Source organism: Deefgea piscis (assembly GCF_019665785.1).
Classification (GTDB): Bacteria; Pseudomonadota; Gammaproteobacteria; order Burkholderiales; family Chitinibacteraceae; genus Deefgea.
In genome coordinates this window covers 631991-689661 of record NZ_CP081149.1, presented here as the reverse complement: position 1 = coordinate 689661, position 57671 = coordinate 631991, and the positions used below count along the sequence as shown (strand labels likewise).

Genomic DNA, 57671 nt, shown 5'->3' with positions numbered 1-57671 from the left:
GGCGCAAGTGATTCATGATTGTTTTCATTTTGACGGCACACCCGTTGAGCTATCACCCCGCTATGTGTTGCGGCGGGTATTAAAGCTCTACGAAGATCGCGGCTGGGAGCCAGTGGTTGCCCCCGAAATGGAGTTTTATCTGGTCGATATTAATCGCGACCCCGACCTGCCCTTACAACCGCCGCTAGGACGAACTGGCCGGCCCGAAACCGGACGCAAAGCGTATTCGATTGATGCGGTGAATGAATATGATGATTTATTTGAAGACGTGTATGACTATTGCGATGCGCAAGGTTTGCAAATCGACACCTTGATTCACGAAGTCGGCGCTTGCCAAATGGAGATCAATTTCTTGCATGGCAACGCCTTAGAACTCGCTGATCAGATTTTTTTATTTAAACGCACCGTACGCGAAGCGGCGATTCGCCATCAAATGTATGCCACCTTTATGGCCAAACCGATGGAGCACGAGCCCGGCTCGGCCATGCATATTCATATGAGTGTGGTCGATAAAACCAGCGGTAAAAATATTTACTCCAATGACGACGGGCAACCGAGCACGGTGTTTTATCAATCGATCGCTGGCATGCAAAAATACTTTCCGGCGGTGATTTCGCTCTTTGCGCCGTTTGTGAATAGCTATCGCCGTCTCACTCGCTATTACGCCGCCCCGATCAATGTGCAATGGGGTTTTGATAACCGCACTTGCGGCATTCGCATTCCGTATTCCACCCCTGCAGCACGGCGAATTGAAAACCGCGTTCCGGGGGTCGATTGCAATCCCTACTTGGCTTTGGCCGCGACTTTGGCCTGCGCCTATTTGGGTATTGTCGAACAACTCGAACCGACCGAGCCGCTCACGGGCGACGCATATAGCCTGCCATTTGCCTTTGCCAGAGAGCTAGAAGGTGCGATCAACCAATTGGCCGAATGCGCGCCGATTGCCGAGGTGCTCGGTGAAAAATTCATCAAAGCGTATTGCGCCGTCAAACAATCTGAATATATCGAATACGCCAAAGTGATCAGCCCGTGGGAGCGTAAACATTTGCTACTGCATGTTTGAATATTTAAATTTATTAAAAATAGATGATTAACGCTAATTACACAGAGTACATATAAATTGACATGGAATATATTAAAAATACAGTGACTAAATTAATTTTACAATGGTTTGTGCTACAAACCCAAACCATTTAAGGGCTATCCACGGAATAACGAGCAAGGATAAACCAATGAAAAATCTTCCCTTTAAACAGCAATTTTACATATTGCTTGCTGCTGTTTTGACCAGTTTATTATTACTCTCAATTTGGTCCTATCAGACCATGCGTACAGTAATGATTAATGGAGATCTTTACCATAAAATTGACGACAACAGCAATTTAATCGCCGACATTTTGCCGCCACCACAATACATCATTGAGGCCTATTTACTGTCACACCAATTAAGTGAAACTAGCCCTCCATCCACCGAGCTAATCAATCGATTTAAAACAATTAAAAATGAATTCTATCGAGGACAAGCACACTGGAAAGAAAGTAATCTACCACCCAATATACTCAATAGCCTAACTCAATCTATTTTTCAGCCTGCTGATGCCTTTTATAAAGAAGCCGAACAAGTTTTAATTCCAGCTCTAGAAAGCAAAAATCAAGTAAAAATTGCTGCGGCAAAAACGCGATTAGATCAACTCTATAAGCAACATCGTTTAGCTGTGGATGAACTGGTACCGATTCTCAAACAACAACAGCAACAATTAGAAGATCAAGCCAAAACATTGGTCAATAAATCATTACTTGGACTGTTAATCATCAGCTTTGGCTTGCTGATTGTGATCACTATCATTGCACTATATGTTATGAATTCTTTATTTAATTTACTTGGCAGTGAGCCAAGAGTTGCCTCAGTGATTGTCCGAGAGATTGCTTCTGGCAATTTGGCAGTGTCAATTCATTTAAAAAAGAATGATCAATCGAGTATTTTGTATCACTTGCAACAAATGACCGAAAAACTCAATCACGTTTTACACAATATTCGTAATAATTCTGCCACGCTGGTTAATTCAGCCGAGCAAATCGCGGATGCAGCTGAAGCATTAAGTCAAAATACGATTTCCGAAGTCACTAACGTTGAAGAAACACGATTGGCAATCAAAGAAATTAATCACTCACTCACCCTTTGCGCTACAAATGCGGTCACCTGCACGGACATCGCCCAACAATCATCAAACGATGCAACAACTGGTGAAGAGGCCGTCAGAAAAACAGCGCTCGCCATGGAGCAAGTTGCAACCAAAATCCACATCATTGACGATATCGCCTATCAAACCAATATATTGGCGCTCAATGCGGCAATTGAAGCAGCCAGAGCCGGCAATCATGGCAAAGGCTTTGCCGTTGTCGCCTCTGAGGTACGTAAGCTAGCGGAGCGAAGCCAAATCGCCGCCAAAGAAATCAGCGATATTACTGATAGCAGTGTGCTGCAATCCACACAGGCCGGTAAATTGCTCAGTAAAATCAAACCCGCAACGATAGACACTGCCGAGCTGATACAAGCCATCAGTAGTGCCACGAATATGCAAACCCAGAGCATAAATGAAATTAGCCTTACGGTAGATCAACTATCCGCCGCAACGCAAATCAACGCGGCAGCATCAGAAGAACTGGCTGCAACGGCTGATGAAATGAATACTCAAGCCGTACAGTTACAAGAATTGATTCGATTTTTTCATGTCCGAGAGCCGCAATAAAGCCTGTGTTTTTAACATCCAAAGTTAAAAAGCCAAATTCCTTTGCCTATCTCGCCATGTCGTCATTTTCACCACCTCAACTTATTGAATGAAAAAAATGCAAAAAATCAGTCACGCCGCCTCTTATTACGCCGCCAGCGCCCACCCACAACCAGCAAGGCCGGAGCTCAATCGCGATTTAGACGTCGATATCTGCATTATTGGTGCCGGATTTACCGGATTATCTGCCGGTCTGTTTTTAGCTGAGGCCGGTTATAACGTGGTTATTTTGGAGCAAGCACAAATCGCTTGGGGGGCTTCGGGGCGCAATGGTGGGCAAATTGTGAATTCGTATTCGCGCGATATGGATGTGATTGAACGGCAATATGGCAAAGCTACTGCCGACGCTTTGGGCGCAATGGCGTTTACCGGCAATCAAATTATTCGCCAAAGAATCGCGCATTATCAAATCGATTGCGACCTTAAAAATGGCGGACTGTTTGCGGCGCTCAGCAACAAACAACTGGGGCATCTGGCTGCACAAAAGGCACTCTGGGAGCGCTACGGCCATACCCAGCTAGAAATGCTAGACCAAGCGGCAATTGGCCAAGCCGTTGCCAGTGAGCGCTATGTCGGCGGCTTAGTTGACCATAGTGCCGGGCATATCCACCCACTCAATCTGGCGCTCGGCGAAGCTGCGGCATTTGAATCTTTGGGCGGGCAAATTTTTGAGCAATCGGCGGTCACGCAGATTCAACGTGGCACTCGCCCGGTGGTGCAAACGGCGCAGGGCTCGGTACGTTGCCAGTTTGTGATTGTCGCTTGCAATGCCTATTTGGGCGATTTAGTCCCAGAGCTCTCCGCCAAAACCATGCCTTGTGGCAGCCAAGTCGTCGCTACTGAGCCACTGGGCGCACTGGCTGAGCAACTAATTCCCAGCAATTACTGCGTCGAAGATTGTAATTTTTTGCTCGATTATTATCGTTTAAGTGCCGATCGCCGCTTAATTTATGGCGGAGGCGTTACCTATGGCGCACGCGATTTAGCGCATATTGAGGCAGTGATTGTGCCGAATTTACGCCAGACTTTTCCTCAGCTCAGCCATATTCAAATCGACTATGCGTGGACTGGGAATTTCTCATTAACACTATCGCGCTTACCGCAAATGGGGCGACTGGGCAGCAATCTGTATTACTCACAAGGCTGTAGCGGCCACGGCGTGACTTATACGCATTTGGCTGGGCGATTATTGGCGCAAGCCATACAAGGGCATAACAGCCAATTTGATGCTTTTGCCAAACTCCCGCACCACCCTTTTCCCGGCGGGCGCTTATTGCGCGTACCGCTCACGGCATTGGGCGCTTGGTATTACGCCTTGCGCGACCAACTCGGCATTTAAATCCATCAGCCAAAACGCATAAACGCTCAAAAATAATAAATAAATCACAAAATAGAGCGTTTAAGGATAAAATATGAGCTTTTCTGAACCATCGCTCTTTAAGATGCTGCGTATGATGGCTTTTCAACAACACGGAGAGCAATCATGAAACTCATTAGCAGCGCTTTATTTATGGCCCTTAGTCTGCACACCGCCTTTGCCGCTGAGTTCCAACTCACCAGCCAAGACATCCAAGCCAATGCGCCAATGACTAAAAAGCAAGAATTCAATGGTTTTGGTTGCAGTGGCAGCAATATTTCACCGCAACTCAGCTGGAAAAACGCTCCAGCCGGCACCAAAAGCTTTGCCATCACCGTGTTTGATCCAGACGCACCAACCGGTAGTGGCTGGTGGCATTGGAGTGTAGTGAATATTCCGGCCCAAGTGCAATCGATTGCCAGCGGTGCAGTACCAGCCGGCGCACTTGAAACGCGCACCGACTTTGGCCAAGCTGGCTACGGCGGCGCTTGCCCACCGATTGGCGATAAAGCGCATCGCTATATTTATACCGTTTGGGCTTTAGATACTGAAAAACTCCCAGTCGATGCCAATGCCAGCGGTGCCTTAGTGGGCTTTATGCTCAACCAACATCAACTGGCTAAAGCACAACTCACTGCCACCTATCAGCGCAGCAAATAATCCACGCGGCAAACTGCCGCCAGCACATAAGAGCCAGCGGCAATGCCTGCATTACACACCAAACAAATCAAATTGAGCCAAATCCAAGCCAAGTCAACGCAGTCTTTGCGCCAAATTTGCTGCTTGCAGCCTATGCTGATGCGCGTGCGCCAAGGTGAAAAACACCTCTTTATTGGCGAACAGCATTTCATTGCCCGTGTGGGTGATTTGGTGATTGCGCCCGCCGGGCTAGAAGTGACGCTGCGCAATCAAGCCGATCATTCTGGCTATGCCTGTGATGTGGTATTGCTCGATCCACAGCTGATTGCACGCTGTCGGCAGCAATACCCCGAAGTTTTGCGGGCGGCACTGCAGCAACCCGCACAGCTTTGCGTCAAGCTTGATCCATGGGTCGCCATGCAATGGGATCAGTTATTTCAAGCCAGCGACGTCGAACCGACGGCATTGCAGCACCATCGTGCGGTGGGCTTATTGCTGGCTTTGACCATGGCGGGGCAAGGACAGGCGATTTTTATCGATAAAGGCGATTCAATTAGCCAGCGCGTACAGCAATTATTATTGCTACATACCAGTAAGCCGTGGACGGTTGAGCAGATGGCGCAGCAATTGCATTTAGGCGCGTCGACATTGCGCCGACAATTGATGCAAGAAGGAAATTCATTTCGGCGTTTGCTCGAACAAGTTCGCTTAAATACCGCATTGGGGATGATACAAACCACCTCGCACAGCATTGGCGATATCGCGCAGCAATGTGGTTATGCCTCGGCATCCCGTTTTAGCAGCCGTTTTAGCCAGCAATTTGGCGTCAAACCGCTACAACTCCGAGCCACTGTCACCTCAGATGCCGCGCTGGCTGCACGCAATTAAAACCTCTTATATCTATAGGTATATTAAGATAAGCCATTAATAAAAAGACTTATCTTCACATACCCATACTTAAAGGTTTTAAAATTAAGGCAGCCAACTCACTCGTTTACTCAATTTATTGGGAATTTGAATTTTCCAGTAGCTCGCCTGTGTTCGGCTGAATATTAGATGGCCGTGGTCACTTTGGCGTACCGGCAGTGATAGCTGAGGATTTTTTAATATCGAACGCGCCATGCTGCCTGCCATTGCACCATGCTCAAAGCCCGATAACACCATGCCGCCCGCTGCCGCCTGCCGACTAATGGCAAAATCCCAAAAGCCAAAAATGGGCACCGGACTGTGCGCGCGCGTCCACGCCATCACTTCATCGGCATTCACATGCTGGGCATCGGCGCCAATTAAGGCTTGATAAGTCCCTATTACGATTGCATCGTATTGCAAATTGGCATTCATCACTTTATTTTGCCAAATCGAATAATTACTCACCAGCACCACATCAATATCATTGCGTTTTAAACGTTGAATATCCGTCTGTAAAAAATATGCCGATCGATCTTGATCTAATAACACCAAAATGCGCTTGGCATGCGGTAATAACTCGCGGATCAAATTAAAGTTTTGCTGGTACAACGGCCGCTCTATCACCCCAGTAATATGCTCGGGTAATTTACCGCCAAAATACTGCGCCGGATCCGCATTAATGCCTAAAAATACCACTGGCATTTTCATTCGAGCCAATCTTGGCCCCAATAGAGCCAAGGCGGCATCATCACCCAAGATCACTAAATCGGGCTTTTTTTGCTGAATTTCATAAAAAGCCAAATCAGCTTGTTCCAAATGCGCGCTAGTGGGCAAACGTTTGGTATCCAAAGCAATAAAGTCCAGTTCTGCAACGCCATCCAATTTACTGCGTAAACCATTTAAATACGCTTTATCCCAATCATTTTCAGGATGATAACTCTCCACCACAATCACTAAGGGAAAAGCCATAACGGAGGAAGCAATAAAAAATAGCAGCAGCGCAAAGCAACGTAAACGGGACATTAGTCAGTCCACTCCACCATTAAATCATCGGCAATACATTCCAATTGGCGATGCACTTGGTCTAAATCGACGTCCAACGGCGCAGATAAGATTAATTGCGCATGAAACATCATTTCACCCGACATCGCAGCACTCGATAACCATGTTTCGAGTTTTTCAATATTCACTGCAAACCGCGCCAAAATCGTCGCCACATCTTTAACAATCCCAACCCGATCATGCCCAATTAAACTTAATTCCACGCTTTGCGAAATGATTGCCGTTTCTTCTCGCTCAATATCCAATACACCACGAATATCTAAACCGGCGATTTGCTGCAAAGCCAATAACACCTCTTCACCCGCACCAGTAACGGCAACTTTAACAATTCCAGAAAACTGGCCAGCCAAACGAGAAAATGAAGACTCCAGCCAATTGCCATTTTTAGCTGCAATCGTTGCCGCCAATTGCTCAACCAAACCCGAACGATCTGGACCAATCACTGAAACAATCAATACATTATTCATGATCTACCTTTGCCAAATCACCATAGAGACTTAGCTTAGCCGATTTCTAAAGCCAAACTAACAATTACCCGAATTACGCAGCGAAATTCCTACAACAAGCGTAATTAAGCGCACTACAGCCAGCATACGGATGCAATGTGACAACGCCACAATGATCTAAATGCATTTGATACGCCTATTTTTAAATCCAGTAATTCACTATTCATCACGATGAAATCCGCATTTAACTGCCGGCAATTCTGGCGACGCTGAAATTGACTCGTCCTCGCTTTAGCGTTAGCATCGCCCCTCCTCGCGGGAGAGAAAGGCATCTGCCTTCGCCGAAGACGCAAGCTCCCAGAATCGCTCAGGCCCATGTACCGCAGGAATTTTGATTCAGCCAATTGGAGAGCGGTTGCCCAGCGCAACCCACCGAAGGGGCAAGTGGCACCCGCCACGCAACTCTCAGGTAAAAGGACAAAGGGAGAGGCTATTCCAAAACTTGGAATTTACGCTAGGAGCCCACCTTGTCCGCAATCTATCCGCAGCAAACTACCCCAAGCAGCAAAGAGCGAGTTCGCCCATGCTCACGTTAATCTATTTATTGGCTATTTCGGCCGAAGCCATGACCGGCGCCTTGGCCGCTGGCCGGCGCAATATGGATATCTTTGGCGTATCGGTGATCGCTTTTTTAACTGCCTTAGGCGGCGGCACGGTGCGCGATATTTTGCTGGGCCGCTACCCCATCGCGTGGACGCAGCATCCTGAATACGTCGCTTTAGTGATCGCCAGCGGCATCGCCGCCGTCTTGATTAGCCGCCATATGAAGCGCCTCAATCGGCTATTTATGTTCCTCGACGCCCTTGGCCTTATCGCCTTTACCATCATCGGCTGCGACGTGGCTTTGGAGATGAACTACCACCCACTGATCGTTTTATTATCTGGCATGATCACCGGTATTGCCGGCGGCATCTTGCGCGATATGCTCTGCAACCGAGTACCTATCGTTTTTCTGCGCGAGCTCTACGCCAGCGTCTCGATGCTGGTCGGCTTATTGTATATCGGCCTATTCACACTCAAAATCGACCACGACCTCAACGTCGCCGCCTGCTTCGCCCTTGGCCTACTACTAAGACTCACCGCCCTCAAACGCGGCTGGCGACTCCCAGCATTTAATTATCGACACGATATGCATTGATCTCAGTCGATTAATCTCAATCAATTCATACCTGCGATTACGCTGCGCTAATCGCATCTACAGTTCCCACTAGTTTGTTTTGCTTGCCTCACGAGGCCGACAGTTTCAAAAAGAGCTTAACAAAAACTTCACCTTGCCGTATCTAAACTGAAAGAATGTAAGCTTATGCTCTCCTCAATTCTTACGAGGTGAATGCAATGAAAATTCGTGCTTCTGTTCAAGCGGTACTGGCAATTTGCGCCATGCCGCTGTTTTTAAGCGCTTGTGGTGGCGGCTCATTCACTGATCCGACGCTGACAACACCAGCCGCAACAACAACGCCTGCTTCTGCAACACCGACTCCCATACCGGTGGTTAATACGGCGCCGATTGAAGTTAAAATGCTGGCGATTAATGATTTTCATGGCAATCTAAAACCTGGTGGCACGGTAACGATTCCCGATCCTGCCGATGCAACTAAAACCATCAAGGTCGCCGCAGGGGGTAGCGAATATCTGGCAACATGGCTAAAAACGCTGAAAGCCAAAAACCCGAATAATATTATTGTTTCCGCTGGCGATTTAATTGGCGCTAGCCCGCTGCTATCGGCGCTGTTTCACGACGAACCAACGATTGAAGCCATGAATGAAATGGGGTTGGAGCTCAACGCGGTTGGCAATCATGAGTTTGACGAAGGCAGTACCGAGCTATTGCGGATGCAAAGCGGCGGTTGCCATCCAACAGATGGCTGCAAAGCGGGAACGACATTTGGCGGTGCAAAGTTTAAATTTTTAGCGGCGAATGTCGTTGATAGCAAATCGGGGAAAACACTCTTTCCCGAATATCAAGTCAAAGAATTTAGCGGCGTTAAAGTCGCATTTATTGGCATGACGCTTAAAAACACACCGGGCATTGTGACGCCATCAGGCGTGGCGGGCTTAACGTTTAAAGATGAAGCCGACACCGTCAATGCACTGGTGCCTAAGCTTAAAACACAAGGCATCGAGGCCATTGTGGTGTTGGTGCACGAAGGTGGCACGCAGCTTGGCGGTTTGAACGAATGCAAAGGCGTATCGGGCGCGATTGTCGACATCGTGAAACGCCTTGATCCGGCGGTAGATGCCGTGGTTTCTGGCCACACGCATCAAGCGTATAACTGCCAAATTAATGGCAAATTGGTCACCAGCGCCAATCAATATGGCCGAGTTATTTCTGAGATCGATCTGACATTAGATCCTAAAACGCGCGATGTGATTAAATCATCGGCGAAAAACATCGTCGTGACGAATGATGTCGCTAAAGACGCTGTACAAACTGCAATCATCACCAAATACGATGCGCTGGTTACACCACTGGAAAATCGCATTGTGGGTACGATTGCCGGTGCTTTGCTTAAAACCACCAATCCCGCCGGTGAAAGCACTCTGGGCGATGTGATTGCCGATTCGCAATTGGCCGCCACCACCCCCGCCAACATGGGCGCAGCGCAAATTGCGTTTATGAATCCGGGCGGCGTGCGTGCTGATTTAATACCGGTCGCCGCGCAAGTGACTTATGGCCAGCTCTTCACCGTGCAACCGTTTGGCAATACTTTGGTATCGATGACGCTCAATGGTGCGCAAATCAAGGAAATGCTCGAACAGCAATTTATGGGCTACAGCAATAATCAGCCATTTAACCGTATTTTGCTGGTCTCCAATGGTTTTAGTTACAGCTGGGATTCAACGCTGGCGGCGGGGCAAAAAGTCGATGCCGCCAGCATCAAGCTCAATGGCGTGGCGATTTCCAGTGTGCTCAATTACCGGGTGACGGTGAATAATTATCTTGCGTCCGGCGGCGATGGTTTTACCGTGCTCACCAAAGGCACGAATATCCTTGGCGGTGCGCAAGATGTTGATGCGTTCGAAGCGTATATCAAAGCCAATCCTAACCTTGCCGTGCCTACACTCAATCGCGTGGTGAAAATTAAGTAATCCAACTTAATTCGTTAACAGCCGCCCAGATTTTGGGCGGTTTTTTTATGCGACATAGTGAACGCATCTGACTTAATAAATCGTCGCCGCAGGGCATTGTGGCTAGAATGTTGACGAGCTGACAGCCGCATGAAAGCATTTGGAGCGTAATGAGGGGAACAGGAAAATATGGACATCAAAGTTTGAAGCAATGTCCGTCCACACAATAAAACTAGAAAGTCCGCTTTGGCCGAAATATCGATACCGATGGGTGAAAAATGAGAGGCAGCAAACCATCTGGTTGCTGCCTTCAATATTTCTGACTTGTGCCAGTGCTGTTCGGCCTTAACGAACTAATCAACCCCTATAGTTAAATATCCAAAATCATTAAACCACTACAGTAAAGTGAACTATTGATTACGTCGCTTATCTTCTCTAACTTAGTCAGATTTTACTCCCCTGTATCTCGAGTTTTCCATAGAGAGAACAGTACCCCCGCTGCCAGTAGTCCAAAAGTCACCGCCAATGATAAGACCGGTGGTACTTTGCCATCGAATACAAAATCACCCAAAAAGATCTTCGAGCCAATGAACACTAACACCAAAGCGAGCGCGTACTTTAGATAATGGAAGCGGTGAATCACTGCTGCCAATGCGAAATACAGCGCTCGCAAACCTAAAATAGCAAAGATATTCGAGGTGTAGACAATAAATGGGTCGGTGGTTATTGCAAAAATTGCTGGCACGCTATCTACAGCAAAAACTAGGTCCACAATCTCGATCATAACTAGTGCTAGAAACAGCGGAGTAGCCCACAATACTGTTTTTTCGCGCCCTTCCACCGCAGGTGCTCGAACAAAAAACTGCTGGCCGTGCAACTGATCCGTCACGCGCATATGACGTCGTAAAAAGTTGAGTAGTGGATTTTTGCTCATGTCAGTGGCTTGTTCGCTGGCAAACAACATTTTTAAGCCGGTAAAAATGAGGAACACGGCAAAAATGTAGAGTGTCCAGTAATATTCCGCGACCAGTGTTGCCCCTACGCCGATCATGATCGCACGTAAAACGATAACACCCAGAATGCCCCAGAACAAAACTCGGTGTTGATAAATACGGGGTATCGCAAAGTAAGTAAAGATCAGGGAAATCACAAATACATTGTCTAGCGATAAACTCTTTTCGATCAAAAAACCGGTGAAATATTCCATACCAGAGACCGAACCCAAGTACCACCAGATCCATCCGCCAAACAGCAGGCCAGCTGTAATGTAGAAAGCGGATAACTTCAGGCTTTCACGTACACCGATTTCGTGATCTTCCTTGTGCAGTACGCCCAAATCAAAGACTAATAGCGCCAACACAATGGCGATAAAAGACAGCCATAACCAAACTGGCTGTCCTAGCCATACCACCATGAAAAATTCCATTTACTTCACTCCTTACCTAATTTACAGAACGACTACCTAGTCAACTTCGCATTGCGCTGCGTCGAGCACTTGCATTCCTAACGATGGGTTGTACTGAAAACCAATCAAATTGCCAGCAAGCCATGGCGCGAGCAATTAGAACGGCTTCACCATCAGCAAACCAACCATCTGCGTCCACGATCCCGAGCATGGCACGCAGTACGGTCATTTGTAGTCGTGGCTCGTCAATTTCAGCGAGCAATTGATCAATCAAAACCTCATCGAGCTCCAGTTGATTTAGGCCGTTAGCATAGTGAATCAGGTCATCGCAAAGCCCTTGCATCACATCATGAAGCGTGTGTTCGCTAATCCCCAATTGAGTGAGTACTTTACTGTCACGTATGGCTTGAAATTCAGATTGATCAATACCGCCATCTGAGACGAGCGAGAGGGCAAGTAAACGGCATACAGCTTCATGACTGTTGACAGAATAACGGCGCATTTTAGATCTCCAGTTGCGTCAAAAAAGGCAGTATTTCAGGGAGTACGGTTTAGCTCAATTGAGCCGTTGGGGCGAAATTACGATTTTGGCGAAGTTTGCGGCTGACCGTACGGCTGGCGCGATCCGCGGCACGATTCACCGCAAAGATCAAATCGCTGGCAGTATCTTCAATCAACACATCCGGTAGTTGATCCATACTCACGATGAGTTGGCAGTGTTGATCCACGCCGCCGCGCGGCCCGTTAATGTCGGTCAGGCGTACACTGACTTTGCGGATATGGCTACTCAAGCGTCCAAGACCAAATTCGATTTGCCGAGCAATGTGCTGCTGTTGATTGACTGTCAGGTCAATGTTTTTGCTTTTGATCTCGATTTTCATTTTTACGCTCCAGTGATTTAGTTTCACTAATCAATGTAAGTGCTGGTAATGAAATATAAAAATCAGATATTCTTGGTTCTTTATTCATTTTTTTGGAACAATAACCTCGATGCAGGCGCTAAATTACAAACACTTATATTATTTCTGGATGATTTGCAAAACAGGTGGTGTGATTCGCGCCAGTGAACGCTTGTTTTTAACGCCTCAAGCGATTAGTGGTCAGCTCAAAGCACTCGAAGAACAAATCGGTAGCCCGCTATTTCGCCGCGAGGGGCGTCAACTTACCCTGACTGATATGGGTCGCTTGGTACAGAGTTATGCCGATGAGATGTTTAGTCTTGGCGAAGCATTGCAGGAGGCGATTGAGCTTGGCCCACAAGGGGTGGCCCAAGAATTTCGAGTCGGAATTGGGGATATGGTGCCTAAAACCGTGGCGTTTGAACTGCTGCAACCCGCATTACAAATGGATTATCCCTTGAGGTTGATTTGTCGTGAAGGGCGGCTACTCAACCTGCTCGCTGATTTGGCAACACATAAGCTGGATTTAGTACTGGCGGATCGGCCATTACCTGCAGAGGCCAATATTCGCGGATTTAATCATTTATTGGGTGAAAGTACGCTGAGTGTACTCGGCACGGCAACGCTTTGTGCGCAATGGGCTGGGGACTTTCCAGCCGCACTACATGGTGCACCTTTTTTGCTGCCTGGCGCAGATGCCGTGATCCGTCCGCGCCTTGAGGCATGGATGGAGCGTGCGCATATACGACCGCGAGTCGTGGCTGAATTTGATGATGGCGCATTACTGAAGGCATTTGGTAAAGCAGGGGCAGGTTTCTTTGTGGTACCGACTGTGCTCGCTCATAGTATTTGCCAAGAATATCAAGTAGCAGTTCGCGGCGTCATTGGCGAGCTCAAAGAGCAGTTTTATGCCATTTCGGTGCAGCGTAAATTGCGTCACCCTGCTGTGATTGCGGTAACAGAAAGAGCCCGCCACGAATTATTTGCCAATTCAAATTCATAACCTGAGTTAATCCGTATTTCCTAAAAACTTTAAAGTCTGCGTTGGTCGAAGCGTCGATACGTCGTTGCAGAAAATATAACAAATACACAAGCAAAAATCGCAAACCATCAGGCAGCAGCCTTTCATTTTCTAAGTGTTGGAAATCAAAGGGGTCAGACTCACTGCTGTCCCAGTTAATTTTCATCATGCCCAATCCCACGCTAACTGAGGGGAGTCAGGTACTTTGTCTGGCGGCCGAAACAGCGACAGCAACGGCCTGCGGATGAAAAGATTCAACTGCAACAAACGCAGTATCTGCTGCAAGCTCTGGGTTAAACCCGTGCTAAATTTCAAATAGGCCAGCAACAAATAGACGCACAATGCCACCATGATCTGAGTAAAAACGGCATTACGACTCAAACCTAGAAAGGCCTTGATTTTCAAGTTTTGCTTAATCCATTTGAAGAACAACTCAACTTGCCAGCGCTGCTTATACAAGTCAGCCACGGTCTTGGTGGGCCAATCTTGGCGATTGGTGACGAACTGATAAGTCTGCTCCGTTTCTGCATCAAAATAGGTGACTAGACGAGTAAGCCAAACATCGGTAGTTGGGCCAATAAATAATCGGCAAAAAAATCAAAGGGGTCGTCAATTGGGGAGATTCAGCTGATATTGGCATTGCTTTCGCGGGCAAGCCCGCTCCTACGAGATTGTGCTGAGCTGGGTCGCTAATCAAAGTATCACCATGCAGTCATTAACAAATAAGCTTTGCATAGCTATACCCAAGCAAACAAAAAGCCACCGCATGCGGTGGCTTTTTGGTACTAACTAAAAAATATTTTTTTTTAAACGTCGAGATTGCGCGCTACGAGGGCGTTTTGTTCGATGAACTGACGGCGGGGTTCGACTTGGTCGCCCATTAATGTGGTGAATACTTCATCCGCAGTAATGGCGTCTTCGATGTTCACGCGCAGCAAGCGGCGAACGGTGACGTCCATCGTGGTTTCCCATAATTGTTCTGGATTCATTTCACCCAGACCTTTATAGCGCTGAATGCTCATATTGCGGCGCACTTCGGCGAGTAACCAATCGAGGGCTTCTTTAAAGCTTTTCACTGGCTGCTCGGCGGCTCCACGGAGAATCACGGCATCGGCGTGGATGAGGCCCATCAAGGCGTCGGCCATGCGGGTAATTTGCGCATAATCGCCCGACAACAAGAAGTCGCTGTCGATGTATTGCATTGTTACCACGCCATGCAAGCGGCGCTCGATGCGAATCTGCCAACCTGCGTCGACGAGTTCAGCGGCAAAGTGAAATGCCGGATGATTTACTGCGGCGCTTAGGCGCGCAATGCTGTCGTTGGCGCTGGCTTCGTCATCGAGTACCAGGGCTTTAATTTTGAGCAAGGCGTTCAAAATCATTGGATCAAGGAAACGGCTTTCACGCTCAATCACGGCTTCAGTCAAGAAGAACTGTTTCGCCAGAGTTTCAAGTGCTTCACCGCTTATCGTTGCTTGATCGACGCCAGTCGATAATTGCGCGCCATTCATTGCCGCACGCAGCAAGTGCTGTTTGAGCTCTTGTTCGTCTTTAAGGTAAGTTTCGTTTTTACCTTGTTTGACTTTAAATAGCGGCGGTTGTGCGATGTAGATATAGCCACGCTCAACGAGTTCTGGCAGTTGACGATAGAAGAAGGTCAACAGCAAGGTACGGATATGCGAGCCATCCACGTCCGCGTCGGTCATGATAATGATGCGGTGATAGCGCAGTTTTTCGATATTAAAATCGTCTTTACCAATGCCACAACCGAGCGCCATGATCAAAGTACCAATCTCTTGGCTAGCGAGCATACGATCAAAACGAGCGCGTTCAACGTTCAGAATTTTACCTTTGAGTGGCAAAATCGCTTGGAATTTACGGTCGCGCCCTTGCTTGGCCGAGCCACCCGCGGAATCACCCTCGACGAGGTAGATTTCTGACATTGCAGGGTCTTTTTCTTGGCAATCGGCCAATTTACCCGGCAAGCCTAAGCCATCGAGCACGCCTTTACGACGGGTGATTTCACGCGCTTTACGCGCCGCTTCACGCGCACGGGCTGCATCGACGATTTTGCCGCAAATGATTTTGGCGTCGACTGGGTTTTCCATCAAAAAGTCGGCCAAGGCGCCGCTCAAGACTTCACTGACCACGGGGCCGATTTCGCTCGAAACCAATTTATCTTTGGTTTGGCTGGAGAATTTTGGATCCGGCATTTTGACGGACAGCACGCAGGTTAAACCTTCGCGCATATCGTCACCGCCGGTTTCTACCTTGGCTTTTTTGGCAAAGTCATGGCTGTCGATATATTGATTGAGCGTACGCGTCATCACTTGGCGCAGTGCCGTCATATGGCTACCGCCATCACGCTGCGGAATATTATTGGTAAAGCATTGCACTGATTCTTGGTAAGAATCATTCCATTGCATCGCCACTTCCACGCTCATGCCGTCTTTTTCGCCGATGGCGTAAAAAATATGCGGATGCAATACCGATTTGGTGCGGTTAACGTATTCAACAAAACCACTCACGCCACCGGTGTAGTTAAAGATTTCTTCTTTGCCACTACGACGATCCAATAGCTGAATGTTGACGCCATTGTTCAAGAACGACAGTTCGCGAATCCGCTTGGCTAGAATTTCAAAATGATATTCAACCACGCCAAAGGTTTCGACTGATGCCATAAAGTGCACTTCAGTACCACGGCGCTCAGTGTCACCAACTTCTTTTAGCGGAGAAACGGCTTCGCCATGGCGAAATTCCATGGTGTTTTTCTTACCATCACGACGTATCGTTAGGCGCAGCCAGTCTGAAAGCGCGTTAACAACCGATACCCCCACCCCATGCAAACCGCCGGAGACTTTATAACTATTCTGGTCAAACTTACCGCCAGCGTGCAATTCAGTCATCACGATTTCAGCGGCAGAGCGCTTAAATTCGTCGTCTTCTTTAATTTGCGTTGGAATACCGCGACCATTGTCTTCAACACTCACCGAGCTATCGGCGTGAATGATGACGCGAATGGTGTCGCAATGCCCGGCCAATGCTTCATCAATCGCATTGTCGAGCACCTCAAAGACCATATGATGCAGACCGGTGCCATCTTGGGTGTCGCCGATATACATACCGGGACGTTTACGAACGGCTTCGAGACCTTTTAGGATACGAATACTATCTGCACCGTAGTCGGCTGACTGGGCGCTCTCTGGGGCTTGCGGGAGGTTTTTTTCTTCGTTCATGGCTTTTTTGAGTATGGGGATTAGGAAGTGGGGATTAGGGAGTGAGGCGCAGAAAACTGGGGCGAATGCCCCATTCCCTACTCCCTACTCACCGCAGCCTAGATACGCATTGGCATCACAATGTATTTAAAGTGTTCATTATCTGGAATCGTCACCAGCACACTCGAATTGACGTCGCCAAAATAGCAATGCAAGTTTTCAACCGACAGATTGGTCAATACGTCGAGCAAGTACTGAATGTTAAAGCCAATATCCAGCGTTTCGCCGCTATAACCGACTTCAACTTCTTCTTGAGCTTCTTCTTGCTCATTGTTATTGCACAAAATCTTTAAGGTACTATCAGTGAGCACCAAACGAACGCCACGGAATTTTTCATTCGACAAAATGGCGGCACGTTGCATCGACGACAATAGCGCTTGGCGATCAACCGTTAATAGTTTGTCGTTATTTTGTGGAATCACGCGGTTGTAATCGGGGAATTTCCCGTCAACTACTTTGCTGTGAATCACAATTTTGCCAAAGCTGAACTTCACTTGATTGCTGGCGATATCAATGGTGACTTCATCATCCACATCCGACAGCAATTTAAATAATTCCAAAATCGTTTTGCGCGGCAAGATGACTTCGTTTTTATCAAACGACGTGCTCAATTCGGTAGAAACAAAACCTAAACGATGGCCGTCCGTTGCCACCAGTTTAAGTAAATTACCATCAGTAACCATAAACAGGCCATTGAGGTAATAACGAATATCTTGATGCGCCATCGCAAATTGTACGCGGCCGAGCAAGGCTTTTAGTTGGCCTTGTGGCAAGCGAATGGTTGCGCGCAGATTGGTATCAACGGCTAATTCAGGAAAATCAGCCGCTGGCAAAGTTTGCAGCGCAAAGCGGCTTTTGCCCGCTTTAATAGTTAGGCGGCCTTCGGCCTCTTCGAGCGTAACCACCGTTTTATCGGGAATCGCTCGCAAAATGTCCGACATTTTTTTTGCCGCAACGGTAATCGCAAAATCGCTACCAGAAAAGCCTTCGGTTTGTTGGCTACTGATTTGGATTTCAAGATCGGTACCGGTAAAAGACAAGGCATCGCCGTCTTTTTTAATCAGTACATTCGACAAAATAGGCAAGGTGTGTCGACGTTCGACAATACCCGTTACAGTGGCCAGTGGTTTTAGGAGCGAATCGCGTTCAGCCTGCAGCAGTTGCATTTACTCTCACCCAAGTTGTTTATTTAGTTTATCGGTAGCATCCGCGATTCTACCTCAAATCGAGGCCAAAATCAGGAATGCGAAAGCTTTGCAGCATTGGCGATGCCGCTTCAAGGTATAAATACACTTAAAGCAAAATAGCGTATGGCATATAACGAGGGTATGTGGCTGCTAGCAATTTTGCTAAGGGCTCACACTCACATACCCCATCAAATAGATATATTCGTTATAAATATGCCATCAACATCAAGAACGCAACATTTGCAGCAGCACGCTGTATTGATGCGCCATTTCGCTGTCATTTTTGCGGAACTCTTCAATCGTGCGGCACGCATGCAAGACAGTGGTATGGTCGCGACCGCCAAATGCATCACCAATCGCTGGCAAACTCATCTGGGTTAATTCTTTCGTCAGCGTCATTGCCATTTGTCGTGGCCGCGCAATGTCTCGCGTGCGCTTTTTACTATGCATATCGGCGACTTTGATTTTGTAAAAATCAGCGACCGTTTTCTGGATATTTTCCACCGAAACTTGGCGGTTGCCCGAGGCTAAAATATCACGCAGCGCTTCTTTGGCCGATTCAACCGTGATCGGTTGATTAGTAAAGCGCACATATGCCAGCACGCGTTTCAAAGCACCTTCCAGCTCGCGCACGTTGGAGCGGATGTTTTTCGCCATAAAAAAGGCGACATTGGCATCGAGCTTGAAATGCTCGGCTTCAGCTTTTTTCAGCAAAATGGCCACGCGCATTTCGGTTTCTGGCGGCTCGATCGGTACGATCAAACCCCAAGAAAAACGCGAGGTTAAACGCTCTTGCAAACCATCAATTTCACGCGGGATTTTGTCCGAAGTGAGGATAATTTGTTTGCCACTTTCAAGTAGCGCATTAAATAGATAGAAGAATTCTTCTTGGGTGCGGTCTTTACCGACAAAAAACTGAATATCATCGACCAGCAACAAATCCAGCGAATGGTAATAGCGCTTAAATTCATCAAACGATTTATGTTGATACGCCTTCACCACATCTTGCACGTATTTTTCGGCATGAATATAGCGAATTTTGGCCTGCGGATTATGCTGGTGAACAAAATTACCAATGGCTTGAATCAAATGGGTTTTACCCAAGCCCACACCGCCGTATACAAATAGCGGGTTGTAGCTCACGCCAGGGTTTTCGGCCACTTGCATTGCAGCTGCGCGCGCCACCTGATTGGCTTTACCCGTGACTAGCGTCTCAAAACTATGCGATGGATTAAGCCGCGTCGTTTCATGGCTGGCGCCACCGGCGTCAAAGCGTTTACCGGTTTTAACCGGGGCTGCCGCTGCAGCAGGTGCCGGTTCGTCACTGGCGGCATTGGCTGAGCGCGCAGCAACACGCGGCGCAGGCGCACTCATCTGGCCGACTTTAAGCTCAATCGGCGGCGGAACGCCAGCACACAACTTCGCTGCGGCCATTTCAATCATGCCCAGATAGCGATCACGGATAAATTGCAGAAAAATCTGATTGGGCACTGCAATGACTAAAGTGTCGTCAATCATCTGCGCCGATAAAGGCTTAATCCAGATATTAAATTGACTGGCACCTAAATTTTGTTGCAATTCATTGAGGCAATGCGGCCAAAGTGTTTCTATTTGCATAGGAATAAATTACCACGGCTTAGGGTCAGCGGGCACCAGATCAAGGCCAAACTCGGCGATGTTATTTTATTTATTGGCATGGAATTTGAGGCACACCGCGCAAAGCCTTGAATATTAAGCCAAGTTTCGCACGGCCATTTTGGCCACTGAGAGTTACCGAGAAGTGAGGCATTGTACTCGCAAGTGCAATACTTATCCACAAGCACAGTAGGCAATCGATCCACGGTTAATTACGACTCTCACTTGACAAGCTACTAGCAGTACTGATTAAATCGCGTGTTTACTGCCCAATTAGCACTTAGGATTTAGTCATGAAACGTACTTTCCAACCTTCTGTAATCAAACGCAAACGTACTCACGGTTTCCGTGCTCGCATGGCAACTGTTGGTGGCGTTCGCGTTTTAAACGCTCGCCGTGCCAAAGGCCGCAAAGTTTTATCGGCTTAAGCTGTTGCGAACCAACGCCCCTGCTTGCGGAGTACTCGGCATGCAGAGCGAAAAACGCTACCGCTTTGCGCGTGATGCACGCTTACTAAAAACGGATGATTTTTCATCCGTTTTTAGTTTGCGTGCTTCAGTGAGCAATGATTACTTCCAAGTTTTAGGTAAACCCAATCTAAGCCAGCATGCTCGCTTAGGGTTGGTGGTCGGCAAAAAAACCGATAAACGTGCCGTAGGTCGTAATTATATTAAGCGCACTGTACGCGAGCTGTTTCGTCAAAATACTGAATTGCTACTCGGTCTGGATGTGGTCGTTAGATCGCGAAAACCGTTTGCACGTCAGGACGGGGCCGCTGCGCGTGCCGCGTTATTGAGTTTATTTAAACGAATCAAGCAATGTCGCGCCTTATCATCACGCTGCTGAAACTTTATCAGTTGATGATCAGTCCACTGCTAGGTCCTCGTTGCCGCTTCACGCCGACTTGTTCACAATACGGTATTGAAGCGGTGAGCCGATACGGGCCAATAAAAGGCAGTTGGCTCACGACAAAACGTCTGTGTCGATGCCACCCCTGGGGCGGCTGTGGACATGATCCTGTTCCGTAAATAACCCACCGAGTTGGGAGCTCTTCCGTTCAAATGGATACTAAGAGACTAATCCTCTTTATTGCGCTGTCTTTCAGCATTCTGTTTTTCTGGCAAAAATACATGGAGCAGCGTTATCCGCAGCCCAAAGTAACGGCCAGTGCCACAGCCAGTGCCGCTTCGGCTAGCGCAACAACGACCAGCAATACCACCACCACCAACACTACGCCAGAAAGCAATGTCGCCAAAGGCCAGCGGATTACCGTCGTTACCGACTTATTCCGCGCTGAAATCGACGCCAACGGTGGCGATTTACGCCATGTTGAGCTGCTTAAAGTCGGTGCTACCGATGATCCAAGCAAACCTTTTGTCTTATTACAAGATGAAGGCGAGCATGTTTACATCGCGCAAACCGGTTTACTTGGCGAAGGCATGCCAACGCACAAAAGCGTTTTCACTGCGGCACAAAGCAACTACACCTTGGCTGAAGGCCAAAATGAAGTTGTCGTTCGCTTAGAAGCGCCCGGCCCGAACGGCGTCAAAATTGCCAAAATCTACACCTTCAAACGCGACAAATACTTAGTCGATGTGAAGTACCAAATCGTCAATGCGGGCACTGCACCGCTAACGACCAGTGCTTACTATCGCTTGGTGCGTGACGGCAAAGTAGAAAACCCAGGCATGTTTGGTACGCATACCTTCACCGGTCCTGCGGTCTACACCGAAGAAGCTAAATTCCAAAAAGTGGATTTCGATAAGATCCGTAAAGGTGAAGCGAAATACATCCCTTGGGCCAAAGACGGCTGGATTGCGATGATTCAGCACTACTTTGTTTCGGCTTGGATTTTCACGCCAGAAACCGGTGGTGATGCTTGCACGCCAAATGCCTGCCAAATTGAAATGAAAGCCCTACCGGATAATTTATTCTCCGTCGGCGCCATCGTTCAATTGCCAAGCATTGCGGCTGGCCAAACGTTTGAAAAATCGGTACCGATCTTTGTTGGTCCACAAGAAAGTAAACGTTTAGACACCGTGGCACAAGGCTTTGATCTGGTTAAAGATTACGGGATGTTCACCATCTTCTCGAAACCTTTATTCGCCGTATTGCAGTTTATCCACGGCCTTGTTGGCAACTGGGGTTGGTCGATTATCATCGTGACCCTCTTGCTAAAAGCCGCGTTCTATCCATTAGCTAGCGCCAGCTATCGCTCAATGGCCAAGATGCGCTTGTTAGCACCACGGATGGAAGAGTTGAAAAAACGTCACGGCGAAGACCGCGTGAAATTCCAGCAATCTGTAATGGAAATGTACAAAACGGAAAAAGTGAATCCGCTCGGGGGTTGTTTACCGATGCTGGTGCAAATTCCGGTGTTCATTGGTTTTTACTGGATGTTGCTGGCCGCAGTTGAATTGCGCCAAGCACCGTGGGAATTCTGGATCCATGACTTATCGGTGAAAGATCCGCTCTACATCTTGCCACTGATTATGGCGGTATCGATGTACGTGCAAACGACCTTGTCGCCTCCACCGCCGGATCCGATGCAAGCGAAGATGATGAAGTTTATGCCATTGATTTTCTCGGTGTTCTTCTTCTTCTTCCCAGCTGGTTTGGTGCTGTACTGGGTTGTGAACAATATCTTGTCGATCATTCAGCAATATGTGATTACCAAGCAAATTGAAAACGCTGCAAAAAAAGCCAAAAATAGTTAGCAAGGCTTAAAATAAAAACGCCGCCTTCGGGCGGCGTTTTGCTATCTTTACTGAAACTCAATTCAAAACGATGTATCGAGCGACAGCGCTTGTTTTACAATAATTAGCAGTCAATACCCTAAGAGAATTCACCATGCTTTATACCCCCGATACCATTGCCGCCATTGCTACCGCACCGGGTCGAGGTGGCGTTGGTGTGATTCGTATTTCTGGCAAAGACATCCAAAGCGTCATCTCCGGCCTCATTGCGCGCCCGCTCAAGCCGCGCTTTGCCCACTTTGCCCATTTCCAAGCCGTTGATGGCAGCACCATCGACGAAGGCATTGCCCTCTTCTTCCCCAATCCAGCCTCATTCACCGGTGAAGACGTGTTAGAGCTACAAGGTCACGGCGGCCCAGTGGTAATGAATATGCTGCTCAAACGCTGCATTGAACTCGGTGCACGCCACGCCGAGCCGGGTGAATTTACCAAGCGCGCTTTTTTGAATGGCAAACTCGATTTAGCGCAGGCCGAAGCCGTCGCCGATATTATCGACGCACAATCGGAGGCCGCAGCCAAATCAGCGATCAAATCACTCGATGGCGCCTTCTCGCGTGAAGTGCATACGCTAGTCGACGCGCTGATTAATCTACGCATGCTGGTTGAAGCCACGCTGGATTTTCCCGAAGAAGACATCGACTTTCTAGAAGCTGCCGATGCGCGCGGTAAATTACACACCATCAGCGCCCAACTCGCGCGCGTGATGGACACCGCCACGCAAGGCAAATTACTGCGTGAGGGCATGCATGTAGTACTGATTGGCCAACCCAACGTCGGCAAATCTAGCCTAATGAACGCACTTGCTGGTGAAGATGTGGCCATTGTTACCGACATTGCCGGCACCACCCGCGACACCGTCCGTGAGCTAATTCAACTCGACGGTATTCCGCTGCACATTATCGACACTGCGGGCCTGCGCGACACCGATGACACTGTAGAAAAAATCGGCATCGAGCGCACTTGGGCTGCAGTAGAAAAAGCCGATCTGGCACTATTACTGCTCGATAGCCGCGAAGGTATCACTGAGCATGATCACGACATTCTGGCGCGCTTGCCTGCCTCGCTAAGCGTTTTACGCGTGTTTAACAAAATCGATCTCACTGGCGATCAAGCTGGTGAAATCGCTGACGATGAAATCCATGTTTCTGCCAAGCAGGGTATTGGGCTGCAAGATTTAAAACATAAGCTGTTGAAGAAGATAGGCTGGCAAGGTATGAACGATGGGGTATTTATCGCTCGCGAGCGCCACCTCGCCGCGATTCGCGTTGCTCGTGAGCACCTGAATACTGCGGACGCCTGCTATTTGCAAATCGAGATCTTGGCCGAAGAACTGCGCCTTGCTCAGCAAAGCCTTAATGAAATCACTGGCGAATTCACCTCTGACGACCTACTCGGCGTGATTTTTAGCCGTTTTTGTATCGGCAAATAACCATGCCTCGCCATGCGCCATTGTATTGCTTAAGCTTACTTTGCTACCTGAACCCGAGCATGGCCAAAGAGCTGATTTTGCACGCCAAGGTCGTTGAGCAATGCCAAACTCAATGGCAAAGCGCCAGCGAGCAAGTGCCGCCCAAAATCAAAGTGAGCTGCCGTTCAAAGCAAGCAATGGCAACCCGAATCTATCAGGACAAAACCGCGTCATGGCCAAATACAACTTACGATTTTTAGCGGCATTGGGCTTGGCGCTAACATTGAGCATGCCCAGCCTCGCCTCATCAGGCGGGAGTATGCGAGTGCGGATTTTTGTTGAGTCTGCATGTAAGTTCACCAATGCCAATAACATCAATATGGATTTTGGTGATTTAAATCAAGGCAATCAAAGTATTACAGCAATAACACAGATTAACTGCGTGAGTGGTTCCGCATTTAAATTACAACTGAACAATGGTTTATACGCGGCAGGCTCACAGCGTCGAATGAAACATGCGACCCAAGCCGCATGGCTACCTTACGGACTCAGCGTCAGCCCGAGTGCTGGAACGGGCAACGGACAAAATATCAATGTCACTCTCACTGCCACTGTGCAAGAAAGCGACTATCAAAACCAAATCATTGGTCGCTACAATGACGTCGTAATACTTACAATTACACCATAAAAACAAACCAATTATTAAATGTATTTTCCACCAAATTACCAACAACTTATTTCATAAATCTTTCACAACAAATTCATTTCAACAAATTAAACACACTTCAGTCATTAAGTAAAAAAATAAGTCATTGTAACTACTGGTATTTTTACAAAGCGCTCAATACGGCAATCCATTTAAAATACATAAATCAATCAAATTAATCCTAAACACGATTTATTTATTTCATCAGGAATTAGCCATGAATAAAAAACTAACTCAAAGCCTTGCCATTGCACTCGCACTATTGAGTAGCAGTGGATTTGCTGCCACAAAAAATATCGAAGTTAAAGCCAATATTGTCGGGACTTGTGCCTTTGTTAATGCAGATGCAATCAAACTAGATTTTGGCAGTTTAACCGAAGGCACTGCGCCATCCCCACAAGAAGCTAAAGCTGAATTCTGGTGTACTAAAGGTACGACTGTGAATCTCACCGCAAACGAAGGCGCTAATGCCGTAAGTTCGCAAATGAATTTAAAATCAACAACAGGCGATACAGAACTGATTCCTTATGCTTTAACACTCAGCAAAGCATCGGAGACTGGCGCTGGAAAAAGCAATCCAATCGAATTAACAGTCAACGCAACGATGGAAGCGACTGCGGCGAATAACAAACCCGCAGGCGACTATACTGATACCGTAGTGCTAACACTGTTGCCGTAAAATCAAAGCGTCCTCTTTTACACTGAATAAAAAGAGGACCTAACTCAAATCAATTACAATCTACACTTGTAAATAATTACTTCCAACAAAGCGCCAATCATGCAATGGATACTTAGTCTCATAATGACCTTGGCCAGCACATTCTTACTGGCAGGTGAATTTGCCATTAGCCCAATTAGGCTCGATTTCACCAGCCAAACCAAAAGCCAAGCGATTACCGTGAGCAATAATGGCAATACGCCATTACGCATTGCGCTGGTGCTCAAGCGCTGGACGCAGGATGCGGCGGCCAATGATGTCTATTTAGAAGCCCAGCAAGATTTAATTTATTTCCCGCGCCAATTTGAATTGCAGCCCAAGCAAAAACAAGTGGTGCGTATTGCGCGTAAATCCGCCAGCCAAGAACAAGAATCGACCTACCGCTTATATTTTAATGAGCAACCGAGCGCAGCCGACTCAGCGCAAAGCGGCAATGTGGCGATGGTAGTGAGTTTTGGCGTACCGATTTTTATTGCCGCCAATCCTCAGCAAATCGGCCTTAACGCCAGCCCTATGCACGTCGAGCAAAACACACTCAATTTCACGCTCAGCAATACTGGGAATGTGACGCAAAAATTGCGCCAAATTCAAATCGGAACGCAAGGTGCTGCCATCCAACAATTTGATAATTGGTATTTGCTGCCGGGCGCAACGCGGCAATATCAACTACCACTGCCGCCCAATGCCTGCAGCGATCAAGCGCAAGTCATCAAGATTGAAACCGATCATTCCAATATTGAACAATCATTAAACATTCCTCTTCGCGCGTGCAAATCTTAAACGCTTTATTTTTTATTGCACTGATCAGCCCTGCCCTTGCTGCCGATCCACTGATCGTTTCGCTAACGCTCAATGGGGTCGCGCAAGGTGATGTGCCTGCGCTGTATGATAATAATGAGTATTGGATTGCAGCTAGTGCACTACGTGGCTTAGAGGACAATACCCAGCATTCAATCCGATTTGATGGTGAGAATTACTACGCGATTAATTCGCTAAAAGGGCTACACAGCCGATTCGATCCAGCGCAATTAAGCCTTGAGCTCACCGCAGACGCACGCCATTTTGGCGAAAACGAAATCAAACTCAGCCACGATCCTAGCCAGCTGTATGCCGCACCAACACCTTTATCGTGGTATTTCAATTACCAACTGTCGCTACGAAAACAAAGCCAAACACAAGGTGTGGATTTTCAATTTAATCCAACCTTAAATATCAATCATGGCTATTTAAATTTTCGCAGCGAACAAAGCTTTAACCATCAGCCAGATCAATCAGAATGGCGGCGTATCAATACCTTGCTGACTTACGATGTGCCGCAATCCATGTTGCGCTTTAGCGTCGGCGACATCATCCCTACCACAGGGCCATTAGGTCAGAGCCAAGCCATGGCCGGGATTGGCGTTGCCCGAGTATTTGCCATGCAGCCCGATTTAAATACCAGCCCCAGCGCTCAGTTACAAGCGCCCGTCACCCAGCCATCAACCGCTGATATTTACCTCAATGGCCAACAAATTTCGAGCCAAAACTTGCAACCTGGCATCTACAATTTTAATGACCTTAGCTACTACACCGGCTTACAAGATGTAGAAATCGTCATTCGCGATAGTAGCGGCCATACGCAGCGCTATCGCACACCATATTACTTTGATGACTCTTTACTCAAAGCCGGCCTGAGCGAGTTTAATTACAATGTCGGCGTTGCTCGGCAAAATGGCAGTTTTAATACTTACCAAGGTTTCACTTATTCCGGCTACCAACGCTTTGGCCTCACCGATTGGCTCACCCTCGGCGCGCAAGCCAGTGGTCAGAGCGATCGGCGCCGCGTTGGCGTGCTAGCCAATATCGGTCTAGGCACCTATGGCACACTGGGTAGTGCCTCATCATGGGCCAAGCATGCGGGGCAAAGCAGTGGCTCGGCTCAAGTTTTACAATATCGCTTTGTCGATCAAGCATTCAGCCTAACCGCCAATGCGCGGCGACAAAGTAGTGATTTTCTCTCAAAAAACGATATTTTTTCCGGTCTCACTGCGCCCGACTGGTCGGCAGATGTAGGCGTTAGCTGGGGGACGGCGGCGCTAGGTAATGTGAGCTTGAATATTGGCCGGCAAATGGGGGCCAACGAGCAGCAAACGTTCACTCGCTACCAAGTTGCTTATTCGATCTCACCAATTCGCTCAGTCGCCATCAGCACGCAGCTGCAATTGCAGCAATTTGCCAAACAACGCCAATTCAGTGGCTTTATCAATCTATCGTGGTATTTTGATCAAGGCCGTAGCCTTTATCTCAGCAGTCGCATGCAAGACGGAAGGTATTTAACGAGTGGCAACTTCAGTCAAAGCACGCCGCAGGGCCAAGGCTGGGGTTATAACATCGGCGTACAACAACAAGAACAAGGCACTGATTACAGCGCTTGGCTGCAAAACAAACAAGCACAAGGTCAAGTCGAGCTGTCCTTCCTACAAAATAACCAATCAAATCAAAGCATCAATAACGGCCAAATTACTTGGTCGAGCGCCCTAGCGTATAGCGATGGGCATTATGCAATCACTCGCCCGATCAACCAAAGTTTTGCCGTGGCGCAATTGGCGGACATTCCCGATGTATCGGTATTGCAAAATGGCAATGCCATAGCCACCACCAATAGCGAGGGCATCGCTTTCTTACCGGATTTGGCCAACAATAGCTGGCAGCAAATTAGCGTTGATCAATCCCAAATTCCATTGCATTACAGCTTACCGCAGCTAAGAAAAGACGTTTTAACTGGCAATTACAATGCGCAAAAAATCGTTTTTTCGGCACGAGCCATTGCTGCAGTCACAGGACAATTACAACAACAAGATGGTCAAGCGCTCGCCAATCAGCGTGTCACCATTGGCAATGCCAAGCACCAAATTGAGGTGCAAACTGCTTTAGATGGCTATTTTTATACTGAAGACTTACCCGCAGGAAAATATACATTTCAGACCAACAACTGTACCGGCACGCTCGAAGTCCCAGCAAGCCAAGCTATCGTGAATGAAATTTCACCGAGTATTTGCAAGGAATCGCTATGAAACACTGGATTTGCGGCTTAATTTTCACGGCGATTAACGCTGCCAGTTGGGGCAGCAGCTGTAGCATTTCACTGCCTACAGGCGATTTGGGCGGCTATGAACCGTCAGTTAACGAAGCAGGCGTATCGATTCAACAGGCATTTTGGGTCACCTGCCCCGCAGGAACACCCTTGGTGATTACCGCTGGTCCCTCGCAAACCTCAGGCAGTATTCAAAATCGGCAAATGCGCGGTAGCCTCACGGGCACCTTACTCAACTATCAACTCTGCCACGACTACCCGGGCTCAGGTACTTGTGTGCGCATTTTTGGCGATGGCCAAGTTGGCACGCCACTGACCGCGAACGCTGCTGGCTATCAGCAAGGCATTTATTTCTGGACACATGTTTTTGGTAAACAAATGGTCGACGGTGGCGAATATATTGATTACGTTGCCATTAGCATCAATCCCTAGGGGCTGCTGACGCGCTTGCAAAAAAAAACGCCAAATCGGGCGATTTGGCGTGCAAAAAAACATAGGATGGAAACAATGCAATTGCATTACTTATAGGATGCTAGCCACAGCAATATTAGTCAATACTAATGCATTGGGTGTCTTGCTTTTGCCTACAAATCGCCTAGCGAGATGAGATAACTATCAAAGCATTGCGTTTTTTCGGTAAAATCGCGTGCTTTGCTCAAAGGGTAAGCCGCCATGATACAAGTCGGTGTAGTAATGGGTAGCAATAGCGATTGGGATGTTATGCAGCACGCAGCCAAACAGCTGCAAGCATTTGGCATCCAATTTGAATGCCGCGTAGTCTCTGCACATCGCACACCTGACCTGCTATTTTCTTATGCCGAAACTGCGGCGGAACGTGGCTTAAGCTGCATTATTGCTGGTGCCGGTGGCGCTGCGCATTTACCCGGTATGTTGGCGGCCAAAACAGCAGTGCCGGTACTTGGTGTGCCCGTGCCTTCCAAATATCTGCGTGGCGAAGATTCTTTACTCTCCATCGTGCAAATGCCTAAAGGCATTCCAGTGGCGACGTTTGCCATTGGTGAAGCTGGCGCAGCCAATGCCGCCTTATTTGCGATTGCGATGCTCGCCAATGGCAACGCTGAATTAAGCGCCAAACTCAACGCTTTCCGCGAAGCACAAAAGCAAACCGTCCTTGATATGCAATTACCCGCCATCGAGTAAGCACGATGACTAAGCGCCAAAAGGTCAACGCGGCCTCTTGGCGCTAAAATCTACACCCGCCACATTCAAACGTACTCGCAATACGGCAGCTTGATGTAAAATACGCTGTTCACCGTACCACCCCCATTCAATCGAGCTACAATACAAATCAGCGCTTTCGCTCTGAGGTAGAATGAAATCCAGTGCAAACATAGGCCCAATGCGATCATTTTGGTATTGGGTGTTATTCAGAGGCTGCCTACTCTGGGGCGGCCCTTGCTGTTTAATTTTGGCTGCTCTGCGCTATGCGAGCGGCCAAACTAGTTTTATGGCAGGGGTATTGAATGACATGCCATTTAGCATACTGGGTGGCATCATATACGGCATGGGTGCCTACGGTTATAAATCGCATCAAGCAGCAAAGCACCGAATGAATACAAGGAATAATAAAGATGGCCAGTAAAGTAATTCTTCCCCCAGCAATGCTCGGTATTTTAGGCGGCGGTCAACTCGGGCGGATGTTTGCCAGCGCGGCAAAAAACATGGGCTATGGCGTTACCGTGCTTGATCCCGATTCGCACGCGCCAGCGGCCGACTTTGCCGATGTTCATTTGTGTAAATCCTTTACCGATCCGGCCGCTTTGCAATATATGGCCAGCCATTGCGCCGCCATTACCACCGAATTTGAAAACGTCAACGCCGACTCAATGCGTTGGCTGGCGAGCCAAGGTATTCCAGTTGCGCCTAGCGGCGACTGCTTGGCGATTGCTCAAGATCGGATTGCCGAAAAAACCTTTATTCGTGATGCTGGCTTGGACGTTGCGCCCTTTTTAGCGGTGAAAAACGCCGGCTGTTTAGATACAGATTTAAGCGCTTACTTACCCGGTATTTTGAAAACCGCACGCTTAGGCTACGACGGCAAGGGTCAAATCCGCGTCAAAACTTTGGATGACGTGCGTTTTGCCCATGCGGAAATGAAACACCAACCGTGCGTGTTGGAAAAAATGCTATCGCTACACAGCGAAATCTCAGCGATTGTAACTCGCACTCGAGCCGGTGAAGTCGCTTGTTTTCCAGTGGCCGAAAACGAACACGTTAATGGCATTTTAGATATCTCCATCGTTCCAGCTCGCGTGAGTCCCGCTTTGGCTGAGCGCGCCCGAAGCATGGCGATGCAATTGGCAGAAAAACTCGATTACATTGGCGTGATGGCAGTGGAATTTTTTGTACTCGACAATGAGCAATTGGTCATTAATGAAATGGCCCCGCGCCCACATAACTCGGGCCATTACACCCTTAACGCGACGTTGACCACGCAGTTTGAACAGCAAGTTCGCGCCATGTGTGGTTTGTACCCAGGCAAAACCGATCTACTGAGCCCTGCTGTCATGGTCAATTTATTGGGTGATGCATGGCAAGACGATGGCAGCGAACCCAATTGGGAAATCCTGATGACGGCGCCCAATACTAAGCTGCATCTTTACGGTAAAAAACTCGCGCGACCGGGGCGTAAAATGGGCCACTTTAACGTACTGGCTGCCAGCGCGGATGCGGCACTTGAGCAAGCTAACGCCATCAAAGAAACTTTGTAGTAGGGTCTGATGATGCTTAGTTGTCTGCAGCGAAAAGCGCCCAGCCTGCCGGGCTTGGTGACGGATGATTTAAATAATGTCAGCCTAATGCTGCGTTACCAAGCGCAGGCGTAAAAATGACTACGCTGCGCGATTTGGCTGAATATCAGCACCAGCTCAATCGCGCAGCAGATCCAATTCGGGCTGCGGGTATGTCTGCCTATATGCGGCATCAATTTAGCTTCATCGGCATACCCACTCCGATTCGCCGAAAACTCATTCAAGCCATCGAAATCTCTGCCGCACAGCAATATGGCGAAAGCGACTTACTCCAGCTCGCTCAAGCCCTATGGCAGCAGCCTGAACGTGAATACCACTATTGCGCCATCGAGTTACTGATCCGCGCTCAAGCCAAACTTAGCCTTGCGGCATTGCCGATCATCGAGCAATTGATTTGCACCCAAAGCTGGTGGGATAGCGTTGATACACTCGCCAGTAAAGTTGTTGGCCAACTCGCTCGCCGTGAGCCAGCGCTGCTAACCCAGCTCGATCAATGGCCAAGCTCGCCGAATTTATGGCTACGCCGCACCGCGATTATTTATCAGCTCAACTGGAAAACCAATACTGATACGGTTCGCTTATTTCACGCCTGCCGTGTGAATGCCGCTGACACTGATTTTTTTATTCGCAAAGCCATTGGTTGGGCACTGAGGCAATACGCCCGCACGGATCTGCTGGCAGTGCAGCAATTTGTGGCACAAACTGCGCTGTCATCGTTATCGCGCCGCGAAGCACTCAAGCAACACCTTCAGAGTATCTAAGTAGAAAATTTCGTTAGACTGACAAGCATCAGTTAACATCAATCTATTCTTTCGTTGCCATGGTGTAAATGATGCTCGAACTCACTCAATACACATTTCGCCGCGCAGCACTGGACGATCTACTCTTTGTTGTTTCATGGGCCCGATCTGCCGAAGAATTACGCTATATTTTTCCACGCGCGGCGTGGCCTGCCGAAACGCTGCAGTTGGTCGAACACTTAGCAAGTCACGAAGAAAGCTTTGTCGTTTGCGATCAAAACCGCGTCGTTGGCTTTGCCAACCTCTATAATCCGCGCGCGCAAAAAACGTGGATTGGCCATTTCATCGTACATCCCGATCACCGCCGTAGTGGTGTGGCGCATTTTTTGATCAGTGCCTTACAAACCATCGCGAAAGAGCGCTATCAATCACACACCTTGGCCACGATTTGTTTTGAAAGCAATCCAATTGGACTAGCGTTTTATCAACGTCTGGGCTTTACCATCGCCGGTTGGGAAACGCGCTTAGATCATCGCGCAGAAGGCGCGAAAGTTTTTCGTCTAGAAAAAAACCTCGGCGAAATCGAGCCAAGCCCAGAAAGAACACAGCGCAGTCATGCACAGCAGCACTAATTCAGGCAAAATAGCGGCCTCAATTTCTGAATCTTGGTCCGCCAACGACCAAGGCATCCGCTGCTTCTGGAGATCTGTATGTCCGGCCTTACTACGACCAACCTCACTAGCCTAAAAAAAATCTATTCTGGCAAAGTGCGTGACCTGTACGAAATCGACGACCAACGTATGTTAATGATCGCCACCGATCGCCTGTCGGCATTCGACGTTATTTTGGCCGAACCGATTCCAGAAAAAGGCAAAATTCTAACTGCGATTTCCAATTTTTGGTTTGAAAAACTCAAAGACGTAGTGCCTAGCCATTTCACTGGCGATCAACCCGAAGACGTGGTCTCGAAAGAAGACCTACCGCAAGTGATTGGCCGTGCCGTCGTGTGTAAACGCCTCAAGCCGGTCCCAGTTGAAGCCATTGTTCGTGGGTATATCGCTGGCAGCGGCTGGAAAGAATACCAACAGAGCAATACCATCTGTGGCATCGCTTTACCTGCCGGTTTACGCGAAGCCGATAAATTGCCAGAACCGATCTTCACCCCATCGACTAAAGCCGAACTGGGTGATCACGACGAAAACATCAGCTATGCGCGCTGCGAAGAAATCTTGGGCGCAGAACTTGCCGCTAAGGTGAGCGCCACCGCGATTTTGCTGTACAAAACCGCCAGCGAATACGCCGCCACCCGTGGCATTATCATTGGTGACACCAAATTTGAATTTGGCCTCGATGAAAACGGCACCTTATGCCTAATGGACGAGGCATTGACCCCTGACTCAAGCCGCTTCTGGCCTGCAGACCAATACCAACCGGGCAGCAATCCACCGAGCTACGACAAACAATTCGTTCGCGACTGGCTAGAAACCACCGGTTGGGACAAAACCCCACCAGCACCGGCACTACCGCAAGAAGTAGCAGAAAAAACCGCCGCCAAATACCGCGAAGCGCTGGAAAAACTGACTAAATAATACTAACGCCCTTCGGGGCGTTTTTTGCACGCCAAAGTCAGCGCCTACTTACAGCCAGCATACTGTCACAGCCTGGGCTAAAGTAATGACGCATAACCACCGCATATCAATTTAAGGAAACGCACGATGATCATTCACAGCACCAGCCACGACCTAGCAACGCCAACAGGGGTAATGCGTACTTACCTACACCAGCCAAGCGATGGCCGGCAATACCCTACGATTTTGTTTTATTCTGAGATTTTCCAGCAAACCGGCCCAATTGAGCGCGCAGCACGTTTGATTGCCGGTTATGGCTACAATGTATTGGTGCCCGAAGTGTTTCACGAGCTCAACCCCATTGGCACTGTGCTCGCGTATGACGATGCTGGTCGTGATAAAGGCAATGCCGACAAAATGGCCAAATCAATCGAAGGCTACGATTCGGACAATGCCGCGCTGATTGCTTGGGCGAAAACACAGCCGTGGAATAACGGTTTATTTGGTGCGATGGGATTTTGTATTGGCGGCCATTTGGCGTTTCGCGCCGCGCTACAGCCGGAAATTAAAGCCACGGCGTGTTTTTACGCCACTGATTTGCATACGCATGTCATTCCAAATCAAGCTGGCCAACACAGCATGGATAGACTGGCAGAAATCAGCGGCGAATTATTAATGATTTGGGGTAAGCAAGATCCGCATATTCCTGCCGCAGGTCGCGCCCGCGTTTACCAAGGTTTGGTGGCGGCGGATAAAACCTTTACTTGGCATGAATTTAACGGCCCACACGCCTTTATGCGCGACGAAGGCGAGCGTTATGACCCACAACTAGCAGGCTTAGGCAATCAACTGGCGCTCGACTTATTTAGCCGCCGCTTGCGCGCCTAAACGACGGCGTGGCGAAGTTCAGCTCGCCACGTGCCATTCAAGCGGCCGCGACGGTTCGCCGTGCGGCCATATTTTTGCCCAATTGCGCCAAACAGTCGCCGTCGAGCAATTGTGCTGCTGCCGGATAAATATCGATTTCTTCTTTGGCGGCATGCGCCGGATAAAGCTTGGCGAATGACTGCGCCAGCGCTAAATTCAAGCGGCTGGCATCCCCAGCAATCACCGCCAATAAAGCTTGGCGAACTTGATGCCAAAGCTGAGCCAGCTCTGCGTGCTCCGCCATGACTTGCTCAATGTTTGCGCGCAATGAAGGCGACGCATGCACCAACAACGCCGGAAATAAATCCTCATCTTCATCTTGATGATGTAGCGGTGCAGCAATATCAAAATACCGCAAAATCGACTGGGCACCCGCTACCGCGGCCGCATCGGCGCCTTGCTGCTGCAGATGCAGCGCCAAGGTTTCAGTCAGTGCGGCATACTGGCGAACGCGATCATGGCAGGCAATCAACATGGCGATCGGGGTTTCAAAAGTCACTGTTTCAGTGGCAAACGGATTAAGCATCTTTAAATCCCAAGTGACGAAACGAGCTTTAACTTACGCTGCTTGTGAGCCTTTGCCAAGACAACAAATCCACATTCTCGCCGCATAAAAAAACCCCGCAGCCAGCTACGGGGTTGATTGGCGATTGCACATCGCTATTACGCAGATTTAAAAATCTCGTTGTAACGCGCTGAAACTGCCGCTTCAATCTGCACATTGCTTGGCGCTGTTTGGCTCATCAGCAGATTGCATAATACTTTTTCAGCTTCACGCAATAAATAGCGTTTTTGTTGGCGCTTAGTCAGACGTTTGATTTTTGCATTCATCATGCCTTCTCCTTAATTAAAGTGGGGCCAGTATAACGGCTTCGGGCTGCTCTTGCTTGTGCCATCCTGCCAATTCGTTACAGTGCGTGTGCTTGCAAAATATATTGCGCTACCGATTTGGCCTCTATATCGCTAACGCGCAACAATTTAATATGCCGACGAAATTTGCCACCGCCCTCGAGCACACCAGCGATGTCATTCAGATCACAACCACGGCCAAACTCAAGCGAAACGTGATTTTTATACGCAAACACGCCGCAAAAATCGCTAGCGTCGCCGTACATCAAGCCGCCATACATCACGCGCTCGCTGGCCGTTGGCACGACTGAATAAATCAGCGCTCTGGTGGCCTCAACAATCGCCAGTATGTCGCCATCGGCCAAGGCCAGATCATGCAATAACTGCGTTACTCTAGGATCAACCATAATGAGCCTCACCAACTGATTATTTCAACTTTTGAGCCACCGCCAACAAGGCCGTCAATACGCTCGCGCCGAACTGCTTGGATCGCTCACCATTCCAGCCGACTTCGGGCAGTGGATGGCTGGCGGTATCTTTAAACGGCATTTCTACCGTATACGCCAAGCAATCAAAGGTGTGGCCCACCCAATTGGTACCCAGCGTTAGGGTTTCTGGGCCAAAATGGCTGTCGGTATAGCCAAATTCAGTTTGAAAATCCGGGCTCGCCGCCAACCATGCGGCTTTGAACGTATCTTGCAAATCACGTTGCTTGCTGGAGAACGATGGATTGTCTTCGCAACCGGCGACAAAATTATGTGGAATCGCCTCATCACCATGAATATCTAAAAACGCATCAACGCCGATTTCTTGCATTTTTTCACGCACCCAAAATACTTCAGGGCTGCGCGTTAAGCTTGGCGTACCCCATTCGCGATTTAGATTCGCGCCTTGCGCATTGGTGCGCAAATTGCCACGCACACTGCCATCGGGATTCATATTGGGCACGATATAAAACACGCAGTGTTCGAGCAAGCGGCGAGCGACGGCATTTTCTGGATCGAGCAAGGTTTCTAGCAAGCCCTCAACAAACCATTCGGCCATCGATTCGCCCGGATGCTGACGCGCAGTAATCCAGATGTTTTTCTTATGCCCTAGGGGTATGCCAACGCGCAGCATGTCTAAATCATGCCCATCAGGCGTTACCCCAAGGGGTATTAGATCAACCCACGGCGCATAGCTTAAGGCACTACCGATCAAGGCTTGATGGCGCTCCCAAGAATATGGCTCAAAATATGCAAACCACACCGCATCGGTCATTGGCGTATGTTGAATGCTTAAAGTCTGCCCATCGTATTCGGTATCAACGCGAAACCAATTCTCGCGATCGTAACTGGCCACCGCCTGATAATCAGGCCAACCATCGGGATAAGCGCTTTGCCCGGCGTTTTCAATGCGTAAAGTGCAATCCTGATCACGCGCGCCGGTTAAGCGAAAGTGAAACCACTGAGCGAAATCAGAGGCATTATCGGGGCGCAATTTCAGGCGAATATTAGCGGCGTCGGTCGCGTCAATGACCTCAATTGAGCCGGAATCAAACTGGCTGGAGATACGAAGCATAGGGCCCTCTTATCCTCAAACGAGGAAAAAATTGAACCACAGAGGCACTAAGGCACAGAGCAATACCAAGCATAAAATTGCTTTTCCTCTATGCCTCTGCGCCTCTGTGGTAAATGGTTTTTTATCCAAATCAATCCAACGGCGACCAATCAGTCACTGCGACAAAAGCCTCGGCATCTGGGCCTTTTTCAAATACGCTGCCGATTGGCGAATCGAGCAATGCAATGACACTGCCGTCGTAATTGGCGATGACGTTTACATCTAATTCACTGTGATTTTTTGGATTATTCAGAAATTTGTCATCTTCACAGCCAGAAAAGAAACGCCAACCACTATCACCCGCTTTGCTGGGCTTTTCTCGATACATCAAGCCCACCGGATAACCTTCAATCGTTACTTCATCACTGACCACACACAGGCCATGGCCGGTGGCGACTTTCTTCATGCGACTTTCATCAAGTAAATACTCTTTGCTCATGTATATCTCTCTATGCGTTTATTGGAATGGCTTAGCATCAAGTACCTAGCACTGCTTGACGTGAATGCAGTGTCATCTGTAAAGCGGCGCGGGTTTTCGCGTGCGGTAAAATGGGGCTCTCTTGCTGCCCAGTTCGCAGCAGCTCGCAAAAATGCGCGGTTTCGTAATTGAGCCCAGAGCCAACAGGAGGCATCGCTAATTCTTCACGTTCGCCAGTCGCCGTGACTAAGGTCGCTCGGGCGGGGTTCCACCATTTGTCGTGAAGCAATACATAACCCTTCGTGCCAGAAATGAGCGCTTCGCCGCTACCTGCCACATCCAGCCCACAATAGAGCTGGCTAATGCCATGCTGATGCTGGCTCTGCCAACTGGCAAAGGTGTCCACGCCAGTGGCGCCAATTCGACCCAAGGTTTGCACTTCGCTCGCCGCGCCTAGCCAATCCACCGCCAAAAATGCGGCGTAAATGCCAATATCGAGCAAACCACCGCCCGCTTGCGCTGGATCGAGCACCGCGTGGCCGGCTGGCACATTGGGGTTGGCAAAGCCTGCGCGAATGAACTTCACGTCTCCGATGGCGCCAGCAGCGATGCGTTCACGAATCTGTTGGTATAAAGGAAAAAACGCCGGTTTCATCGCCTCCATATAGAGACGCTGCGCTGCTTGCGCAGTGGCGATGACCTCATCCAGCTCGGCCAAAGTGACCGCAGCGGGCTTTTCACACAACACCGCTTTGCCTGCTTTGAGCGCAGCGATACTCAGCGCTGCATGGCTAGGATGTGGCGTGGCGATATACACCGCGTCGATGTCGCTCGCGAGTAGCTCATCCAGCGTGGCATATACTTGGGGTATTTGATTGGCGGCAGCAAACTGCGTGGCTTTGCTGGTGGTACGGTTAAATACCACCGCCGCTTCAGCTTGCGGGACATGGGCTAAACCCAAGACAAAACGTTGCGCGATACTGCCGGTACCAATAATGCCAAAGCGTATCGTTTTCATATTTTGCCTTGAGGTATAGCCCTAAGAGGGAATGATTATCAATGACACGGAGCAATACACCTATCGAGTATTACCCCTAGACCACTTTCGTTTGGCTAAACTGCACCAGCGCCAAACTGCCTAATAAATTAGGCAGAAAATTAACCGGTTCACCTTGATGCAGCACCACTTGCCCATCGACTTGCATGCCTAATTTTTCTAGCAATTGGCTAAAGTCATTCACAGTACAAAAATGAATATTCGGCGTGTTATACCATTCATAAGGAATGGTTTCCGAAACTGGCATTTGCCCTTTGAGGATTTGCCAGCGATTTTCCCAATAACCAAAGTTTGGAAAAGTCACAATCCCGCAGCGGCCAACGCGCAGCATTTCTTGCAAGATCAGCTCGACGTTATGCATTGATTGAATCGTCAGCGACAATACGACAAAGTCAAAACTGCTATCTTCAAAATGCTGCAAACCGCTTTCCATATCGGCTTGAATCACGTTGAGATTTTTTTCAACGCAAGTGACAATCGAATTCACATCCACGTCGACACCGATACCACGCACTTGTTTATTCGTCTGCAACCACGCGAGCAATTCACCATCCGCGCAGCCGAGATCGAGTACACGCGAGTTCGGTTTAATTTGTTCAGCGATGTGTTTTAAATCGGCACGCAGCGTAGTTTGATGAGCCATTACGCAATCTCCTTCGCCACATTGTTTAAATAAGCGCGCATCACATTCATATACGGTGCATCTTGCATTAAAAAGGCATCGTGCCCATGCTGCGATTCAATCTCGGCGTACGAGACAGTACGATCGGCGTCGAGCAAAGCTTTAACGATTTCGCGCGAACGTGCTGGGGCAAAACGCCAATCGGTGGTGAAAGATACCACCAAAAATTTAGCCTTCGCCTGCCGCATCGCTTCTGCCAAACTACCGCCGTAATGCCGTGCTGGGTCAAAATAGTCCAACGCTTTGGTCATCAATAAATAAGTATTGGCATCAAACACATTGGCAAATTTATCGCCTTGATAACGTAAATACGATTCGATTTCGAATTCAACGTCAAAGCCATACTGGTATTCACCGGTACGCAATAAGCGGCCAAATTTCTCGCCCATGCCATCGTCAGACAAATAAGTAATATGTCCAAGCATGCGCGCTAAGCGCAATCCACGCCGCGGCACGACGCCATGCTGATAAAAGTCGCCGCCATGAAATTCTGGATCAGTAATTATCGCTTGGCGGGCCACATCATTAAACGCAATATTCTGCGTGGTGAGCTTAGGCGCAGAAGCAATGACTAAAGCATGACGTATACGCTCAGGATACGTAATTGACCAGCGTAGCGCCTGCATACCCCCCAAGCTACCGCCAATAACCGCCGCAAATTGCTGGATTCCCAAACGATCGGCCAAGCGCGCTTGCGTCTCCACCCAATCGCGAACCAAAACCACAGGAAAAGCCGAGCCATACGGCTCACCCATAGCAGGATTGATACTCGAAGGCCCAGTTGAGCCGTGGCAACCGCCGAGATTATTTACGCCAATGACAAAAAAGCGATTGGTATCAATCGGCTTACCCGGCCCAATCATACTGTCCCACCAACCCGGCGCTTTATCGTCCGCGGTGTGGTAACCCGCCACATGATGGTGACCCGACAACGCATGACAAATCAAAATCGCATTCGATTTATCGGCATTAAGTTCACCATAGGTTTCCACCATCAACTCATAGCGCGGCAACACGGCACCGGATGATAGCGTGATCGGCTCCTCAAATACCCATTTTTGCGGGGTAACGATGCCCACTGAATCAGACACGATTCAACTCCTTTTTTGACTTGGCGATGCATGCTGACGCAGCCAGCAATAGCGCAAAAAACACCGAAAAAGTATTTCCTTCGGAAATATCCATCAGTAAAGAATTAAACAAACTACACACGGCGTACGACAGCGTCACGCCAACCGCCACAGCGGCCCAAACGCGCGGCAGACCCAGCGCCATTTTGAGCGCACTCGCCAATAAAGCCAGATACAAGGCGATGCCAAGCAATCCGAGTTGCATGCCTTGCAACAAATATTCATTGTGCGGATTACTCATCTCCAGCGGGCCAATTTGCGTCTTAATCGCCCCAGTGCCCTTGCCCAGCACAGGATATTCAGCAATTTGCTTGAGCGCCGTGAGATAAAAAATACTCCGTATACCCATTGAAGTAAAACACGCCTGATCTTGCTGCGGCGTATTAAGCGCCGCTTGGCAAGCGAAAACTTCTGTAACGCCCAATTGCGCCCGCTGTTGCACCGGATTATTCGTTAATGCAATCGCGAGGATCGCCAAACCCATCACAGCGACAAACCAATAACGCCAGCGATGTTGCAAATACATCCAGCCCAAAGTCATGAGCAACACCAGACCAGCCAAATGCCCGGTGCGCTGTGGCGACATTAAATACACGCCAGCAAAACTAGCGGCGGCCAGCAAAAATGCCGCCCATTGCCGATGACGGATCCCAATGGCTAGCCATACAGTGCCAGCAAAAGCCATTAAAAACGTTTGCGCGATGGCATTTTTAGAAATCGCCGACGCGGCGAAAAACGTAACCCCAAACCATGTAAGCTGCCCCGTTGACCAGACCAAGGTTGAGAGCAATAAAATGCCTAAGTTGCCCAATAAAAAACCAGCAATTGCATACTGAATGGTTTTCTCTGGCCCTTTTAAAAAAAACAATGCCAACAAGGGAATAAACAGCAGTTTTTTATACTTAGCAAAATAAGCCCACGCCTCAGGCGCGGGTGAAAACACAGCACCTAAGGCCAGAGCCAACCACAATAGCAAGGGCAAGAACGCGAATGGGTTCGAGCGAAAAAACTCGACAATTTGGCCTCGTGCCCAATACAAGCCCAACAGACCACACAACGGCACCATGATATTGGTTAGCGCTGTGCTGCTTGGCAGCGCAAAGCCGAGCAAAGCCGAGAACAATAAAACAACGAATACTGCTTTTTGATTCGTCCACAACATTGCTAAATGACCTTGATAAAATGTTTTTTCGTTAGCACAAAGCCAAATAATTAACTTGAACTCACAACGACTTGGAGAGCGAATCGCTTAAGTCGTCATTGATTTGCTATTTTTTATCTCGCCAAAAATGCCTCCACTCTCAATTCGATTGCAATCGAGAACGGAGCAAAGAAAAGCCAGAATCGCCAAATTCCATCTCTTGGTTCAATCAGTCAAGCCACTTACTTACAGCCAACACCCAGCCCCAACTGCCTAGCCGACTTGCCTGACGCCGCGAGAAGAGCGATTATAGCAGCCTGACTCAAGTAAAAACGAAACCCATGCCGACTATTGGCGTTGCCATCATTACTAAAAATGCCCAAGCCCATCTTGCAGACTGTCTTAATGCTGTCACTTGGTGCGATAAAATCGTTGTTTTAGATTCGGGTAGCACCGATCAAACCTTAAGCATCGCACAGGCCTACGGTGCGCAGATCGAGCAAACCAGCGATTGGCCCGGCTTTGGCATCCAAAAAAATCGCGCGATCGCCCTACTCGATACCGATTGGATTTTAGCGCTGGATGCCGATGAAGTGCTCGATGCCGAGCTAATCCAAAGCATTCAAGCCGCGATCAAAGCGCCAACGGCCAGCGTGTATCAAATCAGTCGCCTATCGAATTACTGCGGCCGCTGGATTTATCATTCCGGCTGGAATCCCGATCATTTGCCCCGATTATTTCAACGTGGACACGCGGCTTATTCCGACTCTTTAGTACATGAAAAACTCAATTTTTCAGGCCCAGCGCCGCTATTAGCTGGGCAACTCTTACATTACTCATTTGATCGCTTAGATGACGTGCTCGATAAAGTGAATCGCTACTCAAGTGCAGGCGCTGAGCAGCGTTTGCAGCGTGGCGAGCGATCTGGCCTAGGCAAAGCGATTTACAAGGGTTTATGGGCGTTCATCCGCACTTACGTCTTACAACGTGGTTTTTTAGATGGCCGAGAAGGCTTTATTTTGGCGGTATCCAATGCTGAAGGTACGTATTATCGCTATCTTAAATTGATGTATCTTGGATCCAAATGAAGCTATCAATTATAGTCTCAACTTACAATCGACCCGACGCACTCAATGCCGTGTTGCAAGGGCTCGCACAACAAAGTGGAATGAACGCTAAAGAATGGGAAGTCATTATTGCTGATGACGGCTCAACCGTCACAACACAGCAACTGATTGCGCAGTGGCAAACTCATTTTCCCTGCGCACTACAGCATGTTTGGCATGAAGATACGGGATTTCGCTTAGCCGCAATTCGTAATTTATCAGCGCTCAAAGCGCACGGCGAATATCTGGTTTTCCTTGATGGCGATTGCATTCCATTCCCCGATTTCGCCGTTCAAACTCTGCGCTTGGCTGAACCAGGTTGGTTTGTCGCAGGCAATCGTGTACTGCTTAGCCAAAAATACACCGCGCAATTATGCCAAGCAGGGGGAAACCCAGCAAAGTGGTCTCCTGTCGCTTGGCTATGGGCCAAGTTCAGTGGCAAAGCCAATCGTGCCCTGCCGTGGCTGCGCCTTGCGCTCACTCAAAGCCGAAAAAAACGCGCTCAACGCTGGGCAGTATTAAAGGGCTGCAATATTGGCGTTTGGAAGCAAGACTTTATCCGCATTAACGGCTTTGATGAGTCATTTTCTGGCTGGGGACATGAAGACTCAGACTTCGCAGTGCGCTTAATTCGAGCTGGAATTTTACTCAAAGACGGCCGTTTTGCGGTGCCGGTGCTGCATCTTTGGCACCGTGAAAACGATCGCTCGAAACAAGCAGAAAACTGGAAAAAACTCGAAGAAACGCTCAAAAGCACGCATATTCATGCCGTCCGCGGATACCTACAGTACATTACGGAACCAAAAAAATGATTTATTACTGTATTTCACTCCCAGATCAAATAGATCGACGAGCTAGAATGACGCAGCAATTTACTCAACTATCTCTCAAGGTAAATTGGTTTGATGCCATCCGTCCGGATGATGATATGCCAGTTATTTATCAAAGAACAAAACGCCTAAATCAATATGGCTATGATTTAACCACCGGAGAAATGGGCTGCTTTCTAAGTCATCGGGCAGTTTGGCTCGATTTTATTAATCGGACAAATGAGAGTAAGAGTAATGATCTATGTAGTATTTTCGAAGATGACATTATTCTAAATACTGACTTCTGTAATATTATTACCGAACTAGAAACAATAAAAGACCAATGGGATTATGTTCGTTTTTTTGCGATGTTCTCACGAAAAAAAACGAATATTCAAAGCACACTACCTTCTGGACACCAACTCATTGAATTTTTAAAGCCTCCACGAGGTACTCAAGGTTATATTCTAAACCGGCATGCGGCACTGACTTTATTAAAGTTAACTGAACAGATGATTCATCCAATAGATGATACGATTGATCAAGTTTGGCGACACAATCTAAAAATGTTTTGTATTACCCCGGCGCTAGTCATTGAAGACGCCAATTTAGTTTCATCCATTGGCTCACGAAAACGTAGCAAATTAAAACTCTCTACTAAAATAAAACGAGAGCTTTATCGAGCACCTGAAGCGATTCGACGTACATTTTGGCAATACAAAACACGCTTGCGCTGGTTGCTACAACGTTAACTTTCAGTTAATGAAAACTGCACCGCATGCATCTGCGTATATACGCCTTCTCGCTGAATAAGCTCTTGATGCGTACCGCTTTCAATGATTTTGCCTTGCTGCATCACAATAATGCGGTCGGCTTTTTCGATGGTGGATAAGCGATGCGCAATCACCAAGGTAGTGCGGCCCACCATCAGGTTTTCCAGTGCTTCTTGCACTTTGCGTTCTGACTCGGTATCAAGCGCACTGGTCGCCTCATCCAAAATCAAGATCGGTGCGTCTTTATAAATTGCCCGAGCAATCGCTAAGCGTTGTCGCTGGCCGCCCGATAAACGCACACCATTTTCACCGAGCATTTCAGCAAAGCCTTGTGGCATTTGCTCGATAAATTCAGTCGCAAATGCCGCATCCGCCGCCGCGCGTACCCGCGCCATATCGATTTCATCCACGCCATAAGCAATATTGGCGGCAACGCTGTCATTAAATAACACCATGTCTTGCGACACTAAGGCGATTTGTGAGCGTAAATTGGCCAAACGATAATCCGCCAGCAACTCGCCATCCAGACGAATCTCACCGGCGCTCGGCTCATAAAATCGCGGAATTAAGTTCGCCAAGGTGGTTTTACCACTGCCCGACTGACCGACCAAGGCCACGCTTTCACCCGGTTTAATGTCTAAATCAATCCCTGCCAACGCTTTAACGCCATCGACTTGATACGCAAACTCAAGCTGGCTAATCGTGATGTGTCCTTTCACGCGCTGCGGCGCCAATGTGCCGTGATCTGGCTCTAAAGGCTGATCTAAAATACCAAACACCGAGTCAGCGGCGGCCAAACCGCGATGCAATGAATCGCTGAGCTTAGATAGATTTTTAATTGGCTGCTGCAACAACATCATTGAACTCATAAACGTCACAAATGAGCCTGCGGTCATCGCGCCATCGGCTGCGCGTAAACCGGCAAAATAAATAATCGCCGCAATCGTGACCGCAATTAAAAACACCGTAAAGCCAGAGTTCAAACTCGCGGTGGCTGCACGCTTTACGGTTAAACGCCGCACATTTTGATTGGCGGCACCAAAACGTTTCGCCTCATATTGTGCCCCGCCAAAAATCTTAATAATCCGCTGCCCGCCTAAGCTTTCATCTAAGATTTGGCTCATTTCGCCCATGGTGTCTTGCGTTTGTTGTGACAATCTACGCTGGCGTTTACTCACAATCCGAATCGATACCGCCGCACCTGGCAGCATAATCAAGCAAAACAAAGTCAGTTGCCAATCGGTCCACAGCATAATGCCGAGCAAAGCGATGGCCATTACCGAGTCTTTGACCAACACGGTGAGTACATTCAGGCCCGCATCCATGATCTGGTTAATATCAAACGTCACTCGCGACAATAAAACCCCAACTGACGATTGATCAAAAAATCGAATTGGCATGGCCATCATCCGCTCAAACACTTGCTGGCGTAAATTATGCATCACGCGTGACGACAACCAAGCACTGCCATATTCATAGCCAAAGCTAGAAATCAAACGCACCAAGCCTAAGCCAAACAAAGCCAATGGCATCAACCATGCGGCCTGCGCTGCCGCTTGATTTTGCTTAAAGCTATCAATAATCACCCCGAGCATTTTGACCATTGCGGCATCAACGCCACCGGCCACTACCATGGCCAAAATCGACATCACGACGATGCCTCGATACGGGCCAAAGTAGGCAAGAATTCGGAAATACAGCTGTTTGCTATTCATGAGCTCAGTAGAGAAAAGGCATAAAGTCAGATTATAACGGAGTCACGTCGCGCTCAGGACAGCAGCGCAACATTCACACTATTTAGCGCCAATAAAAAGCCTACGCTGGCGTAGGCTTTGTTGACGGATAGACGAAGCATGGACTTGATCGCACTGGATCATAAATCGCGAAGCGCTTTAAAAATCCCCATAGCGTGATTGCAATAAACCAGCAATCACCGGCGCAACGCTTTCGGTGCGTAAAATTCTTGGCCCCAACAATACAGAGGTATAGCCCGCTGCAATAGCTTGATTGTCTTCTTCAGTAGAATACCCACCTTCAGGGCCAATCAACACGCAAACGCTAGCGACTTTTTCTGGCAAGCTAGCCCACGCCACAGCGCCTGTTGGGCAAAGCAATAATTTTAATTCGTCAGAATTTGGCTGGGCTAAAAATTGCGCCAACGTGAGGATAGGCCGGATTTCTAATAAGCGCGTTCGGCCACATTGCTCGGCGGCACTAGCGGCAATTGCTTGCCAATGCGCCAACCGTTTTTCGGCGCGTTCGCCCGAATAGCGCTGCTGGCAATATTGCGAAATCACCGGCTGCAACACCGCAACCCCGAGCTCGGCGGCTTTTTGCACCGTGTAATCCATGCGATCGGCGGCCGAAATTGCTTGCACCAAGGTTATTCTCAACGGCGATTCACGATCCACATCGGCAAACGACAGCACAGCAACACTAACGGTTTTTTTACCCATTGCCGCAATTTGCGCAGTAAATTCACCGCCTTGGCCATTAAATAAAATAATTTCTTCGCTATGCTGCAAACGCAATACTTGCACATGCCGCGCTACCGACTCGGGTAAGTCAAAACATTGCCCAATTGAAAGTGGCAAATCAATATAAAAGCGCGGCATACACCATCATGTCCTTGCAATAAAATACGCGTCAATCAAAGGGGCATTAAATGCCAAGCGGAGGGAGGTCATGAAACGACGAAGGCACGTCTTTAAGCCGATCAAAACTCACCATTTCATAATTACTCGGGTCAGAAAGTAGCTCACGCAGTAATTTATTATTCATGGCGTGCCCCGATTTATACCCCGAAAATGCGGCAATCAATGGGTGACCTAAAATATACAAGTCGCCAATCGCATCGAGCACTTTATGCCGAACGAATTCATCTTCAAAGCGCAAACCGCCTTCATTCAGGACGCGAAACTCATCGATTACCACCGCATTATCCATATTACCGCCGCGAGCTAAGCCATTCATGCGTAAGTATTCAACTTCATGAATAAAACCAAAGGTGCGGGCACGGGCAATTTCGCTGATGTAATTGGAATCAGCAAAATCAAGGCTAATGGTCTGAGCGGATTTTTTAAAGGCGGGATGTTTGAAATCGATCGTGAGGGTGACTTTGTAGCCGTTATGCGGCTCAAACTTCACCCATTTATCACCATCATGCACTTCGATAGGTTTTAAGACTTTGACAAACTGCTTGGGCGCGTCGAGCTCACGCACCCCAGCCGTTTGCAGCAAATAAATAAAGGGAGCAGCAGAACCATCCATAATCGGCATTTCTGGCGCATCGACTTCGACAATCACATTGTCGATACCGAGCCCAGCAAATGCTGACATTAAATGCTCAATTGTGCCGACACGCACGCCGTCTTGCACCAGCGTCGAGGAGAGTCGCGTGTCGTTCACTAAATCGGGGCCGACTTTGAAAGGCGCTGACTCGGGTAAATCAGAGCGCTTAAAAACGATGCCAGTATCCGCAGCAGCCGGTCGCAAAGTGAGTTTTACTTTCTCACCCGAATGCAAACCAACGCCAGTCGCATGGATCGTTGAATCCAAAGTTCTTTGTAAAAACATGCCCATTCTGCCTAAACAATCAATTGCTTGATTTTACCAGCCCTAGGCAAAAGACTGGTTAAATCATTCCAATCACACTGATTGATTTCATTTATTACGCTAATCCAGCGAAAGCCTTAATCCGCTTGACGACGTAAAAATGCCGGAATATCCATATCGATATTACTCATTGCGGCTGGACGAGCTGGCGTTTCTGCCGCACGGCTACCACGATTGTTACGCCAAATTGCTGGCGTATCGTAGGCTTCATCGTAAGCAGCATTATCGGTGCCAGTTTTTTGCATTGGGTTATTCACCACCGTCAGTGATGGCGTGCTAATCGCTTTGCCACCCAAACCGGTTGCCACTAAAGTCACGCGGATTTCGTCTTCACCCAATGCTTCATCGTAAACCACACCGTGTTTCACCAATGCACCTTCGGCAACATGTGATTCGATAATTTCAAGCGCTTGGCGAGTTTCTGATTTTTTCAATTTGCCCGGTGCAGTCGAGAAATTCACCAACACGCCACGTGCACCCTTAAAGCTAATATTGTCGAGCAATGGGCAACGAATGGCTTCTTCGGTAGCACGAATGGCTCGATCTGGACCTGTGGCATGTGCCGAACCCATCATCGCCATACCCATTTCACGCATCACAGTTTTAACGTCAGCAAAGTCAACGTTGATTAAACCTGGATATTGAATGATTTCAACAATCGAACCAACGGCATTACGTAATACGTCATCAGCCGCACGGAATGCTTCATCAACCGTGACATCATCGCCTAAAACTTCTTCAAGTTTTTGGTTAGAAACCACAATCAAAGAATCCACATAGCGCGACAATTCATCAATACCGACTTGTGCCACTTTTTGGCGACGGCCTTCATCTTGTCCAGGTGAAGTCACCACGCCGACAGTCAAAATGCCTTTTTCACGCGCCACTTGTGCGATCACAGGTGCGGCGCCAGTGCCGGTACCACCGCCCATACCGGCAGTGATAAATAATAAATCTGCGCCAGAAATCAATTCAGCAATGCGCTCGCGATCTTCTTCAGCAGCTTGTCGGCCAATATCAGGATCACACCCAGCGCCAAAGCCTTTGGTGAGTTCAGCGCCCAACTGAACCACATTGTCCGCCCGCGATTGCTTCAAAACCTGAGCATCGGTATTGGCGGAAATAAAATCAACGCCGTGCGACTGCATCGCATGCTCGATCATATTGTTGATTGCATTGCAGCCTGCGCCACCAACGCCAATCACCTTGATATTCACGTGATGTGAAACCTCTGGTACTTCAATTAATAATGCCATTTTCACTCTCCTCTTGCCCGATTTTACTGCTTACCCGAATATTTCAGAAGTTATTTTGAAACCATGCCTTCATTCTGCTAAAAACATCACCCATGCCGCCTTCTTTACCTCTAGCACCGGGTGCTTTTTGCATTTGTTGGCGCGCCAATAACAGCAAGCCAACTGCAGTGGAATAGCGTGGATTTTTAACCACTTCTGCTAATCCACCCACATAACGCGGCAAACCTAAGCGCACCGGCATATGGAAAATTTCTTCAGCCAAATCAGTCATACCCGGCATCAATGAAGCGCCACCGGTAATCACAATCCCGCTCGACAATCGATCTTCCAAACCGACACGGCGTAATTCGGCTTGTACAAAGCTATACAATTCTTCAACACGCGGCTCGATCACTTCAGCCAGCGTATGACGGCTCATTTGCCGCGCACCGCGCTCACCCACGCCTGGCACTTCGATCATCGTTTGCGGATCGGTCATATGGCGTAATGCCACGCCGTGTTGGATTTTGATGTTTTCGGCTTCACCGGTTGGCGTACGCAATGCCATTGCGACGTCATTGGTAATTTGATCACCGGCGATTGGAATCACTGCGGTATGACGAATCGATCCGCCAATAAACACCGCGATATCGGTAGTGCCACCGCCAATGTCAACCAAACACACGCCAAGATCTTTTTCATCTTCAGTCAGAACGGCGTAGCTTGAGGCCAATGGTTGCAACACCACTTCAGCAATCTCTAGCCCACAACGGCGCACGCACTTGGTGATGTTTTGCACTGCCGACACTGCGCCAGACACAATATGCACCCGAACTTCTAAGCGCACACCCGACATACCTAGCGGCTCTTTCACGTTTTCTTGACCATCAATCACATACTCTTGCGACAAGATGTGTAGGACTTGATGATCGGTTGGAATATTGACCGCGCTCGCCGTTTCAATCACTCGCTCAATATCGGCTGGGGTGACTTCTTTATCTTTAATCGCCACCATGCCGTGCGAATTGAGGCTCTTGATGTGGCTACCGGCAATGCCGGTATACACTTCGCTGATTTTGCAATCGGCCATCAATTCAGCTTCACCCAATGCCGACTGAATCGCTGCAACGGTTTTTTCAATATCAACGACAACACCGCGCTTCAAGCCTTTGGATGCTGCGGAGCCTAAGCCCACCACATTCAAAGAGCCATCTTCCTTCACATCAGCCACTACCGCGACCACTTTAGAAGTCCCGATATCTAGCCCAACGATGAGGTTTTTTGCATCCCTAGTCACTGACAGCCTCTTTTACAATTCTTAATGTTTAACTTTAAATACCCCAGCCAACTTATTGCTTTTTAAGTATTTAAAATACCAAAAGCATAAATCATGCCGAAGCTTTATTTGCCTTAGGTTTTACGACCGGCGGTGGCTTAACGCCCTGCTTGCCAGCCTCTAACGGCGTATACGATGGTAAATGCACGGCAAAACCATTCGGATAACGCAAATCCACATACTCAAATGGCTGCTGCAATAAAGCCAATGAATTGGGGTAAGCGCTCACAAAACGCTTCACCCTATCCACTGCTTGATCACGCCCTACTTCTACGATCAATTGCTTATCTAATTCAAAGCGCCATGCCCGGCGATCCGATAACCACAAACGCGTTGGCGTTCGCTGTAAAGGCAATAAGGCCGCTTGCAAAGCCTTAAACTCACTCACCATCAACTTTTCAGAGCCTTCAGGTCCTTCCAAAATTGGCAAAGGATCACTGGTTGCAGCATCAAATTTTTCGCCATGCGAATTAAGTAACCCTGTCGTTCCCCAACGCGCTACCGCCTTGTGCTCTTCAATATTGACTTCTAAACGATCAGGCCAACGACGACGGACTTCAACCTGACGTACCCACGGTAATTTTTCAAAATTCTGCCGTGTTTTATCCAAATCAAGGGTAAAGAACGTTCCTTTTAATTCGTTTTTAATCACATAGCGTAATTGCTCGCGCGTTACATGCGCTAAATCCCCATCGACCTTAATCCGGCGAACCGGAAATAATGGCGAATGCACCGCCAAAAACAATAAGGAGTAAAACAATAACATCAATGCTAAAGCTGTCAGCAAGTTAGCAAGCCACATCAATAGCTGTGGCTTATCCCACATAACAACTCACTTTTAAGTGTCGATTTAAAGCCCGCTCAGGCATATTGATTGATTCCTAATTGGGCGCTTCAAACACCCACCCATCATGGGTATGCAAACGTAGCCAAATTATAACAATAGTTGCAAGGATATACCCTTACAAACCGTAAAACCTATGAGATTGTTCCCAAAATTGTCAATACTAAGTCGTCGTAGCTAATGCCTGCTTCACGAGCGCACATCGGAAATAGACTGTGCGTTGTCATTCCGGGGGCCGTATTGGGCTCTAGCAAAAACATTTCGCCCTGCTCATCCATTAAAAAGTCAATTCGCGCCCAACCTGAAGCCCCGAGCACTCGATACGCTTGTTCACATAAATCACGCGCTTTTTGCTCTTGCTCACCCAATAAACCAGGGCAATGATAGACCGTGTCATCACGGATATATTTAGCTTCAAAGTCATAAAACTCAGTCGCCGGCTCAATCTTGACGGTGGCCAAAGCCTTACCATCAAGCACCGCGCACGAGTACTCACCGGCGTTAATCGAGCGTTCAGCCAAAACCAAAGCATCGTACTGCGCTGCTACAGCGTAAGCCTGAGCAATTTGCTCAACGCTGGTACAACGCGTAACCCCCACGCTTGAGCCACCATTGGCGGGTTTAACATACAGCGGTAAATCTAACTGCTTGGCCACCGCAGCCAAATCACTACTGGCAACAAGTAAAACATAATCAGGAATCGGTAAACCGGCCGCTTGCCACATCAGCTTGGTGCGCCATTTATCCATACCAATTGCCGAAGCCATCACGCCACAGCCAGTGTAAGGAATCGACATAAATTCCAAAGCACCTTGGATCGTGCCATCCTCGCCATAACCACCGTGTAAGATCAAAAAGGCGCGCTCAAATCCTTCATCATGCAAAGCTGACAATGGTTTTTCAGCAGGATCAAAGCGATGCGCATCCACGCCTTGGCGAACTAAAGCTTCCAATACACCCGCGCCGCTGAGCAAAGAAATTTCTCTCTCGCTCGAAGCACCACCCATTAATACTGCAACTTTACCCATTGCTTTCACATCAACACCGCTCATTTCACCATCTCACATAATAATTTCGGTGTATTCCCAATGGTGCCAGCGCCCATCGTCACCACCACATCACCCGCTTGCACTGCGGCAAAAATTGCCGTTGACATATCGGTAATTTGCGCCACAAACACCGGCTCAATTTTGCCGGCCACTCGCACAGCACGGGCTAAAGATCGGCCATCAGCAGCAACAATCGGCGTTTCACCGGCGGCATACACCTCGGCGAGCAACAAGCCATCGACCGTGTTAAGTACTTTGACAAAATCTTCAAAACAATCACGCGTTCGCGTATAGCGGTGCGGTTGAAACGCCAATAACAAGCGACGCCCCGGGAACGCGCCACGCGTCGCTGCCAGCGTTGCCGCCATCTCAACCGGATGGTGACCATAATCATCGACCAAGGTAAACGTGCCACCCGCTGGCAAAGTGACTTCGCCATAGCGCTGGAAACGACGACCTACGCCTTGGAAACGCTCAAGAGCCGATACAATCGCTGTCTCATCCGCCCCAACTTCAATCCCGATGGCAATCGCAGCGAGTGCATTAAGTACATTGTGCATGCCCGGCATATTGAGCGTGACGGCTAAGCGACGTGATTCACCGTTTTGCCAAACCGCATCAAAACGCATCATGCCGTTATCCGCCACAATGTTTTCTGCACGCAACATCGCGTCTTCAGAAACCCCATACGTGGTCACAGGGCTAGTGACTTTCGGCAAGATCGAGCGCACATGCGGATCATCAATACACAAAATCGCCCGGCCATAAAACGGCAAATGATGCAGAAAATCGATAAAAGCTTGCTTTAGTTTTTCAAAATCATGGCCATAAGTGTCCATATGGTCCGCATCAATATTGGTCACCACCGAGATCACCGGCGTGAGTAGCAAGAACGACGCATCGCTTTCATCGGCTTCGGCGACCAAAAAGTCACCCTGCCCTAAGCGGGCATTTGAGCCAGCTGCGTGTAATTTTCCGCCAATCACAAAGGTTGGATCCAAGCCAGCAGCCTCGAGCACACTGGCACTCAAGCTAGTGGTAGTGGTTTTGCCGTGCGTACCGGCAATGGCAATACCTTGCTTTAAGCGCATTAATTCAGCCAACATCATCGCGCGGGGCACAACAGGAATCTTACGCTGGCGCGCGGCAATCACTTCGGGATTGTCGTCTTTCACCGCACTCGAAATCACTACCACGTCGGCATCGGTAATAAACTCAGCCGCATGCCCTTGAAATACTTGGGCGCCCGCATTCACTAAGCGCTGTGTTGTGGCGCTCACACCTAAATCCGAACCACTAATTTCAAAACCTAAATTGAGCAATACTTCGGCAATCCCACTCATGCCGACACCACCAATCCCAACAAAATGGATGCGTTTTACTTTATGTTTCATTGCGCTAATTCTTTAATCACTGCAACGACTGCGGCCGTTGCATTAGGTTGAGCTAAAGCACGCGCGGCCGTTGCCATCGTTAGGCAGCGTTCACGCGTCATTTCTTGAATCAATTGCGCCAGTTTTTCTGGGCTGCTGTGTGATTGAGCTAATAAAATCCCGGCACCCGCTTCACTTAAAAAGTGTGCATTACCGGTTTGGTGGTCATCCACCGCATGCGGAAATGGCACCAAAATACTTGCCGCACCGACACATGCGAGCTCGGCCACCGTCAACGCCCCTGAACGGCACAAAATCAAATCGGCATCGGCATACGCTTGCGCCATATCGGCAATAAACGCCACGCAATCGGCAGAAGCGCCAGCTGCGGCGTAATTGGCTCGCAATGTTTCTAAATGCTTTTCACCCGATTGATGCGTCACCATCGGACGATCAGCTGGTGCAATCAGTGCCAAGGCTTTCGGCAATTGTTCATTAAACACTTGCGCACCTAAGCTGCCGCCCACCACCAAAATCTTTAAAGGCCCAGTTCGGTTGGCAAAGCGCACCGCAGGCTCAGCCACTTGGGCGATTTCACTGCGAACTGGATTACCAACGCAATCGGCCTGATTAGGAAATGCCGACGGAAACGCAAACAACACTCGATTGGCAATTTTCGACAACACGCGATTGGTTAAACCCGCTACTGAGTTTTGCTCATGAATCACCAACGGCAGCCAGCACAAACGCATCGCCAAGCCGCCGGGAAAACCGGTAAACCCACCAAAACCAATCGCCACATCGGGGCGACGGCGGAAAATCAAATTCAATGCCGCCAACAAAGCTTTGGTTTGTACCCATGGCTGGCTGAGTTTTTTTAACCAACCTTTACCGCGTACACCGGTAATTTTTAGCGTCACCAAATCTATACCTTGCTGCGGTACAACGCGGGTTTCCATCGCGCCGTTTGCGCCTAACCACACCACATCCCAACCCTCAAGACGTAATGCATTGGCAACCGCTAACGCGGGGAATATATGCCCACCCGTGCCACCGGCCATCACCAAGAGCGTACGTTGCCCACCGGTGGCAGCAGGCTCAATCCATTCGGCATCTTCTTTTCGCATTCGCCAGCCGCTGACAATCAAAGCCAGCATGGCAATAATAAAAAGTACCGAGAAAATAATCGTCATACCTTATAGCCTCGAATCATTTGACGATTTTCAAAATCAATCCGTAATAAAAAACCTAGCGCTAATAAATTGGCCACAAGCCCAGAGCCACCAAACGATAATAAAGGCAAGGTTAAACCTTTAGTCGGCATCACACCCATATTTACGCCGATATTAATCACCGTTTGTACACCAATCCAAATCCCAACACCTTGAGCAGCTAATGATTGCCAATGCCGCTCTAATTTATTTGCCTGTACGCCAATCGAAAAAGCCCGAAAAACTAAAAATGCAAATAAGCTAATCACCACGGCGATACCAATAAAACCAAATTCTTCCGCAATAATCGCCATTAAAAAATCGGTATGCGCTTCGGGTAAATATGAGAGCTTTTCTACACTAAGGCCCAAACCGACCCCGGTAAATTCACCACGGCCAAAAGCAATTAAGGAATGACTTAATTGGTAACCTTTGCCATACGGATCTTGCCAAGGATCTAAAAAACCTAAAACCCGCGCCCGGCGATAAGGGCTAGAAATAATTAAAGCAAAAAAAGCGCCGCCTAAAAAAATGATCAGGCCAGCAAAGATTCGCCAACTAAATCCAGCCAAAAATAATATGCCCATCGCAATCGCCGTTACGACAATCAATGCGCCCATATCGGGTTCGGCCAATAATAAGCCACCCACAATGGCCATTACAACGCCTAGCGGTAATAAGACCTTAGTTAAGCTATCAACAAAGGTTGAAGTCATACTACTATTTTTACGCACGCTATAATCAGCGGCATACAGCACAGCAAAATACTTCACTAATTCGGAAGGTTGTAAATTAATCACAAATAAACTTAACCAGCGCCGACTACCATTCACCTCACGCCCGATACCCGGAATCAACACTAGAATTAATAAAACAATACCCAAAATAAATAAAGCCGGAGCGTATCGACGCCATATCTCGGTTGGAATATTAAATGCAATGAATCCAGCCAACACCCCAACGGCCAAAAATGCCGAATGGCGCATCAAAAAATAACTCGAATTAAAGCCAGTATCTTTATCTACCTCAGCCATTGCAATCGATGCGGAATACACCATTACCAAGCCGATGGTCAGCAATAAAGTGACGCACCAAAATAAGCCTCGATCATAAGCGCTCATTTTGGGCTTCATTCGCTGCATCGCTTGATAAAGAATTTGCCGCATTACTGCTCCAACTCTTTCACTGCGGCAATAAATACTTCGGCGCGATGATGATAATTACGGAACATATCTAAACTAGCGCACGCCGGTGACAGCAAGACCACATCACCAGGCTCGGCAAAATTACTCGCCACCGAGACGGCCATCTCTAACGTCGGTAACATCATCACCGGCAAATAATTATCATCGTCATCTGGCAAATACGCCGACTGCGCTTCATTTAATACGTCCGCCAAAGCGGGTGCGTCTTTACCAATGAGTAACACCGCCCGGCAAACTCGCTCGCAAGCTTCAAGCAGTGGCGAAAAATCTTGGCCCTTGCCCTCGCCGCCCGCAATCAACACCACTGGCCGCGTCATGCCTTTTAAAGCCGCTTCGGTCGCGCCAACATTGGTGCCTTTAGAGTCGTCGTAATACGCCACCCCATTGATGTCGGCGACAAACTCAACGCGATGCGGCAAACCTTTAAAGTTTTTCAGTGCCTCAAGCAATGGTGCTAAAGGCAAATCGGCGGCGCGGCACAAGGCAATCGAAGCCAGTGCATTCACGGCGTTATGCAAACCCGCTACCGGTAATTCCGACGCTTTAAGTAATTCAGTTGCGCCATAGCGAAGGCTAAAATCACCATCGATTTCAAGCAAACCATACTCACCATTAGCAGCGGTATCTGCACCAAACCACACTATATTGTGGTCTGGTTCAGCCATACCCTTGCACCACTGATCTTCACGATTAAGAACTCGCACGCCTTGGCCATTAAAAATACTGGCTTTGGTCGCCGCATATTCTTTCATTCCGGCGTAGCGATCTAAATGGTCTTCCGACACATTCAATACCGTCGCCGCAGTCGGCGCTAAGGAGTGCGTCGTTTCAAGTTGGAAACTAGATAATTCCAGTACCCAAAAATCAGGCCACTCACCGCGCGCCTGCCATTCTGCTAGTGCTGCTAAGACCGGAACGCCAATATTGCCGGCCATCACCGTGGTTTTTCCGGCGGCCTCACACATTTGCGCCACCATCGTGGTCACGGTGGATTTGCCATTCGATCCAGTAATCGCAATCACTTTGCCGGGCTGGCCTTGCAACGCCAAGGCCAATAATTCAATATCACCGATCACAGTAATGCCACGAGCGATCGCTGCGGCCACTTCGGGCGTTGCCAGTGGCACTCCTGGACTGCTAATCAATAAATCGGCATCCGCAAAGGTATCCACATTAAATGAGCCCAAGCGCAACGCGACCTGTGGCAACTCGGCTTGAAGTTGCGCCAAATTGGGTGGCGTTTGACGACTATCGGCCACGGTCACCTGTGCGCCTTGACCAACCAACCAACGGGCGGTCGCCAAACCAGTTTCACCTAAACCGACGACGATGCAATGCTTTGCTTTGAGTTCCATCTTTGCTTACCGTAATTTCAAGGTGGCCAAGCCAACCAAGACCAAGAGCATGGTAATAATCCAGAAACGGACCACCACTTGAGTTTCTTTCCAGCCTTTTAATTCGTAATGATGGTGCAATGGCGCCATGCGAAACACGCGTTTTCCGCGAGTTTTAAAGCTAGCAACTTGAATCATCACCGACAGCGCTTCAACCACAAACACACCGCCCATAATCAACAGCACAATTTCTTGCCGCACAATCACCGCGACCATACCAAGGCCGGCGCCGAGCGCCAAAGCGCCAACGTCGCCCATAAAGACTTCGGCGGGATAGGCGTTAAACCACAAAAAGCCAAGGCCTGCACCGGCCATTGCCGCACAAAACACCACTAATTCGCCAGCACCGGGTACATGCGGCACCCCCAAATAAACTGCAAATTTTGCATTCCCTGCCACGTAGGCAAAAATACAAAAAGCGCCAG

General features: G+C 48.5%; 56 protein-coding genes, 1 pseudogene and 2 riboswitches (2 of these 59 running past the window's edge). Of the genes and pseudogenes, 27 read left to right on the top strand and 30 right to left on the bottom strand.

Features of this window, described 5'->3' with window-relative positions; genetic code table 11:
• The 5 genes from K4H25_RS03315 to K4H25_RS03295 all read left to right on the top strand — a co-directional run.
• Positions 1-1063 carry the 3' portion of a glutamine synthetase family protein gene (locus K4H25_RS03315; protein WP_221022861.1) on the top strand. The gene continues 266 nt to the left of window position 1, outside the view, so 1063 of the gene's 1329 nt are visible here — the last part of the coding sequence; its start codon lies off the left edge, out of view; it ends in the stop codon at positions 1061-1063.
• Between the two features lie 274 nt (positions 1064-1337).
• Positions 1338-2750, top strand: coding sequence for a methyl-accepting chemotaxis protein (locus K4H25_RS03310; protein WP_221022004.1), 1413 nt, complete (start codon positions 1338-1340; stop codon positions 2748-2750).
• A gap of 97 nt (positions 2751-2847) precedes the next feature.
• Complete coding sequence (locus tag K4H25_RS03305) at positions 2848-4128, top strand: NAD(P)/FAD-dependent oxidoreductase (RefSeq protein ID WP_221022003.1); 1281 nt, start codon at positions 2848-2850, stop codon at positions 4126-4128.
• 144 nt (positions 4129-4272) lie between these two features.
• Entirely contained in the window at positions 4273-4806 is a 534-nt protein-coding gene (locus tag K4H25_RS03300) for a YbhB/YbcL family Raf kinase inhibitor-like protein (RefSeq protein WP_221022002.1), read from the top strand.
• A gap of 42 nt (positions 4807-4848) precedes the next feature.
• Positions 4849-5673: a helix-turn-helix transcriptional regulator gene (locus tag K4H25_RS03295; protein WP_221022001.1), complete on the top strand. Its 825-nt coding sequence runs from the start codon at positions 4849-4851 to the stop codon at positions 5671-5673.
• Between the two features lie 84 nt (positions 5674-5757).
• Here K4H25_RS03295 and K4H25_RS03290 read toward each other — a convergent pair whose 3' ends face one another.
• Complete coding sequence (locus tag K4H25_RS03290; RefSeq protein ID WP_221022000.1) at positions 5758-6717, bottom strand: ABC transporter substrate-binding protein; 960 nt, start codon at positions 6715-6717, stop codon at positions 5758-5760.
• Positions 6717-7223 (bottom strand): glycine cleavage system transcriptional repressor, encoded by a 507-nt coding sequence (locus K4H25_RS03285; RefSeq protein ID WP_221021999.1) that lies wholly within the window; start codon positions 7221-7223, stop codon positions 6717-6719. The genes K4H25_RS03290 and K4H25_RS03285 overlap by 1 nt, the downstream gene beginning before the upstream one ends.
• A gap of 285 nt (positions 7224-7508) precedes the next feature.
• A riboswitch (glycine riboswitch) is annotated at positions 7509-7595 on the top strand.
• A gap of 1 nt (position 7596) precedes the next feature.
• Positions 7597-7693: riboswitch (glycine riboswitch) on the top strand.
• A 92-nt stretch (positions 7694-7785) separates the two neighbouring features.
• Here K4H25_RS03285 and K4H25_RS03280 point away from each other — a divergent pair.
• Together K4H25_RS03280 and K4H25_RS03275 are read left to right on the top strand one after the other, a co-directional pair.
• The gene (locus K4H25_RS03280) at positions 7786-8400 is read left to right on the top strand and encodes a trimeric intracellular cation channel family protein (RefSeq protein ID WP_221021998.1); all 615 of its coding nucleotides are present in this window, start codon (positions 7786-7788) and stop codon (positions 8398-8400) included.
• Positions 8401-8597: 197 nt separating this feature from the next.
• Positions 8598-10352: a bifunctional metallophosphatase/5'-nucleotidase gene (locus K4H25_RS03275; protein WP_255587976.1), complete on the top strand. Its 1755-nt coding sequence runs from the start codon at positions 8598-8600 to the stop codon at positions 10350-10352.
• Positions 10353-10782: 430 nt separating this feature from the next.
• On the opposite strand, the gene K4H25_RS03270 is transcribed toward K4H25_RS03275, so the two are convergent.
• Genes K4H25_RS03270 through K4H25_RS03260 form a run of 3 tightly spaced genes read right to left on the bottom strand, consistent with a single transcriptional unit; the run spans position 10783 to position 12617 of the window.
• The gene (locus tag K4H25_RS03270) at positions 10783-11757 is read right to left on the bottom strand and encodes a TerC family protein (RefSeq protein ID WP_221021997.1); all 975 of its coding nucleotides are present in this window, start codon (positions 11755-11757) and stop codon (positions 10783-10785) included.
• Between the two features lie 40 nt (positions 11758-11797).
• Positions 11798-12238: a tellurite resistance TerB family protein gene (locus K4H25_RS03265; RefSeq protein ID WP_221021996.1), complete on the bottom strand. Its 441-nt coding sequence runs from the start codon at positions 12236-12238 to the stop codon at positions 11798-11800.
• A 49-nt stretch (positions 12239-12287) separates the two neighbouring features.
• Positions 12288-12617, bottom strand: a complete 330-nt coding sequence (locus K4H25_RS03260) for an HPF/RaiA family ribosome-associated protein (protein WP_221021995.1) — start codon at positions 12615-12617, stop codon at positions 12288-12290.
• A gap of 109 nt (positions 12618-12726) precedes the next feature.
• Here K4H25_RS03260 and nhaR point away from each other — a divergent pair, with 109 nt between their 5' ends.
• Positions 12727-13638 (top strand): transcriptional activator NhaR, encoded by a 912-nt coding sequence (gene nhaR / locus K4H25_RS03255; RefSeq protein WP_255587973.1) that lies wholly within the window; start codon positions 12727-12729, stop codon positions 13636-13638.
• 183 nt (positions 13639-13821) lie between these two features.
• On the opposite strand, the pseudogene K4H25_RS03250 reads toward nhaR, so the two are convergent.
• From K4H25_RS03250 to dnaA, 4 genes and pseudogenes are all read right to left on the bottom strand, one after another.
• Positions 13822-14166: pseudogene (locus tag K4H25_RS03250) on the bottom strand (transposase); the annotation flags it as partial.
• Between the two features lie 296 nt (positions 14167-14462).
• On the bottom strand, positions 14463-16892 hold the full coding sequence (gene gyrB, locus K4H25_RS03245; protein WP_221021993.1) for a DNA topoisomerase (ATP-hydrolyzing) subunit B: 2430 nt from the start codon (positions 16890-16892) through the stop codon (positions 14463-14465).
• A 98-nt stretch (positions 16893-16990) separates the two neighbouring features.
• On the bottom strand, positions 16991-18097 hold the full coding sequence (gene dnaN / locus K4H25_RS03240; protein ID WP_221021992.1) for a DNA polymerase III subunit beta: 1107 nt from the start codon (positions 18095-18097) through the stop codon (positions 16991-16993).
• Positions 18098-18343: 246 nt separating this feature from the next.
• Positions 18344-19735: a chromosomal replication initiator protein DnaA gene (dnaA, locus tag K4H25_RS03235; protein WP_221021991.1), complete on the bottom strand. Its 1392-nt coding sequence runs from the start codon at positions 19733-19735 to the stop codon at positions 18344-18346.
• Between the two features lie 311 nt (positions 19736-20046).
• On the opposite strand from dnaA, the gene rpmH reads away from it, so the two are divergent.
• From rpmH to K4H25_RS03155, 16 genes are all read left to right on the top strand, one after another.
• On the top strand, positions 20047-20181 hold the full coding sequence (gene rpmH / locus K4H25_RS03230; protein WP_173533027.1) for a 50S ribosomal protein L34: 135 nt from the start codon (positions 20047-20049) through the stop codon (positions 20179-20181).
• 40 nt (positions 20182-20221) lie between these two features.
• Positions 20222-20599, top strand: a complete 378-nt coding sequence (gene rnpA / locus K4H25_RS03225; RefSeq protein ID WP_173533026.1) for a ribonuclease P protein component — start codon at positions 20222-20224, stop codon at positions 20597-20599.
• Complete coding sequence (gene yidD, locus K4H25_RS03220; protein WP_182076222.1) at positions 20572-20781, top strand: membrane protein insertion efficiency factor YidD; 210 nt, start codon at positions 20572-20574, stop codon at positions 20779-20781. Before rnpA ends, yidD begins: the two co-directional genes overlap by 28 nt.
• A gap of 33 nt (positions 20782-20814) precedes the next feature.
• Positions 20815-22470, top strand: coding sequence for a membrane protein insertase YidC (gene yidC / locus K4H25_RS03215; protein ID WP_221021990.1), 1656 nt, complete (start codon positions 20815-20817; stop codon positions 22468-22470).
• 133 nt (positions 22471-22603) lie between these two features.
• A complete protein-coding gene (gene mnmE / locus K4H25_RS03210; RefSeq protein ID WP_221021989.1) occupies positions 22604-23938 on the top strand; it encodes a tRNA uridine-5-carboxymethylaminomethyl(34) synthesis GTPase MnmE in 1335 nt (444 codons plus the stop codon).
• A gap of 112 nt (positions 23939-24050) precedes the next feature.
• Entirely contained in the window at positions 24051-24605 is a 555-nt protein-coding gene (locus tag K4H25_RS03205; RefSeq protein WP_221021988.1) for a spore coat protein U domain-containing protein, read from the top strand.
• A gap of 235 nt (positions 24606-24840) precedes the next feature.
• On the top strand, positions 24841-25302 hold the full coding sequence (locus tag K4H25_RS03200) for a spore coat protein U domain-containing protein (protein WP_221021987.1): 462 nt from the start codon (positions 24841-24843) through the stop codon (positions 25300-25302).
• A 99-nt stretch (positions 25303-25401) separates the two neighbouring features.
• Positions 25402-26121: a fimbrial biogenesis chaperone gene (locus K4H25_RS03195; RefSeq protein WP_221021986.1), complete on the top strand. Its 720-nt coding sequence runs from the start codon at positions 25402-25404 to the stop codon at positions 26119-26121.
• A complete protein-coding gene (locus tag K4H25_RS03190) occupies positions 26109-28394 on the top strand; it encodes a fimbria/pilus outer membrane usher protein (protein WP_221021985.1) in 2286 nt (761 codons plus the stop codon). The genes K4H25_RS03195 and K4H25_RS03190 overlap by 13 nt, the downstream gene beginning before the upstream one ends.
• Complete coding sequence (locus K4H25_RS03185; RefSeq protein WP_221021984.1) at positions 28391-28846, top strand: spore coat protein U domain-containing protein; 456 nt, start codon at positions 28391-28393, stop codon at positions 28844-28846. The genes K4H25_RS03190 and K4H25_RS03185 overlap by 4 nt, the downstream gene beginning before the upstream one ends.
• Before the next feature lie 240 nt (positions 28847-29086).
• Entirely contained in the window at positions 29087-29575 is a 489-nt protein-coding gene (gene purE / locus K4H25_RS03180) for a 5-(carboxyamino)imidazole ribonucleotide mutase (RefSeq protein ID WP_173533017.1), read from the top strand.
• 431 nt (positions 29576-30006) lie between these two features.
• Positions 30007-31146, top strand: a complete 1140-nt coding sequence (locus K4H25_RS03175; RefSeq protein WP_221021983.1) for a 5-(carboxyamino)imidazole ribonucleotide synthase — start codon at positions 30007-30009, stop codon at positions 31144-31146.
• Between the two features lie 116 nt (positions 31147-31262).
• A complete protein-coding gene (locus K4H25_RS03170; RefSeq protein ID WP_221021982.1) occupies positions 31263-31946 on the top strand; it encodes a DNA alkylation repair protein in 684 nt (227 codons plus the stop codon).
• Positions 31947-32014: 68 nt separating this feature from the next.
• The gene (locus K4H25_RS03165) at positions 32015-32557 is read left to right on the top strand and encodes a GNAT family N-acetyltransferase (protein WP_221021981.1); all 543 of its coding nucleotides are present in this window, start codon (positions 32015-32017) and stop codon (positions 32555-32557) included.
• Between the two features lie 78 nt (positions 32558-32635).
• Positions 32636-33514 (top strand): phosphoribosylaminoimidazolesuccinocarboxamide synthase, encoded by an 879-nt coding sequence (locus tag K4H25_RS03160; RefSeq protein WP_221021980.1) that lies wholly within the window; start codon positions 32636-32638, stop codon positions 33512-33514.
• Positions 33515-33640: 126 nt separating this feature from the next.
• A complete protein-coding gene (locus K4H25_RS03155) occupies positions 33641-34381 on the top strand; it encodes a dienelactone hydrolase family protein (protein WP_221021979.1) in 741 nt (246 codons plus the stop codon).
• 37 nt (positions 34382-34418) lie between these two features.
• Here the strand turns inward: K4H25_RS03155 and K4H25_RS03150 are convergent, their stop codons facing one another.
• From K4H25_RS03150 to K4H25_RS03110, 9 genes are all read right to left on the bottom strand, one after another.
• Positions 34419-34946: a hemerythrin domain-containing protein gene (locus tag K4H25_RS03150; protein WP_221021978.1), complete on the bottom strand. Its 528-nt coding sequence runs from the start codon at positions 34944-34946 to the stop codon at positions 34419-34421.
• 137 nt (positions 34947-35083) lie between these two features.
• Positions 35084-35254, bottom strand: a complete 171-nt coding sequence (locus K4H25_RS03145) for a hypothetical protein (RefSeq protein ID WP_221021977.1) — start codon at positions 35252-35254, stop codon at positions 35084-35086.
• A 74-nt stretch (positions 35255-35328) separates the two neighbouring features.
• Positions 35329-35676, bottom strand: a complete 348-nt coding sequence (locus tag K4H25_RS03140; RefSeq protein ID WP_221021976.1) for a DUF1801 domain-containing protein — start codon at positions 35674-35676, stop codon at positions 35329-35331.
• A gap of 19 nt (positions 35677-35695) precedes the next feature.
• Positions 35696-36829, bottom strand: a complete 1134-nt coding sequence (locus tag K4H25_RS03135) for a M14 family metallopeptidase (protein WP_221021975.1) — start codon at positions 36827-36829, stop codon at positions 35696-35698.
• A gap of 130 nt (positions 36830-36959) precedes the next feature.
• Entirely contained in the window at positions 36960-37307 is a 348-nt protein-coding gene (locus tag K4H25_RS03130) for a DUF2185 domain-containing protein (protein ID WP_221021974.1), read from the bottom strand.
• A gap of 37 nt (positions 37308-37344) precedes the next feature.
• The gene (locus K4H25_RS03125; RefSeq protein WP_221021973.1) at positions 37345-38304 is read right to left on the bottom strand and encodes a Gfo/Idh/MocA family protein; all 960 of its coding nucleotides are present in this window, start codon (positions 38302-38304) and stop codon (positions 37345-37347) included.
• A gap of 76 nt (positions 38305-38380) precedes the next feature.
• Complete coding sequence (metW, locus tag K4H25_RS03120; protein ID WP_221021972.1) at positions 38381-38986, bottom strand: methionine biosynthesis protein MetW; 606 nt, start codon at positions 38984-38986, stop codon at positions 38381-38383.
• The gene (gene metX, locus K4H25_RS03115; protein ID WP_221021971.1) at positions 38986-40116 is read right to left on the bottom strand and encodes a homoserine O-succinyltransferase MetX; all 1131 of its coding nucleotides are present in this window, start codon (positions 40114-40116) and stop codon (positions 38986-38988) included. The genes metW and metX overlap by 1 nt, the downstream gene beginning before the upstream one ends.
• A complete protein-coding gene (locus tag K4H25_RS03110) occupies positions 40109-41317 on the bottom strand; it encodes an O-antigen ligase family protein (protein ID WP_221021970.1) in 1209 nt (402 codons plus the stop codon). The genes metX and K4H25_RS03110 overlap by 8 nt, the downstream gene beginning before the upstream one ends.
• Before the next feature lie 320 nt (positions 41318-41637).
• Between K4H25_RS03110 and K4H25_RS03105 the strand changes: the two genes are divergently transcribed.
• The 3 genes from K4H25_RS03105 to K4H25_RS03095 are packed head-to-tail and all read left to right on the top strand — an operon-like array spanning position 41638 to position 43963.
• Entirely contained in the window at positions 41638-42384 is a 747-nt protein-coding gene (locus tag K4H25_RS03105; protein ID WP_221021969.1) for a glycosyltransferase family 2 protein, read from the top strand.
• Complete coding sequence (locus tag K4H25_RS03100) at positions 42381-43214, top strand: glycosyltransferase family 2 protein (protein WP_221021968.1); 834 nt, start codon at positions 42381-42383, stop codon at positions 43212-43214. The genes K4H25_RS03105 and K4H25_RS03100 overlap by 4 nt, the downstream gene beginning before the upstream one ends.
• Positions 43211-43963 (top strand): glycosyltransferase family 25 protein, encoded by a 753-nt coding sequence (locus tag K4H25_RS03095; protein ID WP_221021967.1) that lies wholly within the window; start codon positions 43211-43213, stop codon positions 43961-43963. Before K4H25_RS03100 ends, K4H25_RS03095 begins: the two co-directional genes overlap by 4 nt.
• Here the strand turns inward: K4H25_RS03095 and msbA are convergent.
• The 12 genes from msbA to mraY all read right to left on the bottom strand — a co-directional run.
• Complete coding sequence (gene msbA / locus K4H25_RS03090; protein ID WP_221021966.1) at positions 43960-45699, bottom strand: lipid A export permease/ATP-binding protein MsbA; 1740 nt, start codon at positions 45697-45699, stop codon at positions 43960-43962. The genes K4H25_RS03095 and msbA overlap by 4 nt on opposite strands.
• 177 nt (positions 45700-45876) lie before the next feature.
• On the bottom strand, positions 45877-46599 hold the full coding sequence (locus K4H25_RS03085) for a 16S rRNA (uracil(1498)-N(3))-methyltransferase (protein WP_221021965.1): 723 nt from the start codon (positions 46597-46599) through the stop codon (positions 45877-45879).
• A gap of 46 nt (positions 46600-46645) precedes the next feature.
• The gene (gene lpxC / locus K4H25_RS03080) at positions 46646-47560 is read right to left on the bottom strand and encodes a UDP-3-O-acyl-N-acetylglucosamine deacetylase (RefSeq protein WP_221021964.1); all 915 of its coding nucleotides are present in this window, start codon (positions 47558-47560) and stop codon (positions 46646-46648) included.
• A gap of 116 nt (positions 47561-47676) precedes the next feature.
• Positions 47677-48855, bottom strand: a complete 1179-nt coding sequence (gene ftsZ / locus K4H25_RS03075) for a cell division protein FtsZ (protein ID WP_221021963.1) — start codon at positions 48853-48855, stop codon at positions 47677-47679.
• Between the two features lie 43 nt (positions 48856-48898).
• On the bottom strand, positions 48899-50131 hold the full coding sequence (gene ftsA / locus K4H25_RS03070; RefSeq protein WP_221021962.1) for a cell division protein FtsA: 1233 nt from the start codon (positions 50129-50131) through the stop codon (positions 48899-48901).
• 91 nt (positions 50132-50222) lie between these two features.
• Positions 50223-50957: a cell division protein FtsQ/DivIB gene (locus K4H25_RS03065; RefSeq protein WP_255587961.1), complete on the bottom strand. Its 735-nt coding sequence runs from the start codon at positions 50955-50957 to the stop codon at positions 50223-50225.
• Positions 50958-51148: 191 nt separating this feature from the next.
• The gene (locus K4H25_RS03060) at positions 51149-52066 is read right to left on the bottom strand and encodes a D-alanine--D-alanine ligase (protein ID WP_255587960.1); all 918 of its coding nucleotides are present in this window, start codon (positions 52064-52066) and stop codon (positions 51149-51151) included.
• Entirely contained in the window at positions 52063-53457 is a 1395-nt protein-coding gene (gene murC / locus K4H25_RS03055; RefSeq protein WP_221021960.1) for a UDP-N-acetylmuramate--L-alanine ligase, read from the bottom strand. The genes K4H25_RS03060 and murC overlap by 4 nt, the downstream gene beginning before the upstream one ends.
• On the bottom strand, positions 53454-54563 hold the full coding sequence (gene murG, locus K4H25_RS03050) for an undecaprenyldiphospho-muramoylpentapeptide beta-N-acetylglucosaminyltransferase (protein ID WP_221022858.1): 1110 nt from the start codon (positions 54561-54563) through the stop codon (positions 53454-53456). Before murG ends, murC begins: the two co-directional genes overlap by 4 nt.
• Before the next feature lie 62 nt (positions 54564-54625).
• Positions 54626-55813 (bottom strand): putative lipid II flippase FtsW, encoded by a 1188-nt coding sequence (gene ftsW / locus K4H25_RS03045; RefSeq protein WP_221021959.1) that lies wholly within the window; start codon positions 55811-55813, stop codon positions 54626-54628.
• A complete protein-coding gene (murD, locus tag K4H25_RS03040) occupies positions 55813-57207 on the bottom strand; it encodes a UDP-N-acetylmuramoyl-L-alanine--D-glutamate ligase (RefSeq protein WP_221021958.1) in 1395 nt (464 codons plus the stop codon). Before murD ends, ftsW begins: the two co-directional genes overlap by 1 nt.
• Before the next feature lie 6 nt (positions 57208-57213).
• On the bottom strand, positions 57214-57671 hold the 3' portion of the coding sequence (gene mraY, locus K4H25_RS03035; protein WP_445347055.1) for a phospho-N-acetylmuramoyl-pentapeptide-transferase. Its footprint extends 616 nt past the window's final position; the window shows 458 of its 1074 coding nt (coding positions 617-1074); its start codon lies beyond the right edge, outside the window — the gene reads right to left on this strand; its stop codon occupies positions 57214-57216.

Excerpts from the sequence above, each read along its gene's own strand:
- K4H25_RS03310 (WP_221022004.1), top strand. The coding sequence starts at position 1,338 with ATGATTAATGGAGATCTTTACCATAAAATTGACGACAACAGCAATTTA.
- K4H25_RS03305 (WP_221022003.1), top strand. The coding sequence starts at position 2,848 with ATGCAAAAAATCAGTCACGCCGCCTCTTATTACGCCGCCAGCGCCCAC.
- K4H25_RS03300 (WP_221022002.1), top strand. The coding sequence starts at position 4,273 with ATGAAACTCATTAGCAGCGCTTTATTTATGGCCCTTAGTCTGCACACC.
- K4H25_RS03295 (WP_221022001.1), top strand. The coding sequence starts at position 4,849 with ATGCCTGCATTACACACCAAACAAATCAAATTGAGCCAAATCCAAGCC.
- K4H25_RS03290 (WP_221022000.1), bottom strand. The coding sequence starts at position 6,717 with ATGTCCCGTTTACGTTGCTTTGCGCTGCTGCTATTTTTTATTGCTTCC.
- K4H25_RS03285 (WP_221021999.1), bottom strand. The coding sequence starts at position 7,223 with ATGAATAATGTATTGATTGTTTCAGTGATTGGTCCAGATCGTTCGGGT.
- K4H25_RS03280 (WP_221021998.1), top strand. The coding sequence starts at position 7,786 with ATGCTCACGTTAATCTATTTATTGGCTATTTCGGCCGAAGCCATGACC.
- K4H25_RS03275 (WP_255587976.1), top strand. The coding sequence starts at position 8,598 with ATGAAAATTCGTGCTTCTGTTCAAGCGGTACTGGCAATTTGCGCCATG.
- K4H25_RS03270 (WP_221021997.1), bottom strand. The coding sequence starts at position 11,757 with ATGGAATTTTTCATGGTGGTATGGCTAGGACAGCCAGTTTGGTTATGG.
- K4H25_RS03265 (WP_221021996.1), bottom strand. The coding sequence starts at position 12,238 with ATGCGCCGTTATTCTGTCAACAGTCATGAAGCTGTATGCCGTTTACTT.
- K4H25_RS03260 (WP_221021995.1), bottom strand. The coding sequence starts at position 12,617 with ATGAAAATCGAGATCAAAAGCAAAAACATTGACCTGACAGTCAATCAA.
- nhaR (WP_255587973.1), top strand. The coding sequence starts at position 12,727 with ATGCAGGCGCTAAATTACAAACACTTATATTATTTCTGGATGATTTGC.
- gyrB (WP_221021993.1), bottom strand. The coding sequence starts at position 16,892 with ATGAACGAAGAAAAAAACCTCCCGCAAGCCCCAGAGAGCGCCCAGTCA.
- dnaN (WP_221021992.1), bottom strand. The coding sequence starts at position 18,097 with ATGCAACTGCTGCAGGCTGAACGCGATTCGCTCCTAAAACCACTGGCC.
- dnaA (WP_221021991.1), bottom strand. The coding sequence starts at position 19,735 with ATGCAAATAGAAACACTTTGGCCGCATTGCCTCAATGAATTGCAACAA.
- rpmH (WP_173533027.1), top strand. The coding sequence starts at position 20,047 with ATGAAACGTACTTTCCAACCTTCTGTAATCAAACGCAAACGTACTCAC.
- rnpA (WP_173533026.1), top strand. The coding sequence starts at position 20,222 with ATGCAGAGCGAAAAACGCTACCGCTTTGCGCGTGATGCACGCTTACTA.
- yidD (WP_182076222.1), top strand. The coding sequence starts at position 20,572 with ATGTCGCGCCTTATCATCACGCTGCTGAAACTTTATCAGTTGATGATC.
- yidC (WP_221021990.1), top strand. The coding sequence starts at position 20,815 with ATGGATACTAAGAGACTAATCCTCTTTATTGCGCTGTCTTTCAGCATT.
- mnmE (WP_221021989.1), top strand. The coding sequence starts at position 22,604 with ATGCTTTATACCCCCGATACCATTGCCGCCATTGCTACCGCACCGGGT.
- K4H25_RS03205 (WP_221021988.1), top strand. The coding sequence starts at position 24,051 with ATGGCAAAGCGCCAGCGAGCAAGTGCCGCCCAAAATCAAAGTGAGCTG.
- K4H25_RS03200 (WP_221021987.1), top strand. The coding sequence starts at position 24,841 with ATGAATAAAAAACTAACTCAAAGCCTTGCCATTGCACTCGCACTATTG.
- K4H25_RS03195 (WP_221021986.1), top strand. The coding sequence starts at position 25,402 with ATGCAATGGATACTTAGTCTCATAATGACCTTGGCCAGCACATTCTTA.
- K4H25_RS03185 (WP_221021984.1), top strand. The coding sequence starts at position 28,391 with ATGAAACACTGGATTTGCGGCTTAATTTTCACGGCGATTAACGCTGCC.
- purE (WP_173533017.1), top strand. The coding sequence starts at position 29,087 with ATGATACAAGTCGGTGTAGTAATGGGTAGCAATAGCGATTGGGATGTT.
- K4H25_RS03175 (WP_221021983.1), top strand. The coding sequence starts at position 30,007 with ATGGCCAGTAAAGTAATTCTTCCCCCAGCAATGCTCGGTATTTTAGGC.
- K4H25_RS03170 (WP_221021982.1), top strand. The coding sequence starts at position 31,263 with ATGACTACGCTGCGCGATTTGGCTGAATATCAGCACCAGCTCAATCGC.
- K4H25_RS03165 (WP_221021981.1), top strand. The coding sequence starts at position 32,015 with ATGATGCTCGAACTCACTCAATACACATTTCGCCGCGCAGCACTGGAC.
- K4H25_RS03160 (WP_221021980.1), top strand. The coding sequence starts at position 32,636 with ATGTCCGGCCTTACTACGACCAACCTCACTAGCCTAAAAAAAATCTAT.
- K4H25_RS03155 (WP_221021979.1), top strand. The coding sequence starts at position 33,641 with ATGATCATTCACAGCACCAGCCACGACCTAGCAACGCCAACAGGGGTA.
- K4H25_RS03150 (WP_221021978.1), bottom strand. The coding sequence starts at position 34,946 with ATGCTTAATCCGTTTGCCACTGAAACAGTGACTTTTGAAACCCCGATC.
- K4H25_RS03145 (WP_221021977.1), bottom strand. The coding sequence starts at position 35,254 with ATGATGAATGCAAAAATCAAACGTCTGACTAAGCGCCAACAAAAACGC.
- K4H25_RS03140 (WP_221021976.1), bottom strand. The coding sequence starts at position 35,676 with ATGGTTGATCCTAGAGTAACGCAGTTATTGCATGATCTGGCCTTGGCC.
- K4H25_RS03135 (WP_221021975.1), bottom strand. The coding sequence starts at position 36,829 with ATGCTTCGTATCTCCAGCCAGTTTGATTCCGGCTCAATTGAGGTCATT.
- K4H25_RS03130 (WP_221021974.1), bottom strand. The coding sequence starts at position 37,307 with ATGAGCAAAGAGTATTTACTTGATGAAAGTCGCATGAAGAAAGTCGCC.
- K4H25_RS03125 (WP_221021973.1), bottom strand. The coding sequence starts at position 38,304 with ATGAAAACGATACGCTTTGGCATTATTGGTACCGGCAGTATCGCGCAA.
- metW (WP_221021972.1), bottom strand. The coding sequence starts at position 38,986 with ATGGCTCATCAAACTACGCTGCGTGCCGATTTAAAACACATCGCTGAA.
- K4H25_RS03110 (WP_221021970.1), bottom strand. The coding sequence starts at position 41,317 with ATGTTGTGGACGAATCAAAAAGCAGTATTCGTTGTTTTATTGTTCTCG.
- K4H25_RS03105 (WP_221021969.1), top strand. The coding sequence starts at position 41,638 with ATGCCGACTATTGGCGTTGCCATCATTACTAAAAATGCCCAAGCCCAT.
- K4H25_RS03100 (WP_221021968.1), top strand. The coding sequence starts at position 42,381 with ATGAAGCTATCAATTATAGTCTCAACTTACAATCGACCCGACGCACTC.
- K4H25_RS03095 (WP_221021967.1), top strand. The coding sequence starts at position 43,211 with ATGATTTATTACTGTATTTCACTCCCAGATCAAATAGATCGACGAGCT.
- msbA (WP_221021966.1), bottom strand. The coding sequence starts at position 45,699 with ATGAATAGCAAACAGCTGTATTTCCGAATTCTTGCCTACTTTGGCCCG.
- K4H25_RS03085 (WP_221021965.1), bottom strand. The coding sequence starts at position 46,599 with ATGCCGCGCTTTTATATTGATTTGCCACTTTCAATTGGGCAATGTTTT.
- lpxC (WP_221021964.1), bottom strand. The coding sequence starts at position 47,560 with ATGTTTTTACAAAGAACTTTGGATTCAACGATCCATGCGACTGGCGTT.
- ftsZ (WP_221021963.1), bottom strand. The coding sequence starts at position 48,855 with ATGGCATTATTAATTGAAGTACCAGAGGTTTCACATCACGTGAATATC.
- K4H25_RS03060 (WP_255587960.1), bottom strand. The coding sequence starts at position 52,066 with ATGAGCGGTGTTGATGTGAAAGCAATGGGTAAAGTTGCAGTATTAATG.
- murC (WP_221021960.1), bottom strand. The coding sequence starts at position 53,457 with ATGAAACATAAAGTAAAACGCATCCATTTTGTTGGGATTGGTGGTGTC.
- murG (WP_221022858.1), bottom strand. The coding sequence starts at position 54,563 with ATGCGAAAAGAAGATGCCGAATGGATTGAGCCTGCTGCCACCGGTGGG.
- ftsW (WP_221021959.1), bottom strand. The coding sequence starts at position 55,813 with ATGCGGCAAATTCTTTATCAAGCGATGCAGCGAATGAAGCCCAAAATG.
- murD (WP_221021958.1), bottom strand. The coding sequence starts at position 57,207 with ATGGAACTCAAAGCAAAGCATTGCATCGTCGTCGGTTTAGGTGAAACT.